The 54,269-nt window shown below is 39.2% G+C and carries 46 protein-coding genes (1 of these 46 only partly in view); all 46 read left to right on the top strand.

Annotated elements, in window-relative coordinates; all coding sequences use genetic code 11:
- On the top strand, positions 1-2,246 hold the 3' portion of the coding sequence (locus tag VEI_RS02385; RefSeq protein ID WP_059361695.1) for a translocation/assembly module TamB domain-containing protein. It extends 2,044 nt beyond the left edge of the window; only the last 2,246 of its 4,290 coding nucleotides appear in the window; its start codon lies off the left edge, out of view; the stop codon is at positions 2,244-2,246.
- Positions 2,247-2,400: 154 nt separating this feature from the next.
- On the top strand, positions 2,401-4,569 hold the full coding sequence (locus VEI_RS02390; RefSeq protein WP_059361696.1) for a BamA/OMP85 family outer membrane protein: 2,169 nt from the start codon (positions 2,401-2,403) through the stop codon (positions 4,567-4,569).
- Positions 4,570-4,677: 108 nt separating this feature from the next.
- Positions 4,678-5,160 (top strand): OmpH/Skp family outer membrane protein, encoded by a 483-nt coding sequence (locus tag VEI_RS02395; RefSeq protein ID WP_059361697.1) that lies wholly within the window; start codon positions 4,678-4,680, stop codon positions 5,158-5,160.
- A 36-nt stretch (positions 5,161-5,196) separates the two neighbouring features.
- Positions 5,197-6,165: a coiled-coil domain-containing protein gene (locus VEI_RS02400; RefSeq protein WP_059361698.1), complete on the top strand. Its 969-nt coding sequence runs from the start codon at positions 5,197-5,199 to the stop codon at positions 6,163-6,165.
- Between the two features lie 10 nt (positions 6,166-6,175).
- Positions 6,176-6,688: an OmpH/Skp family outer membrane protein gene (locus tag VEI_RS02405; protein ID WP_059361699.1), complete on the top strand. Its 513-nt coding sequence runs from the start codon at positions 6,176-6,178 to the stop codon at positions 6,686-6,688.
- A gap of 26 nt (positions 6,689-6,714) precedes the next feature.
- Positions 6,715-7,746, top strand: coding sequence for a UDP-3-O-(3-hydroxymyristoyl)glucosamine N-acyltransferase (gene lpxD, locus VEI_RS02410; protein WP_059361700.1), 1,032 nt, complete (start codon positions 6,715-6,717; stop codon positions 7,744-7,746).
- Between the two features lie 7 nt (positions 7,747-7,753).
- Positions 7,754-8,656, top strand: coding sequence for a lysophospholipid acyltransferase family protein (locus tag VEI_RS02415; protein WP_059361701.1), 903 nt, complete (start codon positions 7,754-7,756; stop codon positions 8,654-8,656).
- Positions 8,657-8,835: 179 nt separating this feature from the next.
- Positions 8,836-9,675 (top strand): UDP-3-O-acyl-N-acetylglucosamine deacetylase, encoded by an 840-nt coding sequence (gene lpxC, locus VEI_RS02420; protein WP_059361702.1) that lies wholly within the window; start codon positions 8,836-8,838, stop codon positions 9,673-9,675.
- The gene (gene fabZ / locus VEI_RS02425; RefSeq protein ID WP_005376579.1) at positions 9,672-10,097 is read left to right on the top strand and encodes a 3-hydroxyacyl-ACP dehydratase FabZ; all 426 of its coding nucleotides are present in this window, start codon (positions 9,672-9,674) and stop codon (positions 10,095-10,097) included. The genes lpxC and fabZ overlap by 4 nt, the downstream gene beginning before the upstream one ends.
- Before the next feature lie 21 nt (positions 10,098-10,118).
- Positions 10,119-10,931, top strand: a complete 813-nt coding sequence (gene lpxA / locus VEI_RS02430) for an acyl-ACP--UDP-N-acetylglucosamine O-acyltransferase (RefSeq protein ID WP_082161450.1) — start codon at positions 10,119-10,121, stop codon at positions 10,929-10,931.
- Between the two features lie 257 nt (positions 10,932-11,188).
- The gene (locus VEI_RS02435; RefSeq protein ID WP_059361703.1) at positions 11,189-12,025 is read left to right on the top strand and encodes an LpxI family protein; all 837 of its coding nucleotides are present in this window, start codon (positions 11,189-11,191) and stop codon (positions 12,023-12,025) included.
- Positions 12,025-13,167 carry a lipid-A-disaccharide synthase gene (gene lpxB / locus VEI_RS02440; protein ID WP_059361704.1) on the top strand — a complete coding sequence of 381 codons (1,143 nt, stop codon included), beginning with the start codon at positions 12,025-12,027 and terminating at the stop codon, positions 13,165-13,167. Before VEI_RS02435 ends, lpxB begins: the two co-directional genes overlap by 1 nt.
- On the top strand, positions 13,160-14,890 hold the full coding sequence (locus tag VEI_RS02445; protein WP_059361705.1) for an ABC transporter ATP-binding protein: 1,731 nt from the start codon (positions 13,160-13,162) through the stop codon (positions 14,888-14,890). The genes lpxB and VEI_RS02445 overlap by 8 nt, the downstream gene beginning before the upstream one ends.
- A gap of 2 nt (positions 14,891-14,892) precedes the next feature.
- Positions 14,893-16,197, top strand: coding sequence for a 3-deoxy-D-manno-octulosonic acid transferase (locus VEI_RS02450; protein ID WP_059361706.1), 1,305 nt, complete (start codon positions 14,893-14,895; stop codon positions 16,195-16,197).
- Between the two features lie 40 nt (positions 16,198-16,237).
- Positions 16,238-17,350, top strand: a complete 1,113-nt coding sequence (gene lpxK / locus VEI_RS02455; protein ID WP_059361707.1) for a tetraacyldisaccharide 4'-kinase — start codon at positions 16,238-16,240, stop codon at positions 17,348-17,350.
- Between the two features lie 44 nt (positions 17,351-17,394).
- A complete protein-coding gene (kdsB, locus tag VEI_RS02460) occupies positions 17,395-18,126 on the top strand; it encodes a 3-deoxy-manno-octulosonate cytidylyltransferase (protein WP_059361708.1) in 732 nt (243 codons plus the stop codon).
- Positions 18,127-18,945 (top strand): 3-deoxy-8-phosphooctulonate synthase, encoded by an 819-nt coding sequence (kdsA, locus tag VEI_RS02465; RefSeq protein ID WP_059361709.1) that lies wholly within the window; start codon positions 18,127-18,129, stop codon positions 18,943-18,945. It abuts the gene before it with no gap.
- A 12-nt stretch (positions 18,946-18,957) separates the two neighbouring features.
- The gene (locus tag VEI_RS02470; RefSeq protein WP_059361710.1) at positions 18,958-19,929 is read left to right on the top strand and encodes a KpsF/GutQ family sugar-phosphate isomerase; all 972 of its coding nucleotides are present in this window, start codon (positions 18,958-18,960) and stop codon (positions 19,927-19,929) included.
- Positions 19,929-20,450: a KdsC family phosphatase gene (locus VEI_RS02475; protein ID WP_059361711.1), complete on the top strand. Its 522-nt coding sequence runs from the start codon at positions 19,929-19,931 to the stop codon at positions 20,448-20,450. The genes VEI_RS02470 and VEI_RS02475 overlap by 1 nt, the downstream gene beginning before the upstream one ends.
- 14 nt (positions 20,451-20,464) lie before the next feature.
- The gene (locus VEI_RS02480) at positions 20,465-21,397 is read left to right on the top strand and encodes a lysophospholipid acyltransferase family protein (RefSeq protein WP_059361712.1); all 933 of its coding nucleotides are present in this window, start codon (positions 20,465-20,467) and stop codon (positions 21,395-21,397) included.
- Positions 21,384-21,923, top strand: coding sequence for an LPS export ABC transporter periplasmic protein LptC (lptC, locus tag VEI_RS02485; RefSeq protein WP_059361713.1), 540 nt, complete (start codon positions 21,384-21,386; stop codon positions 21,921-21,923). Before VEI_RS02480 ends, lptC begins: the two co-directional genes overlap by 14 nt.
- Positions 21,924-21,938: 15 nt before the next feature.
- Positions 21,939-22,658, top strand: coding sequence for an LptA/OstA family protein (locus VEI_RS02490; RefSeq protein ID WP_059361714.1), 720 nt, complete (start codon positions 21,939-21,941; stop codon positions 22,656-22,658).
- A gap of 13 nt (positions 22,659-22,671) precedes the next feature.
- Positions 22,672-23,391, top strand: coding sequence for an LPS export ABC transporter ATP-binding protein (gene lptB / locus VEI_RS02495; protein ID WP_059361715.1), 720 nt, complete (start codon positions 22,672-22,674; stop codon positions 23,389-23,391).
- A gap of 8 nt (positions 23,392-23,399) precedes the next feature.
- Positions 23,400-24,491 (top strand): LptF/LptG family permease, encoded by a 1,092-nt coding sequence (locus VEI_RS02500; RefSeq protein ID WP_059361716.1) that lies wholly within the window; start codon positions 23,400-23,402, stop codon positions 24,489-24,491.
- Between the two features lie 47 nt (positions 24,492-24,538).
- Positions 24,539-25,747, top strand: coding sequence for a DUF3084 domain-containing protein (locus VEI_RS02505; RefSeq protein ID WP_059361717.1), 1,209 nt, complete (start codon positions 24,539-24,541; stop codon positions 25,745-25,747).
- Positions 25,748-25,844: 97 nt separating this feature from the next.
- Entirely contained in the window at positions 25,845-26,369 is a 525-nt protein-coding gene (locus tag VEI_RS02510) for a RuvC family protein (protein WP_059361718.1), read from the top strand.
- Positions 26,362-27,231, top strand: coding sequence for a YitT family protein (locus VEI_RS02515; protein ID WP_059361719.1), 870 nt, complete (start codon positions 26,362-26,364; stop codon positions 27,229-27,231). Before VEI_RS02510 ends, VEI_RS02515 begins: the two co-directional genes overlap by 8 nt.
- A 10-nt stretch (positions 27,232-27,241) precedes the next feature.
- Positions 27,242-27,814 (top strand): signal peptidase I, encoded by a 573-nt coding sequence (gene lepB / locus VEI_RS02520; RefSeq protein WP_059361720.1) that lies wholly within the window; start codon positions 27,242-27,244, stop codon positions 27,812-27,814.
- Positions 27,815-28,017: 203 nt separating this feature from the next.
- Entirely contained in the window at positions 28,018-28,482 is a 465-nt protein-coding gene (gene tnpA, locus VEI_RS02525; RefSeq protein ID WP_005375295.1) for an IS200/IS605 family transposase, read from the top strand.
- A gap of 398 nt (positions 28,483-28,880) precedes the next feature.
- Positions 28,881-29,993, top strand: coding sequence for an IS256-like element ISVat1 family transposase (locus tag VEI_RS02530; protein ID WP_059361721.1), 1,113 nt, complete (start codon positions 28,881-28,883; stop codon positions 29,991-29,993).
- Positions 29,994-30,375: 382 nt separating this feature from the next.
- Entirely contained in the window at positions 30,376-31,638 is a 1,263-nt protein-coding gene (locus VEI_RS02535) for an S-layer homology domain-containing protein (RefSeq protein ID WP_059361722.1), read from the top strand.
- Between the two features lie 568 nt (positions 31,639-32,206).
- The gene (locus VEI_RS02540; RefSeq protein WP_059361723.1) at positions 32,207-33,427 is read left to right on the top strand and encodes a putative porin; all 1,221 of its coding nucleotides are present in this window, start codon (positions 32,207-32,209) and stop codon (positions 33,425-33,427) included.
- A gap of 621 nt (positions 33,428-34,048) precedes the next feature.
- The gene (locus VEI_RS02545; protein WP_059361724.1) at positions 34,049-35,269 is read left to right on the top strand and encodes a putative porin; all 1,221 of its coding nucleotides are present in this window, start codon (positions 34,049-34,051) and stop codon (positions 35,267-35,269) included.
- 616 nt (positions 35,270-35,885) lie between these two features.
- The gene (locus VEI_RS02550; protein ID WP_059361725.1) at positions 35,886-37,106 is read left to right on the top strand and encodes an S-layer homology domain-containing protein; all 1,221 of its coding nucleotides are present in this window, start codon (positions 35,886-35,888) and stop codon (positions 37,104-37,106) included.
- Between the two features lie 334 nt (positions 37,107-37,440).
- Positions 37,441-38,730 (top strand): S-layer homology domain-containing protein, encoded by a 1,290-nt coding sequence (locus VEI_RS02555; RefSeq protein WP_059361726.1) that lies wholly within the window; start codon positions 37,441-37,443, stop codon positions 38,728-38,730.
- A gap of 120 nt (positions 38,731-38,850) precedes the next feature.
- The gene (locus tag VEI_RS02560) at positions 38,851-39,663 is read left to right on the top strand and encodes a Cof-type HAD-IIB family hydrolase (RefSeq protein WP_059361727.1); all 813 of its coding nucleotides are present in this window, start codon (positions 38,851-38,853) and stop codon (positions 39,661-39,663) included.
- Between the two features lie 11 nt (positions 39,664-39,674).
- Entirely contained in the window at positions 39,675-40,586 is a 912-nt protein-coding gene (rapZ, locus tag VEI_RS02565) for an RNase adapter RapZ (protein ID WP_059361728.1), read from the top strand.
- 10 nt (positions 40,587-40,596) lie between these two features.
- Positions 40,597-41,946, top strand: a complete 1,350-nt coding sequence (locus VEI_RS02570) for a gluconeogenesis factor YvcK family protein (RefSeq protein WP_059361729.1) — start codon at positions 40,597-40,599, stop codon at positions 41,944-41,946.
- 72 nt (positions 41,947-42,018) lie between these two features.
- A complete protein-coding gene (whiA, locus tag VEI_RS02575) occupies positions 42,019-42,966 on the top strand; it encodes a DNA-binding protein WhiA (RefSeq protein ID WP_059361730.1) in 948 nt (315 codons plus the stop codon).
- Positions 42,967-42,968: 2 nt separating this feature from the next.
- Positions 42,969-45,662 carry a hypothetical protein gene (locus VEI_RS02580; protein WP_059361731.1) on the top strand — a complete coding sequence of 898 codons (2,694 nt, stop codon included), beginning with the start codon at positions 42,969-42,971 and terminating at the stop codon, positions 45,660-45,662.
- A gap of 291 nt (positions 45,663-45,953) precedes the next feature.
- Positions 45,954-46,904 carry an aspartate carbamoyltransferase catalytic subunit gene (locus VEI_RS02590; protein ID WP_059361733.1) on the top strand — a complete coding sequence of 317 codons (951 nt, stop codon included), beginning with the start codon at positions 45,954-45,956 and terminating at the stop codon, positions 46,902-46,904.
- On the top strand, positions 46,888-48,174 hold the full coding sequence (locus VEI_RS02595; protein WP_059361734.1) for a dihydroorotase: 1,287 nt from the start codon (positions 46,888-46,890) through the stop codon (positions 48,172-48,174). The genes VEI_RS02590 and VEI_RS02595 overlap by 17 nt, the downstream gene beginning before the upstream one ends.
- Positions 48,174-49,241 (top strand): glutamine-hydrolyzing carbamoyl-phosphate synthase small subunit, encoded by a 1,068-nt coding sequence (gene carA, locus VEI_RS02600; protein ID WP_059361735.1) that lies wholly within the window; start codon positions 48,174-48,176, stop codon positions 49,239-49,241. Before VEI_RS02595 ends, carA begins: the two co-directional genes overlap by 1 nt.
- A 1-nt stretch (position 49,242) precedes the next feature.
- Positions 49,243-52,443 carry a carbamoyl-phosphate synthase large subunit gene (carB, locus tag VEI_RS02605; RefSeq protein ID WP_059361736.1) on the top strand — a complete coding sequence of 1,067 codons (3,201 nt, stop codon included), beginning with the start codon at positions 49,243-49,245 and terminating at the stop codon, positions 52,441-52,443.
- A gap of 4 nt (positions 52,444-52,447) precedes the next feature.
- On the top strand, positions 52,448-53,215 hold the full coding sequence (locus VEI_RS02610) for a dihydroorotate dehydrogenase electron transfer subunit (protein WP_059361737.1): 768 nt from the start codon (positions 52,448-52,450) through the stop codon (positions 53,213-53,215).
- Complete coding sequence (locus VEI_RS02615) at positions 53,215-54,162, top strand: dihydroorotate dehydrogenase (RefSeq protein WP_059361738.1); 948 nt, start codon at positions 53,215-53,217, stop codon at positions 54,160-54,162. The genes VEI_RS02610 and VEI_RS02615 overlap by 1 nt, the downstream gene beginning before the upstream one ends.
- The last annotated feature ends 107 nt before the right edge of the window (positions 54,163-54,269 follow it).

Consider the following 54,269-nt stretch of genomic DNA (forward strand, 5'->3'; position numbering starts at 1 on the left):
TATCAAACTTTACCGTTCAAGGTTATGGTGCTATTATTCGTGGCTCTGGTACCGCATCAGAGTCAGTCTTAGATATTAATTTAGACGGTAAGGATATAGATATAGGTCGCTTGTTAGTCAATACAGATTATAATGTGAAAGGTTATGTACAAGCAAAAGGCCATATTGGCGGTTCCTTATATAATCCTAATTTTAATGGAACTGTAACCTCTAATCTGCTCGTAATCAATGGAGAGGGGATTAGCAATGTAGATGGCACGATTTATGCGGATAAAACCGTTATCAATCTAGAAAACTTTGGTTTTGATGAAGAAAATGGTGGCCGATATACGGCACGGGCAGGTATGTCGCTCGTAGGGGATAAGCGTCTATTCGGAACTTTGCAAATTACCAATGGTCGTGTATCCAATCTTTTGGCATTACTTGGTAAACCAGTAGATACATTAGATGGTTCTTTGAGCGGAACCGTTGATTTAGGTGGTACTTATAATAATCCGAACATTAATGTAGTAGGTTCTATCAACAATGTATCTATAGATGACAAAGTGGTAGGAGATGCAAAAGTTGATGTAGCTTTAGAAAATCGTAAATTTAAAATTCGTACATTAAAGTTACCTGTTGATGATGGTCTTGTTGCAGCGGGCGGTACAATTGATTTGGATGGCGATGCAGATTTACAAATTGCTGTTCGCGATGTTGATATCAAGCCATTCTTGCCTCTTATCGGTAAGGATATTAAAGCTACTGGTTCCGTTACAGGCGTTATTAATATGACAGGAGCTACGAAAAATCCTAAGGTTGAACTCTCTGCAAGTTTAGCGAACGGATCTTATAATGGGATTGACATAGATCAAGGCTTTGTATTGGCTACCATGCAAGATCATGTTATCAATGTCCAACGTATTCAAGGTGCAAAAGGGGATTATAAGCTAAGTGTTTATGGAAGAATCCCGCTAGCTGCTTTATATACTACAGGATATCTTGATGCTAATGATTCTAAAGCTATGGATATGACTGTTGATTTCAATGAAGCAGGTATGGCTGTTATCCCACTCGTTACTGATACTGTTCAAGATGCAACAGGTGCGCTGAAAGGTGTCGTTCATATAACCGGAACTCTAGACCAACCACAGGCGTATGGGACTGTATCTGTTCGAAACGGTACCATGAAGATTAAGAGCCTTGGCAATGACATTAAAAATATTGATGGCGATTTGATTTTCTCAGGTCAACAAGGTGACTTCCAGTCTCGTATATCTATGGGGAAAGGTTCTGCAGGGTTAGCGGCTAAGATTAACTGGACAGGACATACGATGACTAGCTATCGTATGGCGGCTCAGTTAGAAGGACTTAATATAGCCAATGAATATGTTGATGGACCTTTAAACGGTGAACTCTACATAGCAGAAAAAGATGGAATTCCAACACTTATGGGGAATTTAAATTTAGAGAATATTAAATTTAAGATTCCATTGGCTCTTGAGTCTAGTGAAAGTACTCGTAATATAGGGATTGATGTTAATGTTCACGCTGGTAAAAATGTGCGTCTCTATGACAAAACCTTGTATAATATGCAAATTAAAGGAGATGTTCATTTTGGAGGCTCTGTTTTCGAACCTTCTGCTAGTGGTCAGTTTAATGTGGTGAGTGGTACCTTTAAATATCTAAGTCATACTTTTGATATTAATAAGGGGACCGCTACCTTTGCAACAGGGTCTTACTTGCCGATGCTTCAAATTGAAGCCGATACAAATGTGGGGAACTATAATATTAGCCTGGGTGTAAAAGGCACTGTGGACCATATGGACTTAACGCTTAAGTCAGAACCAGCACTATCACGGAAACAAATCATTTCCATGTTAACCTTTGGTCGTGGCGAGCCTTCGAATAGTAGTACTATTACAAATGAAGATGCGAATGCTTTGGCTGTGGCTAGTGCGCAAATGTTTGCTTTTGGCTATGTACAAGATGCAATGAAAAATGCATTGGGCCTAGATCGTGTGAATATTACAACAGGATCGATTGATCCTAATGAACCGACTAGTAAGGAAACTGCGGGGAATTATAACATTGAAATTGGCAAGTATGTATTGCCAAGAACGATGATTACCTATACACAGGGAATCAATAATAAGCAAAACAAATATGGTATTGAATATTCGTTAAGACGAAGTGTTAAATTTAATGCTTGGCATACATCACAGGGTAGTACATACATTGGTGGTCGTTGGACACGCGAGTTTTAACAATGATGACTATAATGGAGAAACTTAATAAGGGCCTTCATTATAGTCATTTTAATTTCATAAAATTGAATTATAGTAGTACTAATTCCCAGTATTATATGATATAATAATAAAGATTTAATACTCTTTAAGAGGGATAGTTTAGGAGGATTTTATGTTAACAAGCAAAGCCTATAAACGTATGCTCGCAGCATCCGTGTTGACTGCCGTTATGGGTACTGGCAGTGTTTTTGCTGCGGAAGTGCAAACGGGCTATACACCAGTTATGAATGCATCCACTACTGCAGATGCAGCGACTACTGAAGATACAACAACAAAAGCAGCTGTATATAATGCAGGTACTGAAAAAGGTGCTAATACACAAGATGATACTGATGCGGCTATTTTAGCAGCTCGTGGTGATACTACATTATCTTCTGATGGTACCGTAGTACAAGGTTCCGATGGTACTGTAACTGTTAATAATGCAGCGTTAAAGACTGATGATAAACAAGTTAAAATGATATCCAAAACAACAGCCGGCACAGATTTGGATAAGGTTGCTGAAAATGGTCAAGCACAAGCTGTGACATCTATTGAAGCACAATTTGTTTCATCTGCTAGTGCAGAAACTGTAAATCCATATGTAGGTAAAACAATTACAGGGCTTTCTGTTTCTGGCGTATCTCCTGAGTATGCTGCTCAATTAATGACCTTGCTTTCTGAAAGAGTAGGCGATGCTGTTTCTGTTGATGGCGTTTTTAAAGATATACAAAGCTTGGGTAATAGTGGTTATCTTTCTGAAGTTAATCCTATCTTCACAACGGTTCCAGAAGGCGTAAAAATCGACTTTGCTGTTGTAACTAATCCTGTAGTAAGCGGCGTTGTATTCGAAGGTAATTCCGTTTATACATCTCAAGTATTGACTAACTATATGGCGATTCCTGAAGGTCAAATCATGAACTCCGTATATGTAGGTCAAAAAATTCAAGGTATTAATGCAGCTTATGCTCGTGATGGCTATATGTTAGCTCATGTAGATGGCATTGCTGTAGATGATAATGGCATGATTCATGTTCATATCGTAGAAGGCATTGTTGAAGCGATTGTACCAGCAGGTAACAAAAAAACTCGCGATAAGGTTATTACTCGTGAATTCGTACAAAAAACTGGTAAACCATTCAATAAATTCTTGGTGCGTCGTTCCGTAGAACGCGTATATAACTTAGGTTTCTTTGATGATGTAAACGTACGTATGTTGCCAGGTGATAAAAATCCTAACAACGTAATCATCGAAATCGACGTATTAGAACATAAAACTGGTACTATTACATTAGGTGCTGGTTACTCTAAAGCTGATGGCTTAATGGGTATCATTGAGTTTGGTGAAGAAAACCTTCGTGGTACTGGTGACAAATTCAAAGTTCATTGGGAAATCGGTGGTAAGAAAAAATATAAAAACTATCAAGTTTCTTACTTGAAACCTTGGATTGACCACAGAGGCACATCTCTTGGTTTCTCCTTCTTCAACCGCGAAGACGAATATACTGATTACAACAGTGATGGTAGTGAAGTTGCAGAATACAATAAAAAATCTAGAGGCTTCAATATCTCCTTTGGTCGTCAAACAGGTGAATATACACGTGATTACTTAACATTAGAATCCCGCAAGGATACTTATAGATTTGATCCTGATGAAAATTCTAACAGCTTGTATCGCTATGATATGGATGGTACTTATGGACCAAATAATGGTATTGATTTCAAAGGTATGAATTATGTTGGTAAAAACTTTGGTACTATTAACTCCATTACATGGCAAAAGGTATACGATTCCCGTGATAACATTTATGAACCAACTCGTGGTCGTCGTATTTCCTACACTGCACAATGGGCTGGTCATGGCTTAGGCGGTGACTTTGATTTCTATAAATTCACAGCTGAAATGCGTGCATACAAAAAAATCGGTTCCAAAAATGTATTAGCATTCCGCGCACGTGGTGGCTTTATCCAAGGTGATGCACCTTATAGCCAATTATTCACATTAGGTGGTGCAGATACATTGCGTGGTTATGAAGATGATCAATTCCGCGGTAAGAATATGTATAATGCGACATTAGAATTCCGCTTCCCTATCGTTAAAAAGGTAAGTGGCGCATTATTTACAGATATCGGTGATGCATGGGATGCACCAAATGTTCCATGGTATAAAAACACTAAGAGCTTCAACTATGGCGTTGGTGCCGGTGTTCGTATCACTACACCAATCGGTCCAGTTAAACTTGACTATGGTGTTGGTAAAGATAAGAAGAAATTCCACTTCAGTTTTGGTACACAATTCTAATATTGAGACATATTATGGTGAAAGCACCTTCCTTAGAGGGGGCTTTCACCAATATCTCTATTATGGCACTCGTAGTGCTTACATTAACAGAAATGAGGAATGTTCATTATGATGAGAATGATGAATAACAAGACGAATGTGAAAATATTCTCTATTGTTATTGCTGCAGTTTTTATTATTGGTATTGGTGCATTGGCGTATACACAAATGGCCACACCAGGCAGCAGCGCTGCTAGTAATGTTGGTATTATCGACATGAGCCGATTAGATAATCCGGAAAATCCTGTATATGTGAAGGCCGCAAAGGAATTTACTGATTATCGCAGTCAAGTAGCAGCTGATATGCAAGCAAAGGTAGATGCCGCTCAAGATGATGCGACTAAAGCAAAAATCAAACAAGAAGCACAAGCTAATGTAGAAAAGAAAATGGAAGAAATGAATAAACAGATGGCTAATAAAACAATGGAAGCTGCTAAATCTGTTGGCGATGCTAAAGGTTTATCCGTTGTTCTTCCTAAAGAAGCTGTTCTTTATGGTGGCGTAGATATTACAGATCAAGTACTTAAGAAACTTGCATCAGATGCAAAATAATAACGATACACTAGTAATCGGATAAGGGTGAGCAGTATGGGGCTAAAAAAACGGTACATAGGATTATTTCTGTTTTTAGTAGCTGCACTGATTGCAATGTATGGAGCCTATGGATTTATTACTAATCGACAATCTTCGAATGGACCGTCTATTGGGGTGGTACAAATTGAAGATGTACTAGAGTTTAATCCGTCTTATGAAGATTATAAGCTTGCAAAGCAAGAGTTAGAACAATTAAGGACTCAATATGCTTTGGAACAAGAGGCATTAAACACTAAATCTGAGATGCAGGAAGAACAACTAAAATCATTGTCTCTAGATACAACTTTGTCGGACGCATTGAATGTGGAATTGCAAACACGTATTGCAACGAAACAAAATCAACTTAATGCACAGCTCGATGCAAAACGGGCTGAGTTAGTTAAGAAATATATGGAAGAACTTAAGTATTCTAACAAGGGTTATGACTTGGAAATCGTAAACTTGCAATTGCAGTTATATGCTTTTGAAAGTCGGATTTTTATTGATGAGGCTCAAAAAGAGGCTGCACTAAGTCAAAAAGCTAAAATAGAAAACCGTCTTCAAGAGTTATTGGCTAAACGCAAACCGTCAAATTTTGATCTAGATTCGATACGATCTAAAGTAGATGCAGAATTAAAACCTATCCGTGATGCGGCGGAACGAGAATTAAAGCAGTATGCAGAGTCTGTACAGGCTGAATTAGCTAAAAAACGTGATACAATGATGCAAAATCAAGCAAAGGCTATTGTGTCATCTAATAAATTGCCAGTTCCTCAAGAGTGGAATGATAGTTGGGCTAAAAAATTGTCAGATAAAGAGGCAGAAGTAAATGCACTGCATGAAGCGATTTTAGAGGATGTGCGTATGCGTGTTGCTATTATTGCTCAGGAACGTCATTTAGATCTCGTTTTGATTGATCATGGTGGAAATATCAAGGGACTTGATATAACGGATGCTGTCAAAGCATCGTATCGGGTTCAGTAAGGAGTATATGATGAATAAAAAAGTAAAATCTTTAATTTTAGGTGCTACAATGATTATGGCACTACCAATTATCGGTGGCTGTGGTGGCAACAACATCGGCTATGTAGATTCTCAAAAAATTATGACGCAAACATCTAAGTCTATTGAAATTAATAAAGAAATCAATGCAAAAGGCAAAGAACTACAAGCTAAGGTTGATGCTGCTGATGCAGAAGCTAAATTGCAAGTTATGACTGAAGCAAAGCAAGATTTTGATGCTTTCAGTGCATCTAAAACTCAAGAGTTGAAACAATATGTGGATCAACAAGTCAATGAATTAGCAAAAGAGAAAAAATTAGATGTAGTACTACTTAAAGGTGCAGTTATTGGTGGTGGCGTAGATGTAACCGATGATTTAATTAATAAAATGGGGAAAGCATCTGATGAGGATATTAAAGCCGCTGAAGCAGAAGTGAACGCACAAGACGCTCAGCAAGGTGAAACTCAACAAGCTCAACCAGCTGAAGCAGCAACAGCACAATAGTCATTAATACTTGGGGGGACTTAATCGTGGAAAAGACTATACGAGAGCTAGCACAATTGATCGGTGGTAAGGTAATCGGTGATGATTCTGTTGTTATTACAGAAACTCGTGGTTTTGAACAAGCTGCTCCACAATCTATTACCTTTGCTATTGGCGAATACGTAGAACATATTCATTTATGTAAGGCGGGTGCTATCATTCTCGAAGCCGAAGTGACTAATGCACCGATGCCACAAATCATTGTAGATAATGCAAAAGCCGCATTTGCGCAGGTGTTACAATTATTCCATCCACCTGTAATAGTGCCTCGTGAGGTACATCCTACAGCGATTATTGGAGAAAATGTTACATTGGGGAATAATGTTGCTATAGGTGCTTATTGTGTAATCAATGATAATGCTGTAATTGGTGATAATGTAACAATTCGTCCGTACGTTTATATTGGTCATAATACTCGTATTGGTAATGATTGTGATATTTATGCCGGTGCCATCGTTCATGAAAATTGTGTGCTAGGCAATCGCGTTGTATTACGCGCGAAAGCTGTAATCGGTGGTGAAGGCTTTGGATTTGCTACTGAAAATGGTGTTCATACACATATTCCACAAGTGGGAAATGTTATTTTAGAAGACGATGTAGAGATTGGCTCTTGTACGACTATTGATAATGCTACAATGGGATCTACACTTGTTCGTAAAGGTACTAAAATCGATAATTTAGTTCACTTAGGTCATAATGTTGAAATTGGTGAAAACTGTTTCCTCATTGCACAAGTTGGCATAGCAGGTAGTACAAAATGTGGTAATAATGTAATTTTTGCAGGACAAACTGGTTGTACAGGTCATATTACAATTGGTGATAATGCAAAATTTGCTGGTAAAACTGGCATTACTGGTAATGTACCAGCGGATGCAGTTATGGCTGGCTATCCAATGCGTCCTCATAAGGAATGGTTAAAACTGTCTGCATATGAACATCGTTTGCCAGAGATGGTAAAAACTGTAAAACAGTTGCAGAAAGAAATCGATGCTTTAAAAGCGCAGCTTAAGGAGAGCTAATACATCTATGTATAGGTTTATGAAGTTATTCAGTGCATTTATTTGTATGTTGCCGCATAGTATACAATATGCTATAGGTGCATTACTTGGTGAAATTGCATGGCTTGTTGTTCCACCAAAGCGAAAGCGGTTAGCTATCGGTCAGATTTTATTTTGTAAAATCACTGATGATCCAGTAGAAGCAAAACGTATTGCCAAGGCAAGTACGACACGTTTTGGTCGTATGATTATAGACGTATTACGCTACCCTGAAATCAAAGATGGCGATTATCGAGATATGGTTACTTTTATAAATCGTGAAATACTCGATGAAGCTTTGGCTGATGGCAAAGGTGCTATTTTGGCAGCTGTTCATAGTGGCAACTGGGAGCTACTTGGTGGCGTATTAGCGTCTGAAGGGTATCCTCTTATTTCGGTGGCTATGAAGCAGAATGGTGATGCGGATAAGTTTATCAATGAATATCGCGAAATTATGCATCAACATGTGATGTACAAAACTAGTGTACGCGATATGGTGAAAGCTTTAAAAAATGGAGCCTTCTTAGGGTTGATTATGGATCAGGATCCTGGTGAAGACGGTGTGTTGGTACCGTTTTTTGGGTATGAAACACTTACTGCAGATGGCCCCGCTGTTTTAGGGCGCATGCAGGAGGTGCCTATCATTTTTGTTACCATGCATTATAGTCCATATTCTGGTAAGCATGAAATCGAAGTGCATCAACCTTTATATGTTGAAAAAACAGATGATAAAAAGCGAGATATTGCAGTTACAACGATTATACTCAATGAATTTATTGAGGATTACATTCGACGCTATCCGGAAGATTGGTTCTGGCTACACAATCGTTGGAAATGGACTCGCCGATATTATGGTGAAAAAATAGAAACTCCTCCAGATGTATTTCATTAAAAAAATATAAAAAGTATAATCGGCGTTGCAGATGTTTTTTAATAAAGATTTGCAACGCCGAATTTTTGTGCTCTCTTAGTTGATAAGTGGTCTTATATTCTTGTAACAGCTATGCAAATAGGGTATAATACAGTATGGTGTATAGTAAACATGGAATTAGATTATGAAAGGACAATCTTATGAGTAAGCCACAACAAACAATTAAACAGGCTGTTTCATATAAGGGAATTGGCCTTCATAGCGGAGAGCCTGTAACCATGGTTTTTAAACCAGCACCTGAAAATACAGGAATTGTGTTTGTGCGCTCTGATATTGAGGGAAACCCTTCTGTACGAGCACACATTAATAATGTGACGAACACTATGCGCGCTACTACTTTGGAAAATGGGGAAGCAAAGGTTTTTACCGTTGAGCATGTAATGGCCGCATTCAGTGCTATGAATATTGATAACTGTTTTATTGAAATGGACTCACCAGAACCTCCTGTAGGTGACGGGAGTAGTGCAGTATTTGTTGATTTAATTCTTCAAGCGGGGATTGAGCAGCAACAAGCTGAGCGTCGTGTGTATAAGGTTATGCGGAGTCACTCAGTGTATGATGGGGATAGGTTTATTCTTATTGTACCTTATGATGGATATCGAGTTACCTTTACATCTATTAATCCACATCCATTACTAGGAACACAACAATGTGATTTTGATGTAACACCTGATTACTTCAAAGAACATATTGGTTCAGCTAGAACCATAGGTTTTCTAAAGGAATTAGATCAATTGAAGGCGATGGGATTAGCTAAGGGTGGTAGTACTGATAATGCACTTGTGTATGATGATGAAACTTGCTTATCAGTGCCTCGTTTTGATGATGAATTGGTACGTCATAAAGCTCTTGATGTTATAGGAGACTTATACTTGTTAGGTCCTATTGAGGGGCATGTAATTGCGTTGAAATCGAGCCATGAGCTTAATTCTCGTTTGGCTCGTAGTATAATGGAAGAAATAAGGGAGACACAGCAATGATTCTTAACCACGAAGATATTTTAGAAATTTTACCACATCGTTATCCTATGCTTTTGGTGGATCGTATTATCGAATTAGAACCGATGAAACGTGCTGTGGGTATTAAAAATGCTACATTTAATGAATTATTCTTTCAAGGTCATTTCCCAGGCAATCCGGTTATGCCAGGCGTATTGCTAACTGAAGCAATTGCTCAAGTGGGTGGGATTGCACTATTGTATCCGGAAGAAAATCGTGGATTAACACCTATGTTTACAGGTATTGATAAGGTTCGTTTCCGCCATCCTGTAAAACCTGGTGATGTTGTACGTATGGAAGTTGACATCGTAAAGATTAAAGGCCGTATGGGTAAGGTTGAAGGTCGCGCTTATGTAGGCGATAAACTTTGTGCTAGCGGTGAATACATGTTTGCCCTCGTATAATAGACTTAAGGAGTGATTATAGTGATAGTTGTAGGCATGGAAAATGCGGAATCCAACATTCATAACACTGCCATAGTGCATCCGAATGCTAAACTGGGTAAAGATGTTATCATTGGACCTGGTGCCGTCATTGGGGAAAATGTAGAAATAGGGGATGGCACTCAGATTGGTGCGAATGTTGTTATTGGTGGTTGGACGACTATAGGTAAACGCTGTGAGATTTATCCGGGCGCATCTATTGGTTTAGAACCGCAAGATTTAAAATTTAAAGGCGAAAAGAGTTATTGCTATATTGGTGATGAAACGGTTATCCGTGAATGTGTTACGATTAGTCGTGCGACTGGAGAAGGCGAAGAAACTCGCGTAGGCAATAATTGTTTATTACAAGCATGTACGCATGTAGCCCATAATTGTATTGTGGGGAACAATGTAATTATGAGTAACTGTGCAGGTTTAGCAGGTCATGCTATCGTTGAAGACCGCGTTGTTATAGGTGGTCTTGCTGGTGTTCATCAATTTGTTAAAATTGGGCGTAATGCAATGGTTGGTGGTATGGCTAAAGTTGTACAAGATATTCCGCCTTATGTCATTGCAGATGGTCAGCCAGCTCGCGTTATTGGCTTGAATTCTGTGGGGCTATCTCGTGCAGGTATTTCAGAAGAGGTGCGTCGTAACTTGAAACAAGCATTCCGTATCATTTATCGCTCGGGATTTAGTTTGTCTAGAGCAATCGAAGAAATGGAAATGCAGCTCGATTCCTCTGTGGAAATTGAAAATCTATTACGTTTCTTGCGCAATGCTGATCGTGGCATCATGCGTACGCGACGCGATTAATAAGAAACTCTACATTATGATTATATAATGTAGAGTTTTTTTGCGTTATTTTATACTCTTTTTAAAGGTCGGTTTTAAGGGGGAAAGATAGGAAAATACTGTATTTTAACAGCTAGAAATACACTGAAATTATAGTAAAAATACGTGATTTATAGTACAATATATTGTATATGAGTGTGTCTTAAAAAATATACTTACAATAAATGATTTAGAGAATTGTTGTGGACCGTTTGCGGCTTCACATAGGAGGTATAGTCGTGGCAAAGGTAGGTTTAATTGCAGGTATTGGCGTTTTACCTGTTGAGTTCATGCGTGCTGCTCATATGTTGGGGCATCAAGTAGTAGTCATCGGTGTTGTGCCGGATACTGATCCAATATTAGAACAAGAAGCAGATGTCTTTTACCATATTGGCGTAGCTAAGCTGGGTAAGATCTTTAAGACCTTAAAAAAAGAGGGCGTTACGGAAATAACCATGCTTGGCAAGGTAACAAAGGAAATTTTATATAAAGGTTTAACATTTCCAGATTTAAAAACATTAGGCGTACTTAAACGGTTGAAAAATCGTAAAGATGATACGATTATGCTCGCCATTGTTGATGAGATTGAGCGAGAAGGATTTACCGTACTAGATCAGACGGTATATATGAAACCTTTTATGCCAAAGGTGGGGGTATTAACAAAACAACAACCAACAGAAGAACAGTGGCAAGATATATGCTTTGGTTTTGAATTAGCAAAGCATATGGGGGCTCTTGATATTGGGCAAACCGTTGTAGTAAAGAATAAGGCAGCCATGGCTATTGAAGCAATAGAGGGGACAGATAAATGTATCCTTAGAGGTGGAGAACTTGGTAGAGGAGAGTCTGTTGTTGTGAAAACAGAAAAACCAAATCAAGATGTTCGTTTCGATGTTCCTGCTGTTGGTATTAAAACATTGATGTCTATGATTGACAGTGGGTGTAAGGTTCTTGCCGTAGAGGCTGAAAAAACGATATTTGTACAACAATCAAACGTACTCGATATGGCAAATCGCCATAACATTGTAATTTGTGCTGTAGACCAAGCATTTGTAGATGCTAGAAAGGATCAATGATGAAAATTATGTTTTCTGCTGGCGAAGCGTCCGGTGATACCCACGGCGCTAGCGTAGCCAAAGCGCTTTCACAACTCGATTCCAGTGTCGAAATGTTCGGCATGGGCGGCACCTTGATGGAACAAGCCGGTGTTCGTATCGTTTATGATATTAAAAATCTTGGCGTTATTGGTATTGTAGAAATCATAAAATCATTGCCAAAGTTCTTTAAATTACGGAGCTTTTTAAAGGAAATCATGATAAAAGAAAAACCAGATGTTCTGGTTTGTATTGATTATCCGGGGTTTAATATGAAGTTGGCCGAGGTAGCTTATCAATTGGGCATCCCTGTGCTATATTATATAGCTCCTACAATTTGGGCATGGCACAGTAGCCGTGGTAAGACAATTAAGAAGTTTGTTACAAAGGTAGCTTCAATTTTTCCTTTTGAAGCTGAAGCATACCGCAAGTTTAATTGTGATGTAGAATTTGTAGGTCATCCATTAGTAGATATTGTGCATCCTACAATGACTAAAGCAGAAGCCATGGAATATTTTGGGGCTCGACCTGAAGCTAAACGTATTTTATTGATGCCTGGTAGTCGTAAACAAGAGGTGCTATCACTATTAGATGTGATGCTTGAAAGTGGAGAATGCTTAATGCAGTCCCATGAAGATGTTCAGTTCTTTTTACCTCGTGCACATACGATTGACCGTAGTGAATTAGAGGCTTTCATCAAGGAACGAAAGGTTCCTGTAACAATCACAGAGAATCATACTTATGATTTAATGCAAATCTGTGATGTATGTTTAGCTGCATCGGGGACGGCTACTTTAGAAACGGCTATGATGGAGTTGCCTACAGTATTGTTGTATAAGGTGTCACCTATTACATATGGTATTGGTAAAATGGTCGTAAATCTTACACATGTAGGTTTACCAAATATTGTGGCAGGGAAGGAAGTCATACCTGAACTACTACAAGGCGATGTTTCTGTCAATGCTATAGTAAACACAGTGTTACCTTTGTTAGATGATTTACATATAAACCAAAGCATGCGCACAGAATTGCGTGGCGTAAAGGAAAAACTAGGCGAGTCGGGAGCTGTCAATCGCGTGGCTCAATTGATTTACGACTTAGGTAAGGAGAAAATTAATGAATAGTTACTCACGTTTGTTGTACTTTGTGAGACCCTATTATAAGCGAATGATATTTGCTGTCTTTTGCATGATTGTGGCTGCTGCAGCATATTTAGTAGTACCTTGGCTCATTAAAAATGTGGTGGACCAAGTATTGCAAGATAAAAATATGTTTATGCTAAACCTCATCGTAGGGGCCATCATTTTGATATTTTTAATTCGTGGCTTTGCTACATATGGTCAAACCTACAATATGTCTTATATTGGCCAACGGGTTATTATCGATGTGCGTGAAGCAATCTTTAAACATCTACAACGATTGTCTTTGTCATATTTCGACCGTCGTAAAACGGGCGTTATCATGAGTAATCTCACAAATGACGTAGCTGCATTGCAATCGGCTGTGGTAGATAATTTGATTTCTCTCATCACGGAATCTGTAACCTTAATTGGTTCTTTGGTTTCCATGTTGTTAATCGATTGGAAATTGACTTTGGTTACATTTATAACAGTTCCAATGGTATTGATTATAATTAATGTATTTGGTAAAAGATTACGTTTAGCAGGACATGATGTGCAAGGACGTATAGCTGATATTACAGCTCTCCTACAAGAGGTTATTTCTGCTATTCGCGTTGTGAAATCATTTGCTCGTGAAGGCTTTGAGATTAATCGTTTTGAAGTTGAAAATCAGCGTAACTTTGATGCTGTAATTAAAGCTACTAAATTGACAAGTTTATTAAGTCCAATGGTTGAGTTCTCTGCAGCGATTGCAGTGGCTGTAATTCTTTGGTATGGTGGCTATTCCGTAGTTACAGGCACGATTACAGCAGGTTCTTTGATTGCGTTCTTAATTTATGCTATTAATTTATCAAACCCTGTTAAGCGTTTGAGTCAAGTGTATGGAAACATTCAAAAAGCATTGGCTGCAGCTGATCGCGTATTTGATATTCTCGATACAAAGGCTGATGTAGTAGAAAAAGAAAATGCAATTACGTTACCAGATATTAAAGGGGATGTGGAATTTCAACATGTCGATTTTTCCTACGATGGTGAAAAAATGGCGTTATGTGATTTTAATTTATCCGTTAAGGCTGGTGAAAGTGTTGCCTTGGTAGGCCCATCTGGTGCTGGTAAAACAACATTAGCCAATTTGTTGCCTCGATTCTATGATGTTACTGGCGGCTCTATTACCATCGATGGTACGGATATTAAAGATGTAACCTTTGCTTCATTGCGTAACCAAATTGGTTTAGTACCGCAAGAAACCGTTTTATTTAACGCATCCATAAAAGAAAATATCTTGTATGGCCGCTTAGATGCCACTGAAGAAGAAGTTTATGAAGCAGCTAAAGCAGCAAATGTCTTAGAATTTGTTGATAAGATGCCAGATGGTCTAGATACTATCGTAGGTGAACGAGGAAGCTCTCTATCTGGTGGTCAACGTCAACGCGTTGCTATTGCACGAGCTATTTTGAAAAATCCTAAGATTCTGATTCTCGATGAAGCCACATCGGCACTTGATACAGAAAGTGAAAAACTTGTACAAGAAGCACTGGATCGCTTAATGGAAGGGCGTACAGCATTCGTAATTGCTCATCGCCTAAGCACTGTACAAAATGCGCATCAAATCGTTGTGTTAAATCAAGGCAAATTGGTAGAAAAAGGGACACACCAAGAATTGTTAGCCTTGGAAGGTGGTTTATATAACCATCTTTATTCCGTTCAGTTCTCTAATAAAGGATAAACATGTACTGGATATATAACGTATTGCTCATATTCTATTGGATTGGCCTTATACCGGTCATCTTATATCGCCTTGCTTTTGAAGAAGGCTTTTATGAGCGTATAAAACAAAGTGCAGGATATATGCCTGCAACACTATTGAAAAAAATAGAAGGGCGTCGTGCTATATGGATTCATGCTGCATCTGTAGGAGAAATTGTTGCGACAAGTCCATTGGTCAAAGAGGTTAAACGAGAATTTCCAGAAGCTGTTGTAGTTGTATCTGTTGTTACTGCTACAGGTCATGCGATGGCACATCGGATTATTCCGGAGGCTGAAGGTATTATTTTCTTCCCTTTAGATCTACCGTATTTAACACGAAAAATTTTGCATATCATAAAACCTATTACTATACTGTTAGTGGAAACCGAGATATGGCCAAACTTCTTGCGCATCGCTGAGTCTGAAAAGATTCCTGTTATGATGGTGAATGGACGTATTTCCGACCGCAGTATGAAGCGCTACCGTTATATTAGTGCTTTCACCCGTGAAATGTTGAGTTCTATTGAACGATTCTGCATGCAGTCTAGCTTCGATGCGGAATATATATCTCGGCTCGGTGCCAATCCTGATGAGATTACCGTTACAGGTAATATGAAATATGATCAAACCTATGCAACTGTATCTGCTGAGGAAAAACAAGTTTTACTAGATGAGTTTGGTTTTGGTCATAATCATCCGATTATTGTTGCTGGTAGTACACATAAGGGTGAAGAGGAAGCACTGTTTGATTCATTTAAACAAGTGTTAGTGGAGTATCCTCATGCAAGATTGTTAATTGCACCTCGTGAGATATATAGAGGTCATGATGTACAATCATTAGCAAAACGTTATGGTTTAGAATCGATTTGTCGAAGTGATATGACAGAACCTGTTCATAAGGAAATTCCTGTTGTTGTACTCGATACGATTGGTGAATTAGGTCGTTTATATAGCTTAGGGGACATCATTTTCGTAGGTGGTTCACTTGTAAAAACAGGCGGTCATAATATTCTTGAACCAGCTGCTCATGGCAAACCAATTATTGTTGGTCCTCATATGTTTAACTTTAAGGAAATATTCAATCTCCTAAGTTCGAGAAATGCATGTAAGCAGGTTAAGAATCAAAAAGGTTTGACTAAAATGATTTTACATCTTTGTAAACATCCTGAGTTAGCGGAAGAAATGGGACAAAATTGTCTTGATATAATTAGTGAAAATCGTGGGGCTACACGTCGTAATACACAGGAACTACGTCAATTATTTGAATCACATCATATTATTCCGTAATAGGAATTTATAATAATCTATACGGAGGGAGGTGCCTACTATGAATGGTGAAGATATGTTTAAGAAAATTATGAGTGGTGAAGATCAATCAATTCTTGGTGATATAGCTAGATCTGGGTTGGCCTTACTCAGCAAAGGCTACGAAAATGCTGTTACCATGCGGAACTCGAAATTTGATGCTCATAAAGGCGTTGAAAAGGTATCGGTACCTGTAATTAGTGTAGGCAATATAACGGCTGGTGGTACTGGTAAAACCCCAATGGTTAGACTTATATGTGATATTTTAGGTCAGAAAGGTTTTCATCCAACCGTATTGAGTCGCGGCTATAGAGCTAAAGATAATAGCCAAAATATAATCATTTCAAAACATGGTTCCATTTTAGTAGAGCCAGAAGAAAGTGGCGATGAGGCTTGGTTATTGGCTAAGGTGTTACCAAAATCGAGTGTTATCATTGGGCGTAAACGCGTAGATTCTGCACATATAGCGATTGATGAATTAGGTGCTGATTATCTCGTGATGGATGATGGCTTTCAACATCGTGCTCTTTATCGGGATAAGGATATCGTTTTAATCGATGCATCTAATCCATTTGGATACGAGCATGTATTGCCTAGAGGTTTACTAAGAGAACCTTTACACGGTCTTGAACGGGCTAGTATCATCGTTCTCACAAAGGTAGATCAAGTAGATCCAGGAATGGTATCCGCTCTGAAAAAACGATTGGCTAAGATAATACCTCAAAAGCCTGTGTATGAGACGGTGCACAAACCATGTGCTGTCTATACCCTTGATGAATGGGCTAATGGTGCTGAAGGAAGTCCGGTCGGTACTCATAATGATCTTCCTATTATGGCTGTAAGTGGTATTGGCAATCCTCAATCATTTACCAAAACATTGGAAGGTTGTGGCTATAATGTGGTTCATACCATGGGTTTTGGTGATCATCATGATTTTATAGATGATGATATTGTTGATATTTGGACGCAAGCTTTTGCGCATAAGGCTCAGGCTATCATGATAACCGAAAAAGATGCGGTTAAATTAAGTCAATTGCATACAATTGAAGACTTAAAAATGCCTGTATTCGTGCTATCTATAGGGATTGAGTTCCTTTCCGGAAAGCAAGAATTCATAGAAAATTTAGAGATTTAGTGTATAATAATAAGATACGCAAATAAAAGAAAAGGGGTTTTATTGTGAAGATTGGTTGCGTGATTCCAGCTCGGTTTGGCTCGACTCGATTACCAGGTAAACCATTGGCAGATATCGCAGGTAAACCTATGATTCAACGTGTATATGAACGCGTAACAAATGCTAAAAAACCAGAGGTATTCATTGTAGCTACCGATGATCAACGTGTGTATGATGCGGTGCAATCCTTTGGTGGTACAGTGGTTATGACGGATGCTAATCATCCAACAGGAACTGATCGACTGGCTGAGGTAGCACAACAATATACAGATTTAGATGTTATCATCAACGTACAAGGTGATGAACCAATGATCGATGCTAATTTAATCGATCAATTGGCAGAACTCTTTGAATCTGATGATGCACTCCAAATGGCTACAGTAGCCACCCCTTTATTAGAAGAAGAATATGATGAACCTTCTGCTGTTAAGGTTATTTTAAATAAGCGAAATGATGCAATGTATTTTTCGCGCTCCTTGATTCCGTATCCACGACATGATTTTGTAAATACTCCGTTAAAACATATTGGCATATATGCATATCGTCGTCAGTTTTTATTAGACTATGCAAAAATGGAACCAACTGCAGCGGAACAAACAGAATCGTTAGAACAATTAAGAGCGTTAGAAAATGGATTTGCTATTCGCGTTATTACTACAGATAAACGATTTGTCGGTGTTGATACACCAGAAGACTTGGCTCGTGTAAATGCTATATTCGAGCAAGAGGAGAAATAAATGAAAACAGTACAAGTTGGCAATATGACAATTGGTGGCGGTAAAGGTCTGTTTGTATTAGCCGGTCCTTGTGTAATCGAAGATTATGACCGTACCTTAGCCATCGGTAAAGAGGCTAAGGCTATCTGCGAACGCCTTGGTGTTCCATATGTATTTAAGGCTTCTTTTGACAAAGCTAATCGCTCTAGCTTCAATTCTTTCCGTGGTCCAGGCTTAGAAGAAGGTCTAAAAATTTTAGCGTCCATCAAAAAAGAACTAAACGTACCAGTTGTTAGCGACATCCATTCTATTGAACAAATTGAACCAGCGGCAGAAGTGTTGGATATTCTCCAAATTCCTGCATTCTTATGTCGTCAAACTGACCTAGTTTACGGTGCTGCTAAAACGGGCAAATGCGTAAATGTAAAAAAAGGTCAATTCATGGCTCCAAAGGATATGGAAAATGTTCTTAATAAAATGAAAGAGTCCGGCAATGAAAATCTCATGCTTACAGAACGTGGCTTTAGCTTTGGTTATAATAATCTTGTTGTAGATATGAGATCATTCCCTATTATGCGTTCCTTTGATTATCCAGTGATTTTTGATGCTACACATAGCGTTCAATTACCAGGTGGGGCTGGTACAAAATCTAGTGGTAATCGTGAGTTCGTGCCAAATTTAGCGCGAGCAGCTGTTGCTAGTGGGGTAGATGGTTTATTCTTTGAAGTGCACGATAATCCAGAGGAAGCTCTTTCTGATGGTCCAAATATGGTGTACTTAAATCAATTTGAAGATTTACTAAAAGATTTAGTAGCTATTGATAAAATCGTAAAACGATAAGGGGCGATTGTATTGGAAATTTTAGAACAGGCAGCTCAAGTGCTTCATGAGGAAGCACAAGCGATCGAACAGTTAATAACAACATTAGATCAAAGTTTTGTAAATGCTGTTAACATGATTCTTGCATGTAAAGGTCGTGTGGTATGTACTGGTATGGGCAAATCTGGTCATATTGGACGCAAGATTGCAGCTACATTAGCAAGTACCGGTACACCTGCATTATTTATGCACCCAGGGGAAGGGGTTCACGGTGATCTAGGTATGATTACTGAAGATGATGTGGTACTAGCCTTTTCTAATAGCGGAGAAACCGGTGAAATTATTAGTATTTTACCGTCCTTACGCCGCATCGGTGCTAAATTAATTTGCGTCGTAGGCAAACCAGAATCCACATTGGCTAAAAATTCTGATGTGGTTTTATTGGCTCAAGTTGAGCGTGAAGCGTGTCCACTTGGATTGGCACCAACTACAAGTACGACTGTAGCATTAGCATTAGGCGATGCTTTGGCTGTATGCTTATTAGAACGTCATCATTTTACTCCGGAAAACTTTGCTGTTTTCCATCCAGGTGGTTCTCTTGGTAGACGTTTGCTATTGACCGTAGAAAATATCATGCATGGTGGCGATGATAATCCGATTGTGCATAAAGGGGCAACAGTTCGTGATGCTCTATTTGTCATGACTGAAAAAGGTCTTGGTGCTACAAGTGTTGTGGATGAAGAAGGTCACTTAATCGGCCTTGTAACTGATGGTGATGTACGTCGTGGCCTTGATTCTGGTAGTAATTTCCTTGAATGGCCTGTGGAAGATATGATGACTAATATGCCACGCACCATTACGAAGGATAAATTAGCTGCTGAAGCTCTTCATGTAATGGAAAAGAATCAACCACGTCCAATTACCGTATTGCCTGTAGTGGATGCAGACGGTCATGCTTTAGGCATCGTTCACATTACAGATTTACTTCGTAGAGGCATTGTGTAATGGATATTAAGTGGATTATTCTCGATGTAGATGGCGTATTGACTGATGGAAAACTAATCTATACATCAAATGGGGAAGAGGTCAAAGAATTTTCTGCAAAGGATGGGTTAGGATTAGCGGCTGCCCATAAAGCAGGCCTTTCTCTTGCTATTATCACTGCTCGTGTATCTCCTATGGTAGAACGACGTGCTAAAGAATTGAAATTCGATGCCTTGTTGATGGGGCATGCCAATAAAACGGACGCATTGCGCTCTCTTTGTGAACGCCATCACATTGAATTAGAAAACATTGCCTATATGGGTGATGACTTGAATGACTTAGGGGCTCTATCTCTTGTGGGATTACCAATGGCACCACAAAATGCGGCACCTGAGGTAAAGCGAGTTGCTCAATTTGTATCGAACTATAATGGCGGCTCTGGTGCTGTGCGAGATGCCGTTGAATATATCTTAAAATCACAAAATATGTGGGATTCAGTTGTACAAGACTATACTATGGAGGCTCATAATCATGGGCAATAAAGGAGGTGAGCAGAATGAATAATGAATGGCAATACCACGTAGTAAAGGGTATTAGTTGGCTCGTATGTCGTTTGCCGTATAAGCTCATTTTGCTCATAGGTGCTAGCTTAGGTCCATTGTATGGAATCATTGCGAAGAAGCAAAAGCTAAGAGGCATTAAAAATATTAAAATTGGTATGAATATGAATGATGAGCAGGCTGAGGCTTTAATTGAAAAACTCTTTAAGAACCTTGGCCGTAGCGTCATGGAAATTTTATACATGCCAAACTTAACAAAGAAATTTATTAATGAGCATATTGAAATGCGTGGTATAGAGTATTTAGATAATGCTATTAAAGAAGATAAAGGCGTTATTGTTCTTACAGGTCATGTAGGTAACTGGGAATGGATGGGCGCGGCTTTAGCGTCTTATGGGTATCCTTCTACGACTATCGTAAAGAAACAACCTAATGCACAATTCACGCGTTTTATGAATGAGTATCGTGAAATGGTGGGGCTTGATGTCTTTGCCAGTGGTGGTAATGAAATTGTATCAGCTGCTAAAGCCTTGAAAAAGAAAAAGCTTTTAGGCTTTTTGGCTGACCAAGATGGCTATATTCATGGTTTACCAGTACCGTTCCTAGGACAACCCTCATCGGCTGTTGTAGGGCCTGCTACATTTGCAAAAAAATTTGACTCTCCAGTGGTTCCAATTTTTGCTTCCCGTAAACCCGAAGGTGGGCATATAGTTCATATATTGCCACCATTACATTACAAACATAGCGGTGATGATGATGTAGATATGTACACTCTTACAGAAGAATGTGTACGTGTTACAGAGGACTTTATCCGTGAACATCCAGATGAATGGATTTGGTTCCAGCATCGTTGGATGACTAAGATGAGCGAGATCGTTGATTACGATAAGAAATTAGAGATAAGGGAGAGGGCGCATGAAAAACAATAAAAAAATGATTGCTATTGTCGCAGCTATCGTCATTGCTCTCATTGGTCTTATCGCGTATATTTTACATGATTCTGGCGATTCAAATTCTCCGAAAACAACGGCTACAGGTCAATTGGTTAACTTCCAAGGGGCAGAGCTACAAGAGGAGAAGGATGGTAAGTTGGTGTGGGCCTTATCTGCTGAAAAAATAGAGTATGACCCGCGTTCAAAATCAATTGTACTTACTAATTTAAAGGGCCTTTTCTATCAGGATGATGTGACGACAACAATTACAGCACCTCATGCTGTATTATCTGGGGATCACAACTCGCTAGATGTTGATGGTGGTGTTACAGCATCTAATACTGAAGGCGCTAGCTTTAAAACTGATGCATTACATTTTGATAATAAGACAAAGTTACTTACTTCAAAAACTGCTTTTACATATGACTCAAAAGATATTACATTGGTTGGTGACAAGCTAGAAGGCAATATGTCTTTAAAACAAATCAAAGCAACTGGCCATGCTAAATTAACGAAAAAGTAAAGTTGAGGAATTGCGATGAATAAGAAACAATATATGGGCTTAGCTGTTATTTCAGCGATGATGTTATTATCTGTTACAGCTTGGGCTGCTAATGAAGGGCCTTTAACAATTAGTGCAGATACATTATCTTATGATGGTAATACGGGCCGTGCTGAAGCATCCGGCAATGTTGTTATTACACAACAAGATAAAACGATAACTGGCGCAAATGGTTGGTATAATACTAAAACTAGAGAAGCATCTCTCGATGGGGGTGTTTCCTTGATTGGCAGTAATATGGCTATGTCCGCCCAATCTGTACATAGTATCAATGATAATCAATTTAGTGCTACCGGTGATGTTCATTTGCAACGGGATGATCGTCAAATTTTTGGTGATTCTGTTGAATACAACTCTGATACTGAATATGGTAAAGTGCTAGGTAATGCAAGATTAATTGCAGAAGGCACTACATTAACAGGTAATCAAGTAGAAGGTTGGTTGAAAGAAATCCGCGCTGTAGCACAAGGTGATGTAACATTTAATAATCCAGATCGTAATGTATCTGGCTCTGCTGATCGTGCTACTTACACTCAAACACCTAATCAAAATGACGGTGTTGTATTGCTTACTGGTTCTGCACATGCTGTACAAAATGGCAATGTGTTGAATGCACCTGAGTTGAAATTGTACTTGAATGATAACTCTGCGGAAACATTAGGCGGACGTAGTACATTAGTTATCTCACCTAACTAATAAGGATTAATATATGTATATAGAAACTAAAAACCTAGTCAAAACATTCGATGGCCGAAATGTGGTAGACGGTGTTAGTCTTCATGTTGAAAAAGGGCAAGTCGTAGGTTTGCTCGGTCCTAATGGGGCAGGTAAGACTACATCGTTCTATATGATTGTAGGCATCGAAAAACCGACATCAGGTATTATTACAGTTGATGGCAAAGACATCACTATGTTGCCAATGTATAAACGTGCAGCGGAAGGTATTGGCTATTTACCACAAGAGGCATCTATTTTTAGAGCTATGACTGTAGAGGAAAATATTCGTGCCATGTTGGAAACGACAACAAAAACAAGTGATGAAATTGATACGATTGTAAATTCCCTAATTGATGAATTTAATATTGGTCATGTTCGTGAACGAAAAGGCATGCAGTTGTCTGGTGGTGAGCGTCGTCGTGTTGAAATCGCCCGTTGCTTAGCATTAGAGCCTAATTTTATCTTACTCGATGAACCTTTTGCGGGTGTAGACCCAATTGCGGTAGCCGATATTCAGCAAATTATTTTGCATGTAAAAAAACGAGGAATTGGGATTCTGATTACAGACCATAATGTGCGTGAAACATTGGGCATTGTTGATAAGGCGTATATCCTTAGCAGTGGTAAGATTCTTTTGGAAGGTACTCCTGAAGAAATTGCTAATGATCCAATTGCTCGTGAACATTATTTGGGTAACAATTTTAAATTATAGGAGGGACCATGCGCTTATTAGATAGATATATTTTAAAAGCCTTTGTAGGTCCATTCCTATTCGGGGTATTTGCCTTTACCAGTATTTTTGTTGGTACAGGCACACTATTTCGTATTGCTCAATATATAACAGAATACGGTGCACCGTTATTGCTCGTTATGAAGGCGTTCTTCTTGGCGATGCCGAGCATTATTTTATTGACATTTCCTATGTCTGTATTACTGGGTTCATTAATGGCTTTCAGCAGACTAAGTAGCACTAGTGAAATCGTCGTTATGCGTGCTGGTGGTCTTAGTTTCTTGCGATTAGCTATGCCCGTATATATTTTGGCATTGGTTATTTCTATTGGGGCCGTTGCATTTAATGAATTTGTAGTACCTCGTACAAATAATATGTATCAAACCATAGTACGCGAAGAAATCATGAAAAATGCGACACCACAAACACAAAGCCATATTGTGTTAAAATCTATGAATGGTGATAATCTTAGCACCCTAATGTATGCTAAACACTATGATAGTGAAAGCAAACAACTTAGCATGATTACAGTACAGCAATTCAATGATAAAGGCGAATTGCAACAAGTAGAGAATGCTGAAAATGCTGAGTGGAATGGTCAAGTGTGGGTAATGCATAATGGTATTATCTATGATGTATCTGCTGGTGAAGGTGTAGAACGGACTATGCGATTTAAAGAGCAAGTTTTGCCAATTAAGTCTAGCCCTAGTGAAGTACAACAAGATCGTCGTAAACCAGAAGAACTAACTATTAAGGAGTTGCGTCATCAAATTAAGGCGTACAAAGCGGCATATACAAATACTAGCAAATTAGAAATGGAAATGTATCAACGCTTTACAATTCCATTGGCCAGCTTTGTGTTTGCTCTTGTAGGGGCCCCATTGGGATTGCAAAAACAAAGGTCTAGCTCATCCATTGGTTTTGGTATCAGTATTTTGATTATCTTCATTTACTATGGTGTCATGACCTTTGCTGGCGCGCTTGGTAAGGGTGGTGCTTTACCGACTTGGATGGCAGCCATGATTCCTGATGTATTGGGGATTGTCGCAGGTTTATATTTGAATTGGCGTGTATCTCGATAAAGATTATATGTCATTAGGGTGTTAATCAATAAAGAAAGGAGGGCGTCATGCTTGTAGGTTTAAAAATTCTCTTTATTATCGCTATTATGGGCGGACTCATTGCCTATATGGGGGATAAATTAGGAACAAAAGTTGGCAAACGCAAGATGTCCCTCTTTGGATTGAGACCTAAGCATACTTCAATTATCGTAACTATTGTGACGGGGCTTCTTGTTGCGGCTACTACGGTTGGGGTTCTTACGATTACATCGCAAAGTGTGCGAACTGCCCTTTTTGGGATGGATCAGTTGCGAGCCGATATGAATCGTTTAACTGCAGAGGTGGCTGCTAAAAATGCGGAGCTTGAGCGTGGTAAAGCCTTATTAGAAGCTAATAAGAAGGAATTAGCTGATCGTATGTCCGAAATCGAAGAGATTCGTAAAGAGGTAGAGCAAAGCCGTCAAGAATTAGCCGATGCAGAAGCCGCTAAATATGCTACAGAAGCAGAATTATCTGCGTTGCAAGCTTCCTATGATGCAGCATCTAAAAAACTAGCTGCTTTAGAGGCTACTCGTGCTAGCATGGAAAAACATATTGCTGAATTGCAAAAAACACAAGAAGAGTTGAAAACTGGTATTATTCATCTTCGTGAAGGTACTATTTTATTCCAAGTAGATCAATTATTGACGCAAGCTGTTGTTCGCAATGGTTTGAATCATAACGATGCACGTGAGGCGGTTAATAATATTATTGAAGACACCAATAAGCTAGTATTACGTCGACTAGGCGTTGAAGATCACGGTGAAACTGTTGTCTATGTGGATCGTCAAAATGTTGAGGTAGCCATCTCTAAAGTGGAAGAGGCTAAAACCCCTATGGTTATTCAAGTAGTTGCTGCTGGTAATATTATTTCTGGTGAGTCTGCCGTTGCTACAATTCAGGTATATCCGCAACAATTTATCTATAAATCAGGTGATGTAATTTCTACAGCCGTTATTGATGGTGGTAGTAATGCACAAGTTAATATGCTTAGATTCCTAAAGCAAGTTAATGAACAAGCTAAGATGAAAGGGGTAATTCCTGATTCCTTATCAGGAGATATAGGGACGATACCTGGTGATGAGTTATTTACTGCTATTCGACGTATCAGCATGATGCATGGCAAAGTGCATGTAGAGGCTTATGCAGATGGTGATACCTATTCATCAGGTCCAGTACACATTAAACTGCGCATTACTCAAGTTACAGATACAGGTAAACTCATAAAATCAAATTAGTTTCTATATGAAAAGATCTATGTATTAATATTTAATACATAGGTCTTTTATTTTGTGATAAAATATAACTATTGTATTGAGGAATGAGGACAATAGTATGAATAATATATCGTATATAGCCGCTATCGATCCAGGGAATGAAAAGACAGGTGTGGCTATACTTTCACAAGCCGGTGAATTAATACATCGCACGATTATTGAAACTAAAACGTTTAATAGCTCTTTTGAAAGTTTAGTAAGCACATATCGTGGCATCAATCATATCGTATGTGGCAATGGGACTAATCATAAGCATTTGTATCCATCAATCCAACAAATTGGTCGCAACCACAAAATTACAACCAGCTTAATTGATGAATCGCATAGTACGGAAGATGCACGTAAATTGTATTGGCAATATAATCCACCTACTGGTTGGCGTAGATTCGTACCAAAAGGGATGCAATTTCCTCCTGAACCAGTTGATGATTTAACGGCCTATGTCATCGGCATGCGTTATACAAAGCAGCTTAAAGAGGAGCCTGTACTAGAGGTTAAAAAGGAAGAAAATTTGCAAGAATTAGAGGCTAAACGATTAGCAGCTTTTAAAAAATTATATAATGAAGGAGATACGAATGAGTGATGTCGTAAAAAAAACACATTGGTCTAGTATACTGCTGAGATGTGTTTGGATGATCATAGGGGCATTGATTTATACAATTGGTCTTGATCTGTTTTTAGTACCTAATAATATTATCGATGGTGGTGTGGTTGGTATATCCTTGATGGCAGCTGAGCTTTCTGGTATATCGTTTAGTATATTTGTAGTTTTGCTTAATATACCATTTCTGTATGTAGGCTATCGTATTAATGGCAAGACCTTTACTATATCTACACTGTTCTCCATCGTCTGGATGGCTATATTTTCAAAATTTGCCCATGATTTTATACCGATAACGACAAATCCTTTTCTGGGGGCCATCTTTGGGGGGATTATTCTCGGTATTGGTGTGGGCCTAATTATACGAAATGGTGGCTGTCTTGATGGCTCTGAAATTGTAGCCATTATATTTGATAAACGCACCACCTTTTCTGTTGGTGAAATCGTAATGGCCATGAATTTAGTTATCTTAGGTGCAGCAGGTTTCGTATATAGTTGGGATAGTGCTATGTATTCTTTGGTGGCCTATTTTATTGCATATAAAATGATTGATGTAACGATTACAGGCCTTGAGGAATCCAAGGGTGTTATGATTATTACAGATGCAGATAATTCTAAAAAAATTGCAGATGCATTGAATGCTAAATTGAACAGAGGGGTAACGATTTTATATGGTGAGGGTGGCTATTTAAAAACACCTAAGCACGCTCTCTATTCCGTAGTAACGCGTTTAGAAATCACACGATTAAAGGATACCGTATATGAAGTCGATCCATCGGCTTTTATAACGATTCAAGACGTGCATGATGTATTTGGTGGCCGTTTTAATAAGAATGGTCATTAAGGGGGTTCTAATGAATAATAAATTTGTAAAAGAAACGTTAGACTGGATATATGCCATTGTGTTGGCTTTGGTTATTGCCATGGTAATCCATATTTTTCTCGTACAACCAACACGTGTATCTGGCGAATCGATGGATGATACACTTCATAATGGTCAATACTTAATCGTTACTAAATGGCAACATATTATGCGTGATATGCCTGATTATGGTCAAATTGTTATCATCGATAGCCGTGTTAACCGTGAACGCACATGGGTTGATGATGTAAAAGAGCCATTAATGAACTATGTAAGTGTAATCGATAAATCAGCTCAAACTAATGACGTATGGGTAAAACGCGTCATTGGTAGACCTGGTGATACATTAGAATTTAAAGACGGCCATGTATGGCGTAATGGTGAGCAATTACAAGAGCCATATACAAAGGATACAACTATGAATTATAGTCGTTCTACACCTGTAGTGGTACCGGAAGGTCATGTGTTTGTCATGGGGGATAACCGAAACCATTCTAGTGATAGTCGATTCATTGGTTCCGTACCTGTGGATCATGTGCTAGGCTTTGTAGAGTATGCTCTTTAAAGTTATATAAAACATAAAATCCAACAATAAGATCTATTCATGGAATAGGTCTTATTTTGTTTGTACGCCGAATAGGCATGACTAAACCCCCAGTTAAACTGGGGGTCGATAAGAAATTCTTAGAGAAAAGGAAAGAACCTCCTAGTGGTAAAATGAAGTTGGTCTGGCAACCACAACATTTCAACATAGGAGGTTCAATGTCAATGAATGACGTAAAAAGCTTATCACATAGTAAATGGAGATGTAAATATCATATTGTTTTTGCACCAAAGTATAGAAGACAAATAATTTATGGTCGGATAAAAGCTGATGTAGGTAAAATTTTAAGAGATTTATGTAATAGAAAAAATGTAGAAATTATAGAGGCAGAATGCTGTCCGGATCATATTCATATGCTAGTAACGATTCCACCACATTTAAGCGTATCAAGTTTTATGGGATATTTAAAAAGCAAAAGTAGCCTCATGATATTCGATAAACACGCAAATTTAAAATATAAGTATGGAAATAGACATTTCTGGTGTAGAGGATATTATGTGGATACAGTGGGAAGATATGAAGGAGCGATAAAAGAGTATATTCGCAATCAACTACAAGAAGATATAGCACAAGATACATTAAACTTTAAAGAATATACCGACCCGTTTACGGGTGAGCCGGTAAAATAGGCAAAATAAAAGCCCCCGAGTAGGGGGCAGCCAGTGGTAATAGAGTGGTTGTCAGATCATTCAAAGCCCTCTTTAGAGGGCCACCACTAGAGAAAGACCCTTATAGGGTCAGAGCAAACCACCCGTTCTACGGGTGGTTCTGATTTATAATTAAACTGTCTATTATAAATAAGTAAAAATAATTAATTGTCGAGAAAATTAGGCTTATAGGACAAAAAGTGTGTGTAAAAACCCTTATAACACTAGTAAATATCCAGTGTTATAAGGGTTTAATCTTTTTCTGAAGAAGTTTGAGGGTGGACAAAAAGTGTGTGTGAAAACTTCAGTTAACCCTTGTAATTACTGACTAAAATGAGGTTATATCTTCCTATATATAAACAAATATGGAGGAAGAGTTTATGCGACAAATAAAATGTCCTGATTGTAATGAAACATGTATTAAACATGGTGTTTTAAAATCTGGTTCTCAGCGTTGGTTTTGCAAATATTGTAAGGTGGCATTTACCGTTAAAATTAATAAATTAAGTAAAGAGTTAAACCTATTCTTGAATTGGTTATTCAGCACCGATATTCAAGCTGATATGCCTGGTAAAGGTCGTACATTCAGGCGTAAAACCGCTAAATTTTGGTCCATATGGCCATTGCCACCAAAAGTGGAAGAAGTACATGATGTGGTATATCTTGATGGAATTTACTTAGCTAGAAATTTATGTGTTTTGATTTGTTGCAATGATACTCATGTTCTAGGATGGTATGTCTGTCGTTATGAGCATGCTAGAGCTTGGCAGTGTTTAATGGAACGGATTGCCGAACCTAAAGTCGTTGTGTCTGATGGTGCTAATGGTTTGCCTAAAGCATTACGTAAAGTTTGGCCTCATAGCAGTCACCAAAGATGCCTGTTTCACATTTTTTGTCAGGTTAGACGATATACGACAAGTAGACCTAAAACGTTAGCTGGGAAAGACCTTTATAGTCTTGCCAAAGCTTTATTTAATGTGAAAACAATGGATCAAGCCTTTATATGGATTAATGAGCTTTCAGCGTGGCGAATGACATATTCTGATTTTTTACGAGAAATGACGATTGATGAATTCGGAAATAAACGCTCTACACATGAGCGTTTGCTTAAAGCTGAATCATCATTATGGCGCCTGATTAGGCAACAAACTTTATTTACATTTTTGGAATACATTGATATTAAAGTACCTACAACAAATAATCGTATTGAAGGTGGAGTAAATGCTCAACTAAGAAGTATGTTACGGGCTCATAGGGGCCTTTCACTTGAAAGAAGACTAAAAGCGGTCTATTGGTGGTGCTATATGCACTCACCAAGACCGCTTTCTATTTCAGATATATTAAATTGTATGCCTACAGATGAATCGATTGCTGCTATCTACAAACGGTTATCTAGTTATTGCCAAATAGATCGTTCAATCCCTCAATGGGGTGATGCTCCTGTTTGGAATGAGCTACATATGTCTACAGATTTTCCAACTTATTGGGATTAGTCACACACACTTTTTGTCCTATAACCCGAAAATTAGTGGTTAAACAAATTCTTTTTTAGATATATAAAATGAAATTTCATACAATATAATTTTAAGAAATATAGATAAATACTGGGTTTTATTAGTTAAAATATTTCATGAAAGAAATTTCATCATATTTAATTGCATAAAATTCTTTACAAATTTTGGAGGGAGTTGTATATTGACATCACAGAAAGACAACACAACAAGTTGTGGTGATATACAAGAATAGAAGAAGAGGAAACGTGGATACTCTACATGATGTTCTTATATAAATCATAACAAGATGTAAAGTCTTCTGATAATATATATTTTTTCTAAGTCTAAATAAAAAGACATTATCAGAAAGAAGGAATTTATTATGAAAAAACAATTTGCAACAGTATTAGCAGCAACAGCAGTTTTAGGTGTAACTACAGCATTCGCAGCAAACCCATTCTCCGATGTAACTCCTGATTCTTGGGCATACCAAGCAGTATCTCAATTAGCATCTGCTGGCATCGTTAATGGTTACCCAGATGGTACTTTCAAAGGTCAAAATGATATTACTCGTTACGAAATGGCACAAATGGTAGCTAAAGCAATGGCTAACCAAGATCGTGCAAATGCAGAACAACAAGCGATGATCAATCGTTTGGCTGATGAATTCTCCAACGAATTAAACAACTTGGGCGTTCGCGTTTCTAAATTAGAAGACCGTGTAGGTAATGTAAAAGTTACTGGTGATGCTCGTATCCGTTACCAAGGATCTGAAGATAAAGGCGTATATAAGGACGGTAGCAAATCCTTAACTGATGGTCGAGCTCGTGTTCAATTCAACGCTAAGGTAAATGATAAGACTGAAGCGGTAGTTCGTGTTAAAGGTGGCTATGAATTTGGTGATTCCACAAACAGTACAACTGCAAAAATCGATCGTGCTTATGTAGATCACAAATTTGGTCAAAGCGTATCAGCTAAGGCTGGTCGTTTCAATCAAACAATTGGTGGCGGCTTAATGTACGATGATACATTCGATGGTGCTCAATTGAATGTTGGTAACGATAAAATCCAAGTACAAGGTGCTTATGGTTATATGATGGAAGGCGCTGCAGCAGACAATGCTAAATCTGATAACCCATCTGTATCCTATGTAGGTGTTAAAGGTAAAATTGGTCAAGAATCTTCCGTTGGTGGCTTCTACTCCAGATTATCTAGTGGCAACTTAAATCACAATGGTGCTACCGTAGCAAATGATCACCAAAACGTATATGGCTTCAATGCGGACTTCCATAAAGATAAAGTATGGGTTGGCGGCGAATGGTTGAAAGCTTCCGATGTTTCTAACTCTCAAGCTTGGACAGCTGGTGTAGGTTATGGAAATTACGACATCGCTAAAAAAGGTACTTGGGATGTGAAAGGTCAATATTTCAACCAAAAAGCTAATGCACCTATCGTAAGCTCCACTTGGGATCAAGCATATGACTTGACTAACACAAACAATGGCTACAAAGGTTACATGGCAACAGTTGACTATGCTGTACAAGATAATGTTGGTTTAAGCGCTGGTTATGGATTCAATTCTAAAGACCAAAGCGGTAACGATTTATCCGACTTCTACCGTGCAGAACTTAACTACAAATTCTAATGAGTAGTAAAAAATATATAACACTATTTTGAAAACCCTCTCTTAAAGAACATATAATAGTATATATATATAGGGAGCCCTCCTCGAGAGGGCTCTTTTTGTATGTAAAATTAGAGAAATGCTATATGTAGTATGAGTATAAAATGACGCAATAGATAGATGTGATTAGATAAAAAGATTAATGACTATATAATTAATTAGTAAAAGTTAATAGTTTTGGTGAGAATGAATATCATTAGAATAAATATTGAATAAAAGTGTAAAAAAAATTGATTTTTAGAATATACAAAATGTATAGATAAAATCTAAGTTTTTTATGGGTATGAAAATAAATTTATGATAAATGAGAATGTAAGTGAGAAAAAAGGGTTTACATCAAAAATACTTCGTGCTAATATCATGGCAACAAGAGGCGATGAGCAAGACATACTGAAATCTCGATGAAGAATTATGGCGAGGAAACGTGGACACTCCCAAGAGAATTCTACACCTAGAAATTAGAATGAATTGTGAATCGTAGCTTGAAAAACAATTTTATTCTTATTTTTCAGAAAGAAGGAATTCAACTATGAAAAAACAATTCGCAGCAATCTTTGCAGCAACAGCAGTATTGGGTGTAACTACAGCTTTCGCAGCTAACCCATTCTCCGACGTAACTCCTGATTCTTGGGCATACCAAGCAGTATCCCAATTGGCAGCATCTGGTATCGTTAACGGTTACCCAGATGGCACTTTCAAAGGTCAAAATGACATCACTCGTTACGAAATGGCTCAAATGGTAGCTAAAGCTATGGCTAACCAAGACCGCGCTAACGCTGAACAACAAGCTATGATCAACCGTTTGGCTGATGAATTCTCCAACGAATTGAACAACTTGGGCGTTCGTGTAGCTCGTTTGGAAGACCGCGTTGGTAACGTAAAAGTTACTGGTGATGCTCGTCTTCGTTACCAAGATAAAGAACACGGTAACTCCAAATTTGACGCTCGTGCACGTTTGCAATTCAATGCAAAAGTAAATGATCGCACTGATGCAACAGTTCGTTTAGTTGCTGGCAACTTCGAATTTGGTAATGCTAATGCTGACACAACTGTAAAATTTGACCGTGCATTTGTTAACCATAAATTCGGCGAACGCGTATCCGTTAAAGCTGGTCGTTTTGGACAAATGTTAGGTGCTGGTTTAGCATATGATGACGCTTTTGATGGTGTTCAATTCAATGCTGGTAACGAAAAAATCAACTTCCAAGCAGCTTATGGCTATGCAGTTGCTGGCGATGCTTTCAAAACAAAGACAACTAATGATAACCCTGAATTAGTTGTAGCAAACTTGAATGGTAAAGTTGGTAAACACACTAACGTTGGTGGTTTCTACACTCGTGTAAACGGTGAAGATCTTCAACTTGGCGGTAAAGCTGTTAAAAATATCTACGGCTTCAACGCTGATGCTAACTTCGACAAAGTTTGGGTTGGTGGCGAATGGTTGAAAGCTTCTAACGTAGAAAAATCCCAAGCTTGGACTGCAGGCGTTGGCTATGGTAACTACAAACAATCTAAACAAGGTACTTGGGACGTTAAAGCTCAATACTTCAACCAAAAAGAAAATGCTCCAATTCTTTCCACTACTTGGAACCATGTTTATGGTGCAGACTCCAAAGGTTGGATGGCAACTGTTGACTATGCATTGCAAAACAATGTTGGCTTGTCCGCTTACTACGGTTTCGGTTGGGAAGACCAAGCTGGTAAAGACAAAAACGACTTCTACCGTGCAGACCTTAACTACAAATTCTAATTTGATAGTTACTCATATGAAAGAGACTCCTTCGGGGGTCTCTTTTTTATTTGTAAAATTTCGATATATAGTATAGAAGAATTATTACTAATTAAAATGAAGGTGTATATAATACAATATAAATTCTTATAGCTTATACTTGTTTAGTATAAATTTTTAGGCATAAGAGTCATGCTATCGTTCGTATTATATATGTATATGTATATGTAGAATAATAGATAACTAATTTGCGATAAATAGAATAATATTAATAAGTTGAACTTAATAAAGTGTGTAGTAGTAAAATAGAAAAATAGTAAAATTTAGTTTAATATATATATAAATTAATTTTATATAATGCTTGAAATGCATAGATAAAATCTAATATAATCATATATTAAAGAAGTAAAATTTTTCCAATGTGAACATGAATGAGAAATAATAGTTTACATGAAAAATACTTCGTGTTACTATCACGGTAACAAGGGCGATAAGCGAATCATACTGAAATCTTAGTGAAGAATTATGGCGAGGAAACGTGGACACTCCCAAAAGAATTCTACACCTAGAAATTAGAATGAATTGTAAATTGCATCTTGTGAAACAATTTTATTCTTATTTTCAGAAAGAAGGAATTCAACTATGAAAAAACAATTCGCAGCAATCTTTGCAGCAACAGCAGTTTTGGGTGTAACTACAGCTTTCGCAGCTAACCCATTCTCCGATGTAACTCCTGATTCTTGGGCATACCAAGCAGTATCCCAATTGGCAGCATCTGGTATCGTTAACGGTTACCCAGATGGCACTTTCAAAGGCCAAAATGACATCACTCGTTACGAAATGGCTCAAATGGTAGCTAAAGCTATGGCTAACCAAGACCGCGCTAACGCTGAACAACAAGCTATGATCAACCGTTTGGCTGATGAATTCTCCAACGAATTGAACAACTTGGGTGTTCGTGTAGCTCGTTTGGAAGACCGCGTTGGTAACGTAAAAGTTACTGGTGATATGCGTCTTCGTTACCAAGATGCTGAACATGAATCCTCTAAATTCGACGCTCGTGCACGTTTGCAATTCAATGCAAAAGTAAATGATCGCACTGATGCAGTTGTTCGTTTGACTACTGGCAACTTCGAATTTGGTAATGCTACAGCTAACACAACTGTAAAATTTGACCGTGCATTTGTTAACCACAAATTCGGTGAACGCGTATCCGTTAAAGCTGGTCGTTTTGGCCAAATGTTAGGTGCTGGTTTAGCATATGATGACGCATTTGATGGTGTTCAATTCAATGCTGGTAACGAAAAAATCAACTTCCAAGCAGCTTATGGCTATGCAGTTGCTGGCGATGCATTCAAAACTTTGACAACTGATAAAAACCCTGAATTAGTTGTAGCAAACTTGAATGGTAAAGTTGGTAAACACACTAACGTTGGTGGTTTCTACACTCGTGTAAACGGTGAAGATCTTCAACTTGGCGGTAAAGCTGTTAAAAATATCTACGGCTTCAACGCTGATGCTAACTTCGACAAAGTTTGGGTTGGCGGCGAATGGTTGAAAGCTTCTAACGTAGAAAAATCCCAAGCTTGGGTTGCAGGTATTGGTTATGGCCACTACAACATGAAAAAACAAGGTACTTGGGATGTTAGAGCTCAATACTTTGACCAAAAAGAAAATGCTCCTATCCTTTCCACTACTTGGAATCAAAGAGACACAACTAATGCTAAAGGCTGGGTAGCAACTGCTCGCTATGCATTGCAAAATAATGTTGGTTTAGCTGCTTACTATGGCTTTGGTTGGGAAAAACAAGACGGTACTGATTTACACGATTTCTATCGTGCAGACCTTAACTACAAATTCTAATTTGATAGTTACATACATGAAAGGGACTCCTTCGAGAGTCTCTTTTTTGTATGAAATTTACTGTATATATAGGACGAATTTTTATTAATTACGTGCCCCAATTTATGTAGTATGAAGATCCATAGTTATATATTGAATCTATATACTATAAGATTACTAAAGCAATCTATTTGATAGTATTATGAAAAATATAGGTATATAATATAGTTACTAATTAATAATTCGATATAAAACACTTGCAAATAATAAGTAATAATTATTATATAGTGTGATAATAACAGTGTTCAATTATAAATTTTGGATAAAATTACAAATATATTCAATTTATTCGATATTGAAAACACATAGATAAAATCTAACTTTGTTATGCTTTTTATAATTAAAAAAAATAAGTGAGAATATAAGTGAGAAAAAAAGGTTTACATGAGTTGCGGTTCATGCTACTATCACGATAGCAGGTTGCGATACATGAAACATAATGAAATTTGGATGAAAAATTATGGAGAGGAAACATGGACACTCCCAAAGGAATTCTACATCTAGAAATTAGAATGAATTGTGAATCGCATTTTGCCAAACATTTTTATTCTTATTTTCAGAAAGAAGGAATTCAACTATGAAAAAACAATTCGCAGCAATCTTTGCAGCAACAGCAGTATTGGGTGTAACTACTGCATTTGCAGCTAACCCATTCTCCGACGTAACTCCTGATTCTTGGGCATACCAAGCAGTATCCCAATTGGCAGCATCTGGTATCGTTAATGGTTATCCAGATGGCACTTTCAAAGGCCAAAACGATATCACTCGTTACGAAATGGCTCAAATGATCGCTAAAGCTATGGCTAACCAAGACCGTGCTAACGCTGAACAACAAGCTATGATCAACCGTTTGGCTGACGAATTCTCCAACGAATTGAATAACTTGGGCGTTCGTGTAGCTCGTTTGGAAGACCGCGTTGGTAATGTAAAAGTTACTGGTGATGCTCGTCTTCGTTACCAAGATGCTGAACATAGCAAATCCACTTTTGACGCACGTGCACGTTTGCAATTCAATGCAAAAGTGAACGATCGTACAGATGCAGTTGTTCGTGTAGTTGCTGGTGACTTCGAATTCGGCGATGCTACAGCTAATACAACAGTTAAATTTGACCGTGCATATGTTAACCACAAATTTGGCGAACGCGTATCCGTTAAAGCTGGTCGTTTCGGCCAAATGTTAGGTGCTGGTTTAGCATATGACGATACATTCGACGGTGTTCAATTCAACGCTGGTAACGAAAAAGTTAACTTCCAAGCAGCTTATGGTTACGCTCTTGAAGGTGTAAACAATGTTCCTACTAAAGAGAACGCTCAACTTACTGTATTAGGTTTGAACGGTAAACTTGGTAAACACGTTAATGCTGGCGGTTTCTACGCTCGTGCAAACGGTGAAGATTTAAAAGCTCCTGTTGCTGCTAAATCTTACAAAAACATTTATGGCTTCAATGCTGATGCTAACTTCGACAAAGTTTGGGTTGGCGGCGAATGGGTAAAAGCTTCTAACGTTGAAAAATCTCAAGCATGGGTTGCAGGCGTTGGCTTTGGTAACTATGACCAAGCTAAACAAGGCACTTGGGACGTAAAAGCTCAATACTTCAACCAAAAAGAAAATGCTCCTATCTTGTCCAGTACTTGGGATCATGCTTACACTGCAGGTAACAAAGGTTGGATGGCAACTGCTGACTATGCATTACAAGACAATGTGGGTTTAACTGCTTACTATGGCTTCGATTGGAAAGACCAAGCTGGTACTGATAAAAACGATTTCTATCGTGTTGACCTTAACTACCAATTCTAATTTGATAGTTGCAAATACAAAAGAGACTCCTTTGGGAGTCTCTTTTTTGTCTCTAGAATTCATTGGTATAATCTATCTTTGTTAAATATTTTAAACAATCTATATAAAGTAAGAAAAAGAGTTTACATGATAGCTACTTCATGTTACTATCACAATAGTTACTTCATGTTACTATCACAATAGTGAGTTTTGATGTATGAAATAAACTTAAAGCTAGCTAAGGATTATGGGGAGGAAACAAGGAAACTCTCAAAGAATTCCAATTCTAGAATAAGGAGTGAATTGTACATCGCGTTTTGAAAATAATTTTATTGTTAGAGAGAGGTATTTAACTATGAAAAAACAATTTGCCGCAATTTTTGCAGCAACAGCAGTGTTGGGTGTAACTACAGCTTTCGGAGCTAACCCATTTTCCGATGTAACTCCTGATTCTTGGGCATACCAAGCAGTATCACAATTAGCAGCATCTGGTATCGTTAATGGTTATCCAGATGGCACTTTCAAAGGTCAAAATGACATTACTCGCTTTGAAATGGCTCAAATGATTGCTAAAGCAATGGCTAATCAAGACCGTGCTAACGCTGAACAACAAGCTATGATTAACCGTTTAGCTGATGAATTCTCCAATGAATTGAACAACTTGGGCGTTCGTGTGGCTCGTTTGGAAGACCGTGTTGGTAATGTAAAAGTTACTGGTGATATGCGCCTTCGTTTTTTAGGATCTCAAAATAAAGATGGTGTCTATGCTAATTATTATGGTAACTATAGTAAATCATCCCAATTCGATGGCCGTGCACGCTTGCAATTCAATGCAAAAGTGAATGATCGCACAGATGCAGTAGTCCGTGTAGTTACTGGAGACTATGAATTTGGCGATGCTGATACTTATAGTTATACAGGTGTTAATTTTGATCGTGCATATGTTAACCACAAATTTGGAGAACGCGTATCCATTAAAGCCGGTCGTTTTGGTCAAATGATGGGTGCTGGGTTGGCATTTGATGGTACCTTTGACGGTGTTCAATTTAATGCAGGCAATGAAAAAATTAATCTTCAAGCAGCTTATGGTTATGGTGTTTCTGGTAAATTAGAAGGTAAAGACACTAAAGGAAACCCTCCACTTGTTGTATTGAATTTGAATAGTCAACCTAATAAGCACGTTAACTTAGGTGGTTTCTACACTCGTATAAATGGTGGAGACCATTCTACTACTCCATTTGCTCCTGGTGGCATTGGCGTAGCTTACAAAAACATCTACGGTTTTAATACAGATGTTAAGTTCCACAAAGTTTGGGTCGGTGGTGAATGGTTGAGAACATCAAACATTAAAAACTCTCAAGCATGGGTTGCAGGCATTGGTTATGGCAATTATGACCAAGCTAAACAAGGTACTTGGGATGTAAAAGCTCAATACTTTAATCAAAAAGAAGATGCTCCAATCCTAGATACTACTTGGGATCATATTTATACTGCTGGTTATAAAGGTTGGATGGCAACTGCTGACTATGCATTACAAGACAACGTGGGCTTAACTGCTTACTACGGTTTCAATTGGAAAGAATATAAAGATAATGGTAAAGATCAACCTAATTTCTACCGTGTTGATCTTAACTACCAATTCTAATTTGATAGTCAATATAAAAAGAGACTCCTTTTGGAGTCTCTTTTTTGTGTAAAATTTATATATTTCTATGATAAATGGTATAATAAAGAATATTATAATTTCTATTTAAAGGAGGTAACTATGGATCCTTCTTTTTCTCATATTCAAATGGTGGCTATCGATTGTGATGAGACCTTACTACGCAGTGATAATACTGTGTCAGAGTATACAAAGGATGTACTGCATCGACTGCAAGAGAAAGGTATTCGTATAACCCTTGCCACAGGGCGCATGTATCAAACGGCAAAACCAGTAGGTATGTCTCTTAATCTGGGAAATGTACCGATGATATTATTTTCTGGTGGCCTAATACAGGAATTAGAAACGGCATACAAGGTATTTGAACGCACTGTACCTCGAGCAGCGGTACAGCGTATTTTACAATTAGCTCGAGAATATGATTGGCATATTCAATCTTATATAGATGATAGATTATTGTGTCATCATCGGAATTGGCAATCGGATTTATATGAGGCTCAAACTGGTGCAAAGGCTGAGTTCCTAGGTGATTCCTTGTATGAGCTTTTACAGGAACCGAATAAATTAATTGCCATTGATAGGGCAGAAAATATTGATAGAATCATAGCTACTTTGACACCTCTTGTTGGCGATGAGGTTACCTTGGTTCGCAGTCAAAAGGATTTTCTAGAAATTATTGCCCGCCATGTGTCTAAAGGTGATGCACTAGAACAGTTAGCGCGCCAATATGGCATTGGTATGGAGCATATCGTTTCTTTTGGTAATGCAGAAAATGACATATCTATGTTATCGAAGACTGGTTATGCGGTTGCTGTTGATAATGCAGTGGAGCATGCGAAATTAGTGTCTCGTGAGGTATGTGGTCATCATAATGATGATGGTGTGGCTCGTTGGATTGAAGAACATTTATTATAATGGAGTAAGGTATGGAAGCATTTCGTTTATTAATCGTAACTGGCATGTCTGGTGCTGGAAAAACACAGGTGTTACAGGCATTAGAAGATATGGGATATCTCTGCATAGATAATATTCCGCCTGTATTGATTCCTAAATTGAGTGAAATTTGTCGCCAAGGGGGAGATCGTACAAATCGCGTGGCCCTCGTAGTAGATATTCGGGGCGGAGAATTTTTTGAAGCCTTGTCTACATCTCTAGATAACTTGAAAGAGATGAAGGTTGATTATGAAATCGTATTCATGGATGCTAGCGATGAAACATTAATTCGCCGTTATAAAGAATCTCGTCGCAGTCATCCATTGGCACCTAGCGGTCGTCTCACAACGGGCCTAAAAAAGGAACGGCAAATCCTCGATTCTGTGCGCCATAAAGCAGATTATATTATCGATACGACAGATATGAAAACGGCAAATCTAAAGGAGTATTTGAAAAAACGATTTACTCAAGTTGCAGAAAAACATGGCATGACTGTAACGGTGGTAAGCTTTGGTTTTAAATATGGATTGCCTTTAGATGCAGACATGATTTGGGATGTTCGTTTCTTGCCGAACCCATTCTACATTCCAGAATTCCGTCATAAAACAGGGCGTGTACAAGTTGTAAATGATTATATTCATTCGTTTGAAGTGACGGATGAATTTAAGAAACACTATTTTGATACCTTAGATTTCCTGGTTCCTAATTATGAAAAAGAAGGAAAGGCTCAGTTTATTGTTGCTGTAGGCTGCACTGGGGGGATGCACCGTTCCGTAGCAATGGCAGAGGCTTTGTATGCTCATTTATTAGACAAAGGCTATCGTGTCACTGTTGAACATCGAGATATGATGAAAAACAATGTGGAAGAAGATTTTAATCCACATCAAGCAGATCTAGGGGATTAAAGGGGTTTTTATGTTACGAAAACGTTGGTTCCGGTGGCTAATTCCGGGCCTTAATATTAAGCGTTGGCTTGCTCTCTATAGCTTAGGGGTAGGCTTATTAATCATAGGCATTTCACTATTGTTTAACTATCAATGGTTATCCTATATAGAGGATATAGTTCTTGCCTATTCCTATTCCTTAACGGGATATTATAATTATAATGTACTAATTTTGGTAGGTACTATTTTAATTGTTATCGCAGCCTTATTGATACTACTTGGTACAAGTAAGGTTATTAAAACTATTATTCGTGCCGTTTTACCAGATCCGTCTAGCAAGGTGTCGGATATTATTTTTCAAAATATTCGCCTCGATAAAGGTCCTAAAATTGTTGTAATAGGCGGTGGTACCGGTTTATCTAATTTGTTGCGTGGGTTGAAAGATCATACATCTAATTTGTCCGCCATCGTTACCGTTGCCGATGATGGTGGTTCATCTGGTCGTTTGCGCGAAGATTTTAAAATGATTGCACCTGGAGACTTGCGCAACTGTCTTGTAGCTCTTGCTGAACAAGAAGGTGTAATGGAAAATTTGTTCCGCTATCGATTTGATGGGGATAATGAGTTATCTGGTCATAGCTTTGGTAATCTCTTTATTACCGCTTTGGCACAGGTTTATGATGGCGATGTTGAGGAGGCCCTCGAAGCGGCAAGTAAATTGTTGCGCGTTCGTGGTCGCGTTATTCCGTCCTCCACAGAATTTATTCAATTAAGTGCTGAATTGGTAGATGGTACTATCGTTAATGGTGAAAGTAATATTCCTCATTCAGGACAACCAATCAAGCGTGTGTTTAGTACACCGGCCTTGCCAAAACCAGAAGGTGCAGCGCTACAAGCCATTGATGAGGCTGATGTTATTATCTTGGGGCCTGGCAGTCTCTATACGAGTATCATACCAAATCTATTGACTGATAAGATTGCGGACCATGTACGTGCTAGTAAAGCCAATAAAATTTATATTGCTAATGTTATGACACAACCTGGTGAAACGTCGGGCTATTCCTTGGCCGATCATGTACAAGCTATTATTGACCATAGTGGAGTTGGTATTGTAGATACCGTTCTTGCTAATGATGGTCCGCTGCCAATTCAAATGGTAGAACAATATAGCGCCGTTGGTTCTGAACCAATGGCAATTGATTCTAAACGCTTGCAAGAAATGGGGATACGTACGGTTCGTGCTACATTAATCAGCCAAGAAAAACCAGCTGTTCATGATCCAGAGCGTTTGGGTAAGGTTCTTATGGATATCATCTATGCTATGAAATCTGATATGGAACCAAGAGTATTAGAATATTACTTGCGTCGTGCAGATCACTAGGTCTACTGTTGTAGTTTGTCATTATATAAGATTACAAAATATTAGTTCCATAAGTTAAGGAAAGGAGCCTCTATGTCTTTTGCAGAAGATGTGAAAAATGAATTATGTGCCTATGAGCCTGAAACGGATACCGATGTGGCCATGAAAATAGAAGCATCTTGTTTATTGCGCATGGGTGGTTCCTTATTACTCGGTATGAATGGAGCGATTGGTGTACGCCTAGCCACTGCTAATAATGCGGTGGCTAGACGTTTGCTTGGTATTTTAAAACGACAATATGAATTGCCTACACATGTTTTAGTTCGACAAGGTCTAAATTTGCGTAAGAAGAATATGTATACATTAACGGTCGACCCATCTCAAGAGGGGCGTAGTGCTTTAGAGGATTTGGCCTTGTGGCCCGTTACAGAACAGTTACCGCGGAAGTGGCTAAACTCGATGGAGGCACGTCGAGCGTTTTTACGTGGCGCTTTTTTAGGTGGTGGGTCTGTTAATAAACCGCAAAGTGATTATCATCTTGAATTTATGACCGGCAATGAGTCCTTTGCGCGAGAAATTATATATGTTTTAAGATTATTTCATATTCATGCAGGGCTGACGGAGCGTAAAGAGGAGTATGTGGTATACCTGAAAGAAGGAGATGCTGTTACAAATTGTTTGCAAATCATGGGTGCTCAATCGGCATTGATGGAATTTGAAAATGTACGCATTATGAAAACTGTGCGCAATCAGATTAATCGGCAAGTAAACTGTGAAACGGCAAATTTACAGAAAACAGTTGATGCGGCTGTGCGTCAAGTAAAGGCTATCCGTATTTTAGATGAACATATTGGTATCGATACATTGCCGGATAAATTAAAAGTTGTTGCTAGATTACGTTGGGAAAACCCAGAAGCTAGTTTAAAAGAATTAGAAGAAATGATGAATGGTTCCTTGTCAAAATCGGGTATTGGCCATCGTTTAAAAAAGTTAGAAGCATTGGCCCTTACATATGATCCTATGGGGCTGGAAGAGGTTTAATTATGTTATGTAAGAAAACATACAAGCTAGCGACTATGTTAGCCGTTATGGGCGCATTGACAGGTCATGCTGCAAGCGATATAGATTTTAACTCCATAGGATATTTCTCGTTTACACCGTTACCTGCGCAGCTTGAGGCTCAGAAGGATACGTTACTGTTATCTGATAGTCCTGAGTACGTTGGGCCTGTAGGTGGTGTCCTTAGCGCGGGCAGTATAAATGGTAAAGGACGTATCTATTTCTATCATGTAAATGAAATGGCAGAGCCTCATAAGATTGCTATCGTACTGGAGAATACAGGTGATGCGCCGAATGGTATTGCTATTTTTCGTGAATTGAAATCCATTGCTACACCTGACTATTTTGCGGCCGGGCGTGATTTATCGCGGAAGGAGTTAGAGCAACCTTTATCGGATAGACAACTCTACTCTTTTGTAATGCCTCCAAAGAGTCGTCAATTGGTGTTTACCGATTTGGAGCATACACCAATTCCAAAGGATGCACTATTTACAGGTATTGTAGATTTGCAGACTAGTGCGCCTGTATTTGCACGGGTTATGATGATTCCTATGAGTCTTAACTCTATTGAAGCGTCATACTGGGTAAACAATTTGCCTATTGACCATGTGCGATTGCGTGGTACTTTCACCGGTGCTGAAAGAAAAATGGCTGTTTCTAAAGAATACAACACGACCTTAGGCGGCGCGTATGTGGAATTGGGTAATGATAGAGAAGACCGCTTCGTAGAAGGCGTCGATGAAATGGATAATAAGGCTTATGTAAAGGATTCTGGTAACTACGGTATTTCCTATACTGTAAAAATCCCTACGAGTGGAGAAGATCCATTCCGTCTGTACTTTAACCCTTTAGGTGGCGGCTATTCTGGTTCCTTTACGGTGAAAGCACAACGACGTTGGCAAAAGGTGCCTAGTGAAAGCATGACCTATCACGTTGGTGGTGATGATGGATTGATGGCATTAGGACACAATACGGTAATGGATTCTCGTTACATGGGTAACTATTATGGTGGTGATACATTAACCATTGAATTCATGCCTGCTGGGGCATCGAATTTACCAGTTCGTTTTTTACTCGTGCCTGAAGCGTTAGCCAATCCTCAATATGCACGTGTACTAGCTACTAATGAAGCGGGTCAACGTGCATTAGAGGCGGAAGCTCAAAAAGAAGCGGCGGAAGCAGCTAAAAAAGTGGCTATAGAAGAAAAATATGTAGCTGCCAAAGCTCAAAAAGAAGAACAAGCGCACCAATTGGCAGAACAAGCTAAATTGGCTGCTGAAAAAGCCGCAGCAGCTCATAAGGCCGCACAAGCAAGACAAGCAGAACTGGATAAACGTGAGGCTGAGGAGCAAGCTAAAATTAAAGCTAAGGCTGATGCAGCTGCTGAAAAAGCAAGAGCTAAAGCAGAAGCAGAACGCCAGTTAGCTGAACAAAAAGCGAAGGATGATGCTGATAAAGCCGAAGCTGCACGCATAGCAGCAGAGCAAAAGGCTAAGGATGATGCGGCTAGAGCTGAAGCAGCACGCTTGGCAGCAGAGGCAAAGGCTAAAGAGGATGCTCGTATTGCGGCAGCCAAAGCGGAACAACAACGTATTGCTGCAGAACAAGCAGCTCGAGAAAAGGCTCAGCGAGAACAAGCGGCTCGAGAAGCAGCGGAGAAGAAAGCACAAGAATATGCAGCAAAACTAGAAGCACAACGCTTAGAAGCGCAGCGTAAGGCTGAAGAAGAGCGCATTGCAGCAGAACAACGAGCAGAAGCTGCACGTATTGAAGCAGAACGTAAAGCTGCAGAACAGGCGGCTAAGACTGAAGCAGAGCGACAAGAAGCTGCTCGTAAAGCCGAAGCAGCTCGACAAGAGGCGGCTCGTAAAGCGGAAGAAAAACGGAAAGCAGCAGAGGCGAAAGCAGAAGCAGAGCGTATTGCTGCAGAGGTTAAACGTGCAGAAGAGGCTAGAAAAGCAGAGGAAGCTCGTCAAGAAGCATTGCGTAAAGTTGAAATGGCACGCCAAGAAGCAGCTCGTAAAGCTGAGGAAGAGCGCCTAGCAGCTATTGCCAAAGCGCAAGAAGAGTCGCGTAAGGCTGAAGAACGTCGTATTGCGGCAGAGGCGAAACGTGCAGAAGAAATGCGTAAAGCAGAAGACGCTAGAATTGCAGAAGAAATACGTAAGGCAGAGGCTGCAAGACATGCTGAAGCCGAACGTATCGCAGAAGCAGCTAGACTTGCTGAGGAAGCGCGTATCCGTGAAGAAAATCGTATCGCAGAAGCGGCACGTAAAGCTGAACGGGAACGCATTGCTAAGGAACAAGCGGAAGCAGCAAGAAAAGCGGAAGAAGCTCGTCAGTTGGCAGAAAAACGATATCGTGAATATGAAATCGCGCAAGCTCAAGCTAAAGAAGCGCGCCGTCGTGCTGAAATTCAACGAGAAGCTCAGAAGAAGGCAGCACAACGAGCTGAAGAAATCCGCTTAGCAGCACAACGACAAATTATCGCTAAGCGCAATGCGGAAATTGCTCGCCAAAAAATTGCAGAAGAGCGAGAAGCAGCACGTATTGCTGCACAAGGTGGTAAACGTCGTAGTTTTTCAGAGCTAGATGATGTAAATACAAATGTTGATCAAGAGCAAGATAATGCACAAGACGCAGTATCTATCGAGCAATTGACAAGAAGACGAAACTAAGAGTTCGCAACTAGTTTTACTATATAAATAGGATGTCCCTCGGCACATCCTATTTGTGTTTCTTCATTGGAATTACATTGACTTTCGTCGGTAATTTCAGTACAATGATAAGAGATAAATGCATTGAGCAGTACGAGATACTGTAGCATTACAAAACACCTTTTAAATTGGTCCAGAGAGGCTAATAAAGGACATATAGTTGAAGCGCCCTCAAGGGCTTCTTTGTGCAAACTATTCGACCTTTTGCCCTGGGCAGAAGGTCTTTTTTGTTAAGTGAGTTAGGAGGCAATCATGGGACAAGTGAGCTTGCATGGCAAACATTTGTTAGGGTTACAACATGCTACACCAGAAGAAATTAAATTGATTCTCGATGTAGCGAAGAAGATGAAAAAGGTTGTTTTGTCTGACGACAAAAAAATTCCTTACTTGAAAGGTAAGGCGATTATCAATCTATTCATGGAACCTAGTACACGTACGCGTAGTTCTTTTGAACTAGCAGGTAAATATTTAGGGGCTGATGTAATCAACATTACTCCAAGTGGCTCTTCTATGGGTAAGGGTGAAAGCTTCCGCGATACACTATTAACATTATCCTATATGGGAACTGATGCGATTGTTATGCGTAGTAGCGCAGAAGGTGCGCCACTCTATGCGACAAAAGCCGTTGACCCTATCATTATCAATGCTGGCGATGGTGCCCATGAACATCCAACACAAGCATTGCTCGATATGTTCTCCATTATTGAACGCAAAGGCTCTTTAGAAGGTAAAAAGGTTGTAATCGTTGGCGATATTATGCATAGTCGTGTAGCTCGATCCGATATTTATGGTCTTACTAAAATGGGGGCTGATGTACATTTAGCAGGTCCACGTACCATGCTCTATCCTGAGCTTGAAAAAATGGGTGTTACCATTCATCACGATGTGCGTGAAGCTGTGAAAGATGCAGATGTTGTCAATGTGCTTCGCATTCAATTAGAACGCATTCACTCCGCTCTATATCCAACAAATCGTGAATATGCACGCATTTTTGGTATCAATAAAGACGTATTAAGTCTTGCAAAAGACGATGTTATGGTTATGCATCCAGGTCCAATGAACCGCGGTCTTGAAATTTCCCCAGATGTAGCCTATTGGGATCAATCTGTAATTCAAGAACAAGTACGCAATGGCGTATCCGTTCGTATGGCTGTATTGTACTTAACAATTCATGGAGGTGACGGTAGTGAGCTTGCTTATTAAAAATGGTACGGTAGTCAATCCGGCAAAACAACAACATGAAGTAGCAGACGTTCTCGTGAAAGATGGTAAAATTGCAGCCATCGGTCAAAATTTAAGTGCAGACGGTGCTGAAGTATATGATGCTACAGGTCTTATCGTAGCGCCTGGTCTTATCGATATTCACACACATTTACGTGAACCAGGTCAAGAGGCTAAAGAAGATTTTCATTCTGGTACACAAGCGGCTGCTGCTGGTGGTTTTACGCGCGTTGTAACAATGGCCAATACAAATCCCGTTGTAGATAATGCAGCTCTTGTAAGAGGTTTGAAAAAACAAGCTGAACTTACTGGCGTAGTTAAGGTTGAATTTATCGGTGCCGTTTCAAAGAACTTGGAAGGTAAAGAATTAGCAGAGCTTGGCGATATGGCGGAAGCAGGTGTTGTGGCTTACTCTGATGATGGACACTATGTAGAAAGTGCTGCTTTCATGCGCCGTGCATTGGAATACTCGTCCATGTTCAACAAAATGGTTATCGATCATGCCGAAGATATTAGCTTAACTAAAAATGGTCATATGCATGAAGGCTTTGTATCTTATGAAATGGGTGTTATCGGCCGTCCAGCAGTAGCGGAAGATGTTGCGGTAGCCCGTGATATTATGTTAGCTGAAATGACAGGTGGTCATATCCATATTGCTCACGTAAGCAGTAAAAATACGGTGGATATGGTTCGTCGTGCAAAAGCGAAAGGCCTTAATGTAACTTGTGAGGTAACAAGTCAACATTTATCTTTTACTGATGAATACTTACGCGATTATAATCCAGCTTTTAAAATGGCGCCGCCAATTCGCTCCGAAGATCATCGTCAAGCATTGTTAGAAGGCTTGAAAGATGGCACCATTGATGCGATTATTACAGACCATGCACCTCATGCATTTGAAGAAAAAGACCATGAGTTCTGCTGTGCACCAAATGGTTTTAGTGGCCTTGAAACATCGTTGGCAGCTGTAATCACAAATGCTTATGGTCCAGATAAACTCAGCATCGACCAAGTTGTGTACTATATGAGTACTCGTCCAGCTGAACTAATGCGTCTAGATGCAGGTGTTTTAGAAGTAGGTAAAGCTGCGGACATTACAGTATTCTCTACTACAGAACAATGGACTGTAGACAGAAATAAATTCTATACAAAAGGTAAAGTTAGTCCATTTGATGGTATGACTGTTACTGGTAAAGCAAAACTTACCGTTGTAGACGGTAACATCGTTATGAAGGAGGGCGTAGTCCTATAATGAAAGGCAAATTAGTACTAGAAGACGGTTCCATATTTGAAGGTTCCCTATTAGGCGGCGCTCCAACGGTGGGTGAGGTCGTGTTTAACACGGGCATGACTGGCTATCAAGAAATCTTGACTGACCCATCCTATGCGGATCAAATTATTACATTAACATATCCACTCGTTGGTAACTATGGCACACTAAATGCTATTACACAAGGTCCTAAACCATACTGTAAAGGCTTTATCGTAGGCGAACTATGTGATTTCCCATCCAACTGGCAAAATGAAGGTTTATTTAGCGAATACCTTCGTTTACACGGCATTCCTTGTCTCTATGATGTAGATACGCGTGCCATTACTCGTACTATTCGTAACCATGGTGTTATGAAAGGCGTACTTGTGCGTGCTGATTATCCAATGGAAGATATTCAAAAACTGTTTAAACAAGATTTGCCAACAGACCAAGTTATGCGCGTCACTACAAAATGGCAAGGCATGCGTGGCGATAAAAATGCAGAGTTCCACGTTGCTGTAATGGATTATGGTGTAAAAGAAAATATTCTTCGCTCCTTAGAAGCGGCAGGTTGCCGTTTGACTGTATTTCCAGCAGATTCTAAGGCTGAAGAGGTATTAGCGGTAAATCCTGATGGTATCTTCTTATCTAATGGCCCTGGAGATCCTCAAGATCTTGGCTATGCTGTAGAAGAAGTGAAGAAAATGTTTGGTAAAAAACCAATCTTTGGTATCTGCATGGGTCACCAAGTATTGGCACAAGCGTACGGTGGTTCTACGTTTAAATTGAAGTTTGGTCACCGTGGTTCTAACCATCCTGTACAAGATCTTCGCACAGGCCGCGTATACATTACGTCTCAAAATCATGGCTTTGCAGTAGATGATACTACTTTGCCTGATTATATTGAAATTACACATCGTAGTGTAAATGATGGCACTGTAGAAGGAATGCGCCATAAAGAATTGCCTATCTTCTCCGTACAATATCACCCAGAAGCGTCCCCTGGACCTACTGATAATTTATATTTATTCGACGAATTTGAAGACTTGATGAGAAAGGGAAAATAATATGACCACAGAAGCAAAAAAAGTACTCGTAATTGGTTCTGGTCCAATTATTATCGGCCAAGCAGCAGAGTTTGACTATGCTGGTACACAAGCGTGCCGTTCCCTTCGTGAAGAAGGCTATAAGGTAGTATTGGTTAACTCTAATCCTGCTACTATCATGACTGATACAGATATTGCAGACCGCGTATATGTAGAACCTATTAGCCTTGAATTCGTAACAGAAGTAATCAAAAAAGAACGCCCTTGGGGGTTATTGGCGACATTAGGAGGTCAAGTAGGTCTTAATATGGCTGTTCAATTGTCCGAAGCAGGCATATTAGAGGAATACGGCGTTCAATTGCTTGGTACAACTCTTGAAGCCATTAAACAAGCAGAAGACCGCGAACTATTCAAGGAAGCGATGAAGGAAATCAATCAACCAGTTCCTGAATCTGACATCTTCAATGATCTTGAAGAAGCCGTAGCCTTTGCTAATCGCATTGGATATCCTATCATCATCCGTCCTGCATATACATTGGGCGGTACTGGTGGCGGTATTGCACATAACGAAGATGAAATGTATGAAATCACGCGCCGTGGTTTGAAACTTTCACCAATTCACCAAATCCTAGCGGAACGTTCAGTAGCAGGCTGGAAAGAAATCGAATATGAAGTAATGCGCGATAGTGCAGATAACTGCATCATCGTATGTAACATGGAAAATATCGATCCTGTTGGCGTACATACAGGGGACTCCATCGTAGTGGCACCAAGTCAAACATTGAACGATATTCAATACCAAATGCTGCGTACTGCATCTGTGGACATCATTCGCTATTTGAAAATTGAAGGTGGTTGTAACGTACAATACGCATTGAATCCAGATAGCAATGAATATATCGTTATCGAGGTAAATCCTCGTGTATCTCGTTCTTCTGCATTGGCATCTAAAGCAACTGGTTATCCAATTGCGAAGGTAGCGGCAAAAATCGCAGTAGGCATGACATTGGATCAAATTACTAATGCTGTAACAGGCGAAACTAAAGCATGTTTCGAGCCTACTCTTGATTATGTGGTAACTAAGTTCCCACGCTGGCCATTCGAAAAATTCAATTTGGCGGACCGTACATTGGGCACTCAAATGAAGGCGACTGGTGAAGTTATGGCCATTGACCGTTCTTTGGAAGGTTCTTTGTTAAAAGCCATTCGTTCTTTGGAAATTGGTTTAGATCATATTGAACTTAAGAAAATCGCTCATGAGTCCATGGAGCAGTTGATTGAACGCTTACATCTTGTAGATGATGAACGTATTTATGTTGTAGCCGAAGCACTTCGTAAAGACATCAGTGTAGAGAAGATTCACTACATTACAAAAATTGACAAATTCTTTATTGAAAAAATCAAGAATATTATCAATGTGGAGAAAGCATTGGCAGAAGAAGGTATTACTGAAGAAGTATTGCGTAAAGCAAAACGCTACTCTATTACTGATTCTGTTATTGCTCGTTATGCAAACACAACCGTAGAAGAAGTTCGTGCAAAACGCAAGGAATGGAATATTGTTCCTACATATAAATATGTAGATACTTGTGCTGCCGAATTCGAATCTAAAACTCCGTATTACTACAGTGCGTATGCGCAAGAAGATGAAGTTAAACCACTCGGTGAAAAATCCGTTGTAGTACTTGGTTCCGGTCCAATTCGTATCGGTCAAGGTGTAGAGTTTGACTACTGCTCTGTACATTCCTCTTGGGCACTTCGTAAAGCGGGTTACCAATCCATTATGATTAATAATAACCCAGAAACAGTGTCTACAGACTTTGATATTTCAGATTCCTTGTACTTCGAACCATTAACAGTGGACGATGTAATGGAAATCATTGATAAAGAAAAACCAGCTGGCGTTATTGCTCAATTTGGTGGTCAAACAGCTATCAACTTGGCGGGCCCATTAGCAGAGCGAGGCGTAAAAATCCTCGGTACTTCTGTAGATAGCATCGATATGGCAGAAGACCGTGAACGCTTTGACGAATTATTGGCAAAACTTGGTATCCCTCGTCCAGTAGGTGCGCTTGTAACCTCTGATGAAGAAGCACAAGAAGCCGCTAAAACCTTGAAATATCCATTGATCGTTCGCCCTTCCTATGTATTGGGGGGGCGTGCGATGGAAATCGTATATAATGATAAAGAACTTGATGTATATATGAAGGAAGCCGTAGTTGCATCCAAGGAACATCCTGTTCTTATCGACCGATACATGGTTGGTATGGAGGTAGAGGTTGATGCTATTTCCGATGGTACCGATGTATGTATCCCTGGCATCATGGAGCAAATCGAACGCGCTGGTGTTCACTCTGGTGACTCCATGGCGGTTTATCCAGCACAACATTTAAGCCAAGAAATTATCGATCAAATCGTAGATTATACACGTCGTATTGCAATTGGCCTCAATGTAAAAGGTGTACTTAACATTCAATATATCGTGGCTGATGGTGAACTTAATGTAATCGAAGTTAACCCTCGTTCTAGTCGTACTGTTCCATTCATTTCTAAGGTTACAGGCATTAACATGGTAGAATGTGCCACACGCATTGCTCTTGGTGAAAGCTTAAAAGATTTAGGCTTGCCATTAGGTCTTGTACCTAATAAATCATATGTAGCCGTAAAAGCACCTGTATTCTCATTCTCTAAAATGGGTCTTGTAGAAATCGCTCTTGGACCTGAAATGAAGTCTACTGGTGAAGTTATGGGTATTGGTCGTACATACTCGGAAGCATTGTTCAAAGCTATTAACGGTGCCAACATGCGTATCCCAGAAGATGGCACAATCCTTATGACTGTGGCAGACCGCGATAAAGAGGAAGCTAGCCAATTGGCAAAAGGCTTCATCGAATTGGGGTATCACATCGAAGCGACTGGTGGTACAGGTAAATACTTCAAAGAACATGGCGTTGACTGCAAGGTGGTTAACAAAATTTCTGAAGGTGATGACAACTGTGCTGATCACATTCGTCAAGATAAAGTGGACCTTGTACTCAACACATTGACTGCTGGTAAACGTCCTGAACGTGAAGGTTTCCAATTGCGTCGTCTTGCTGTTGAAATGGGTACACCATGCTTAACAAGCCTTGATACAGCACGTGAAGTATTGCGCGTTGTAGCAAATCGTAAAAATAATGCAAACTACAGTGTAGAAGCATTACAAGATTTTGAATTGGAGTAATACCATGAGTGGCTATGTAGAACAGGGCGAAGTCGTTCGCAATGAGCAAATAGGCTCAGATGTGTGGATCATGGATGTTCACGCACCAAAACAATCAGCAGAAGCAAAGGTAGGGCAGTTTTGTAATGTTCGCGTATCGGACTCTACGTCTCCACTATTGCGTCGCCCTATCAGCTATGCTGGATTTGATGCTCGAAAGGGTATTATTACCCTTTTGTATCGTGTCGTAGGTCAAGGGACTGAGATTATGACTCGTCTCGTACCTGGTGATACATTAGATTGTCTAGGTCCTTTAGGTGAACCATTTGTAACATCTAGGAACATGCTTCTCGTTGGAGGTGGTGTCGGTATTGCACCGATGTTATGTATTGCCTCTCATTTACAAGATGGAGAAGAAGCGCAAGTTATTCTAGGTTTTAGAAATGAAAGTGAAACCTTCTGGGCAGATTTATTCAAAGATACGCCTGTACAGGTTCATATCACTACTGATGATGGTAGTGTTGGTACAAAAGGCTTCCCTACGGCTATTATGCCTAATCTAATTAATGCTAATACGTTTACCTCCGTTATGACTTGTGGTCCAACACCTATGATGAAGGGGGTTGCACAAGTTGCTAAAGAGCTCAATGTACCTTGCCAAGTATCCTTAGAGGAACGCATGGGCTGTGGTACTGGTGGTTGTTTAGGCTGTGCTTGTGATGGTACTGAGGGTAAACGCTATAAAATTTGTAAGGATGGTCCTGTATTCCCTGCTGAGGAGGTGTTCTTTTAATGAGTGAACGCGATTTAAATAACACCGTTACTCCTAATCCAAAGCTTGCCGTTGATTACTGCGGCATTAAGATGAAAAATCCTATTATTGCTGCATCTGGCACCTTTGGTAATGGTCCGGAATATGCGGGGTACTTAGACCTTAGCAATGAAGTAGGTGCTATTTCCGTAAAAGGCTTAACACCAAAGGGCCGCCATGGTAATCCTGGCCCTCGTATTGCAGAAACGCCATCTGGTGTATTGAACTGTATTGGTCTTGAGAATCCAGGGGCAGAGCATTTTGTTACGGATATTTTGCCAGAACTTAAGAAATATGATGTACCGCTACTAGCTAATATGTCTGCTGGTACAGTAGAGGAATTTGCTTGGATGGCAGAAACACTATCTGTGGATGGTATTGCAGGCCTTGAAGTCAATGTATCTTGTCCAAATGTGGAGTGTGAAGGCATGGCGTTTGGCGTAGACCCAAAGGTTGTTGAACAAGTAACTAAAGCGGTTCGTAAAGTAACTGATAAACCTGTTATCGTAAAATTATCACCAAATGTAACAGATATTGTGGAAATCGCAAAGGCTGTAGAAGCAGGTGGTGGTAATGGGGTAAGTCTTATCAACACCTTGTTGGGTATGGCTATCGATATCCATCGTCGTAAACCTCTATTGGGGAACACGTACGGAGGCTTATCTGGTCCAGCTGTAAAACCTGTAGCATTACGTATGGTTCATCAAGTCTATAAAGGGGTTACTATTCCTATTATAGGACTTGGTGGTATCATGAGTGGTACAGATGCTATCGAATTTATGATGGCTGGTGCTCAGGCCGTACAAGTTGGTACAGCTACGATGGTAGATCCAACAGCTATTTCTCGGATTGCTCGTGAAATGGGCGAATATGTGGAAACACACAATCTTAATAGTATTACTGATATTGTTGGTGCAGTGCATCAATAAATATCTAAATAGAAAGGGGCTGTAACAGAATGCGGTTTTACCGCATTCTAGTTGCAGTCCCTTTAAAATATAAGAAATACCAAGAAAATTAGATTTGTAAAATCCTA

It is taken from the genome of Veillonella tobetsuensis (assembly GCF_001078375.1).
Lineage (GTDB): Bacteria > Bacillota > Negativicutes > Veillonellales > Veillonellaceae > Veillonella > Veillonella tobetsuensis.

Bases quoted from the DNA above. Each gene is read 5' to 3' on its own strand.
- VEI_RS02390 (WP_059361696.1), top strand. From the start codon at position 2,401: ATGTTAACAAGCAAAGCCTATAAACGTATGCTCGCAGCATCCGTGTTG.
- VEI_RS02395 (WP_059361697.1), top strand. From the start codon at position 4,678: ATGATGAGAATGATGAATAACAAGACGAATGTGAAAATATTCTCTATT.
- VEI_RS02400 (WP_059361698.1), top strand. From the start codon at position 5,197: ATGGGGCTAAAAAAACGGTACATAGGATTATTTCTGTTTTTAGTAGCT.
- VEI_RS02405 (WP_059361699.1), top strand. From the start codon at position 6,176: ATGAATAAAAAAGTAAAATCTTTAATTTTAGGTGCTACAATGATTATG.
- VEI_RS02415 (WP_059361701.1), top strand. From the start codon at position 7,754: ATGTATAGGTTTATGAAGTTATTCAGTGCATTTATTTGTATGTTGCCG.
- lpxC (WP_059361702.1), top strand. From the start codon at position 8,836: ATGAGTAAGCCACAACAAACAATTAAACAGGCTGTTTCATATAAGGGA.
- fabZ (WP_005376579.1), top strand. From the start codon at position 9,672: ATGATTCTTAACCACGAAGATATTTTAGAAATTTTACCACATCGTTAT.
- lpxB (WP_059361704.1), top strand. From the start codon at position 12,025: ATGAAAATTATGTTTTCTGCTGGCGAAGCGTCCGGTGATACCCACGGC.
- VEI_RS02445 (WP_059361705.1), top strand. From the start codon at position 13,160: ATGAATAGTTACTCACGTTTGTTGTACTTTGTGAGACCCTATTATAAG.
- VEI_RS02450 (WP_059361706.1), top strand. From the start codon at position 14,893: ATGTACTGGATATATAACGTATTGCTCATATTCTATTGGATTGGCCTT.
- lpxK (WP_059361707.1), top strand. From the start codon at position 16,238: ATGAATGGTGAAGATATGTTTAAGAAAATTATGAGTGGTGAAGATCAA.
- kdsA (WP_059361709.1), top strand. From the start codon at position 18,127: ATGAAAACAGTACAAGTTGGCAATATGACAATTGGTGGCGGTAAAGGT.
- VEI_RS02475 (WP_059361711.1), top strand. From the start codon at position 19,929: ATGGATATTAAGTGGATTATTCTCGATGTAGATGGCGTATTGACTGAT.
- VEI_RS02480 (WP_059361712.1), top strand. From the start codon at position 20,465: ATGAATAATGAATGGCAATACCACGTAGTAAAGGGTATTAGTTGGCTC.
- lptC (WP_059361713.1), top strand. From the start codon at position 21,384: ATGAAAAACAATAAAAAAATGATTGCTATTGTCGCAGCTATCGTCATT.
- VEI_RS02490 (WP_059361714.1), top strand. From the start codon at position 21,939: ATGAATAAGAAACAATATATGGGCTTAGCTGTTATTTCAGCGATGATG.
- lptB (WP_059361715.1), top strand. From the start codon at position 22,672: ATGTATATAGAAACTAAAAACCTAGTCAAAACATTCGATGGCCGAAAT.
- VEI_RS02500 (WP_059361716.1), top strand. From the start codon at position 23,400: ATGCGCTTATTAGATAGATATATTTTAAAAGCCTTTGTAGGTCCATTC.
- VEI_RS02505 (WP_059361717.1), top strand. From the start codon at position 24,539: ATGCTTGTAGGTTTAAAAATTCTCTTTATTATCGCTATTATGGGCGGA.
- VEI_RS02510 (WP_059361718.1), top strand. From the start codon at position 25,845: ATGAATAATATATCGTATATAGCCGCTATCGATCCAGGGAATGAAAAG.
- VEI_RS02515 (WP_059361719.1), top strand. From the start codon at position 26,362: ATGAGTGATGTCGTAAAAAAAACACATTGGTCTAGTATACTGCTGAGA.
- lepB (WP_059361720.1), top strand. From the start codon at position 27,242: ATGAATAATAAATTTGTAAAAGAAACGTTAGACTGGATATATGCCATT.
- tnpA (WP_005375295.1), top strand. From the start codon at position 28,018: ATGAATGACGTAAAAAGCTTATCACATAGTAAATGGAGATGTAAATAT.
- VEI_RS02530 (WP_059361721.1), top strand. From the start codon at position 28,881: ATGCGACAAATAAAATGTCCTGATTGTAATGAAACATGTATTAAACAT.
- VEI_RS02535 (WP_059361722.1), top strand. From the start codon at position 30,376: ATGAAAAAACAATTTGCAACAGTATTAGCAGCAACAGCAGTTTTAGGT.
- VEI_RS02540 (WP_059361723.1), top strand. From the start codon at position 32,207: ATGAAAAAACAATTCGCAGCAATCTTTGCAGCAACAGCAGTATTGGGT.
- VEI_RS02545 (WP_059361724.1), top strand. From the start codon at position 34,049: ATGAAAAAACAATTCGCAGCAATCTTTGCAGCAACAGCAGTTTTGGGT.
- VEI_RS02550 (WP_059361725.1), top strand. From the start codon at position 35,886: ATGAAAAAACAATTCGCAGCAATCTTTGCAGCAACAGCAGTATTGGGT.
- VEI_RS02555 (WP_059361726.1), top strand. From the start codon at position 37,441: ATGAAAAAACAATTTGCCGCAATTTTTGCAGCAACAGCAGTGTTGGGT.
- VEI_RS02560 (WP_059361727.1), top strand. From the start codon at position 38,851: ATGGATCCTTCTTTTTCTCATATTCAAATGGTGGCTATCGATTGTGAT.
- rapZ (WP_059361728.1), top strand. From the start codon at position 39,675: ATGGAAGCATTTCGTTTATTAATCGTAACTGGCATGTCTGGTGCTGGA.
- VEI_RS02570 (WP_059361729.1), top strand. From the start codon at position 40,597: ATGTTACGAAAACGTTGGTTCCGGTGGCTAATTCCGGGCCTTAATATT.
- whiA (WP_059361730.1), top strand. From the start codon at position 42,019: ATGTCTTTTGCAGAAGATGTGAAAAATGAATTATGTGCCTATGAGCCT.
- VEI_RS02580 (WP_059361731.1), top strand. From the start codon at position 42,969: ATGTTATGTAAGAAAACATACAAGCTAGCGACTATGTTAGCCGTTATG.
- VEI_RS02590 (WP_059361733.1), top strand. From the start codon at position 45,954: ATGGGACAAGTGAGCTTGCATGGCAAACATTTGTTAGGGTTACAACAT.
- carA (WP_059361735.1), top strand. From the start codon at position 48,174: ATGAAAGGCAAATTAGTACTAGAAGACGGTTCCATATTTGAAGGTTCC.
- carB (WP_059361736.1), top strand. From the start codon at position 49,243: ATGACCACAGAAGCAAAAAAAGTACTCGTAATTGGTTCTGGTCCAATT.
- VEI_RS02610 (WP_059361737.1), top strand. From the start codon at position 52,448: ATGAGTGGCTATGTAGAACAGGGCGAAGTCGTTCGCAATGAGCAAATA.
- VEI_RS02615 (WP_059361738.1), top strand. From the start codon at position 53,215: ATGAGTGAACGCGATTTAAATAACACCGTTACTCCTAATCCAAAGCTT.